The organism is Ruminococcus sp. SR1/5 (genome assembly GCF_000209835.1).
GTDB classification, from domain to species: Bacteria; Bacillota; Clostridia; order Lachnospirales; family Lachnospiraceae; genus Blautia_A; species Blautia_A fusiformis.
The window spans coordinates 2,037,424-2,095,094 of sequence record NC_021014.1 but is presented as its reverse complement, the minus strand read 5'-3'; the positions used below and the strand labels follow the sequence as shown (position 1 = coordinate 2,095,094).

The following is a 57,671-nucleotide window of genomic DNA, read 5'->3' as shown; positions in this document are numbered from 1 at the left end:
CGTATCGTTCGTGTTCCGCTGACCGAGGAGGAGACAGAGAAGCTTCATGCAAGCGCCAATGCTCTGAAGGACGTGATCGCACAGATTGATCTTTGATAAATGTCAGAAGCTGTGTAAAGAGGAAAAAGCAGCCTCAGGCAAATTTGAAACAACGGGAGAAAGATAAAAATGGATATTATTCAGGTAATTACCAGAGAATTGAACGTTGAGAAATGGCAGGTCGAGGCAGCGGTTAAGCTGATCGATGAAGGCTGCACCATTCCTTTTATTTCCAGATACCGTAAGGAAGCAACCGGTACACTGAACGACGAACAGCTTCGTAATCTTAATGAGAGACTTACTTATTTAAGAAATCTTGAGGATAAAAAGGCTCAGGTTCTGGGCAGCATCGAGGAGCAGGGCAAGCTGACTCCGGAGCTGAAGAAACAGATCGAGGCAGCGCAGACACTCGTTGTGGTAGAGGATCTTTACCGTCCGTACCGCCCGAAGCGCCGTACACGTGCCATCATCGCCAGGGAAAAAGGTCTGGGACCTCTGGCCGACATCATCCTTCTCCAGATGACGAAGAAACCTCTTGAAGAAGAGGCAAAAGCATTTCTTTCTGAGGAAAAAGAAGTCAAAACTGTGGAAGAGGCCATCAGCGGTGCCAGAGATATCATTGCAGAACACATTTCTGATGAAGCAGATTATCGTATCAGTATCCGTAAGAGAACAATGGATAAGGGAACTATATGTTCCACCGCAAGAGATGAGAAGGAGCAGTCTGTATACGAGATGTATTATGACTTTGAGGAGCCGGTGAAAAAGCTTGCAGGTCATCGTGTCCTTGCTCTGAACCGTGGTGAGAAAGAGAAATTCCTTACTGTGAAGATCCTTGCACCTGAGGAAGAGATCATCCGTTATCTTGAAAAACAGGTGATCGTCCGCGATAATCCATACACTACACCTGTTCTGAAAGAAGCCATTGAGGACAGCTATAAACGTCTCATCGGACCGGCTATTGAGCGTGAGATCCGAAGCGCCCTTACAGAGGCAGCAGAGGACGGTGCCATCCATGTCTTTGGCAAAAATCTGGAGCAGCTTCTCATGCAGCCTCCAATTGCAGGACAGGTAGTTCTTGGCTGGGACCCTGCCTTCCGTACCGGATGCAAGCTGGCAGTGGTAGATCCTACCGGAAAGGTTCTGGATACCACAGTTATTTATCCCACAGCACCAACCAATGAGACCAAGATCCGTGCCGCAAAGGAAACCCTGAAAAAGCTTATCAGCAAATATCATGTGACACTGATCTCTGTAGGAAACGGAACGGCATCCAGAGAATCCGAGCAGATCATCGTGGAGCTTCTTAAGGAAATCCCTGAAAAGGTCCAGTATGTTATCACCAACGAGGCAGGTGCTTCTGTATATTCCGCAAGCAAGCTTGCCACGGAAGAATTCCCGAATTTCGATGTTGGACAGAGAAGCGCCGCATCCATCGCAAGACGTGTACAGGATCCGCTTGCAGAGCTTGTAAAGATCGATCCGAAATCCATCGGTGTCGGTCAGTATCAGCATGATATGAACCAGAAAAAGCTGGGAGAAGCCCTTAACGGCGTTGTGGAAGATTGTGTAAACAAGGTCGGAGTGGATCTGAATACTGCGTCTGCATCCCTTCTGGAGTATATTTCCGGAATTAGCAAGGCCATCGCAAAGAATATTGTAGCCTACCGTGAGGAAAACGGCCGTTTCCAGACAAGAAGAGAACTTCTTAAGGTTGCCAAGCTTGGTCCGAAAGCCTTTGAGCAGTGTGCAGGTTTCACACGGATCACAGGAGGCAAAAATCCTCTGGACGCAACCAGTGTCCATCCGGAAAGCTATGACGCAGCAAAAAAACTCTTGGAAAAGCTGGGCTACACACCGGAAGATGTGGCAGAGCGTAAGCTTACCGGTATTTCCGGGCAGATCCGCGATTACGGAAAACTGGCAAAGGAGCTGGAGATCGGAGAGCCAACCTTACGTGATATCGTAAAGGAACTGGAAAAACCTGCCAGAGATCCACGTGACGAGATGCCGAAACCGATCCTCCGTACCGATGTCCTAGATATGAAGGATCTGAAAGAGGGCATGGTTCTTAAGGGAACTGTCCGCAATGTCATTGACTTCGGTGCTTTTGTGGATATCGGTGTGCATCAGGATGGCCTGGTCCATATTTCCGAGATGAGCGAGAAATTCATCAAACATCCGCTGGAAGCAGTCAGTGTGGGAGATATCGTGGATGTCCGTGTTCTTGGTGTTGATATGAAGAAAAAACGGATCAGCCTTTCCATGAAGGGAATCAGTAAATAAAGAGAAAAACTGAGTAAAGAGAAGCAGGCAAGTATATTCTGCAGCATTCTGCGGCGGATTACCGGACCGATATACAATAAAGCTATAACAGAAATACAGCAGTGGTTTATACCCTATACTTTATAGAACCGGAGAAATCAGGTTTACAGGGAAAAACCACTGCTATATTATTATATTACCAGATGCGGATTATAGGAAATGCTTATATCAGAAATAAGCTTTGAAGCTCATAGATCGATCCGCATATGTATATCGAATAATCGATCAGACAGGAGGGATTATATTTGGATAGTACTGTACAGACCGTGCAGGAGGTCGGAAATCAGGTAAGCCAGTACAGGCAGATGTTTGAAAATTATCTGCCGGACATCACGAAATTCGGAATCAAGGTTGTTCTGGCTATTGTTGCTTTCTGGGTAGGAAGCACGGTAATTAAATGGATCGTAAAGTTTGTGAGGAAATCACTGACAAAATCCAGGCTGGATACAGGAGTGGCACAGTTTATGTCCTCACTGGTCAAGATCGTACTTTACATACTCCTGATCTTTAACATATCCATAAGCTTTGGAGTAAAGGAATCATCTCTGGCAGCACTTCTCGGAACTGCAGGTGTTACTATGGGTCTTGCCCTCCAGGGTGGACTTGCCAACCTGGCAGGAGGTATGATGCTTCTTCTGTTCAAGCCTTTCCAGGTAGGGGATTACATCATCGTTAACGGACAGGACGGAAGCGAGGGAACGGTAGCCAAGGTCGAGATCTGTTATACAACGCTGTTATCCATTGATAACAAGCACATCGTGATCCCGAACGGTACTCTTTCCAATGTGACCATCACCAACGTAACAGCAAGGGATCAGCGAAGGCTGGAGATCAAAGTGGGGATCTCTTACAATGCAGATATCCAGAAGGCCAAGGATATCCTGGAAGATATCCTCACCGAGGATCCGGATACAAGAGAAGACGAAGAGATGGTGGTATTCGTAGACGAGCTGGCAGAAAGCTCTGTGATCATGGGCTTTCGTGTCTGGGTAGATACCGACCGCTACTGGGCAGCCAGATGGAGATTGAACCAGAGGATCAAGGAAGATTTTGATTATTATGGAATTGAGATTCCTTATAATCAGCTGGATGTGCATATCCATAAATAATGTGCATAAAGGAAGAAAGCTAAAGCCCTTTCACATGGCAGAGAAATTGCTGTGTGGGAGGGTTTTTTGGTGAAAGTAACTGGTTTTGAGATTATTACTGCCATTCACGATAATAGAGAATATGAAAATTATTGACAAACCAGTGTCGGGGTGCAATAATACCCCACAGAGATAGTATTTGGACTCAAAACTATACTCTGGCTGAAATCACTGGAATCTTATATAAAAATAGCCAGCCGGAACCCGGGATCGGGAACGGACGGATATATGAAAATTATAAAAGATACGAGCCTGTATCGATGATAACGAAGGCGTTACAACAGTTATGGGAATTTTGTGCAACTGTTGAAGAGCATGCTTTTCGTGTATAAAAAACAGGACTCAATATACAGGGAATCAATCAGAAGCGTTTCAGGGTCGAAGTGTACCCCGAGACGTTTTTTTATTAAATACGGAAGCGGATGTTTTTATCCACTTGAAAGTTATTCCCTGCAGGAAAGGACTTATATAAGATGACAATAGAGATGTTAAAAGGAAAGATCCACAGAGCAACCGTTGTCCAGGCGGAACTGGATTATGTAGGAAGTATCACTGTGGATGAGGAACTGCTGGAAGCTGCCGGGATACTGGAATATGAGAAGGTCCAGATCGTAGATGTGAACAACGGCAGCCGTTTCGAGACATACACCATTTGTGGAGAACGCGGAAGCGGTATGATCTGCCTGAACGGAGCAGCAGCAAGATGTGTAAGCACCGGTGACAAGATCATCATTATGGCTTACGCACAGTACGAGCAGGAAGAAGCCCGTACTCACAAGCCTGCAGTTGTATTTGTAGATGAAGAGAACAGGATCAGCAGAGTGACCAATTATGAGAAACACGGACTGCTGAAGGATATGGCCTGACGCAGATCAGGAAGATAATAAGACGAAGGTGAATTCAGAAAAGAGGCTATCTCGAATCTATAAAGAAAACCGGTTCTAGAACCGGAAAAGAGGAGAGCACAATGCAGGTAACAAAAACAGTAGAAGAAACAAGAAAACAGATCAAAGCGTGGAAAAAAGAAGGAAAAACAGTAGGCCTTGTGCCAACCATGGGATTTCTCCATGAGGGACACGCAAGCCTGATCAAAAAATGCAGAGAGCAGAATGATATCGTAGTGGTATCCGATTTCGTCAATCCTACACAGTTCGGTCCTACCGAGGACCTGGAAGCCTACCCGAGAGACTTTGAGCGTGACAGCAAACTCTGCGAAAGCCTGGGAGCAGACCTGATCTTCTGCCCGGAGCCTTCCGAGATGTATCATGATCCCCACGCATTTGTAAGTATAGATACTCTGTCAGAGACACTTTGCGGAAAAACGCGTCCGATCCATTTCAAAGGTGTGTGTACCGTTGTGACCAAACTGTTCCATATTGTGGCACCGGACAGAGCATATTTCGGACAGAAAGACGCACAGCAGCTGGCCATCATCCGCAAGATGGTGAGTGATCTGAACTTCGATATTGAGATCGTAGGCTGTCCGATCATCCGTGAGGAGGACGGACTTGCAAAATCCTCCAGAAATACATACTTAAGCCCTGAAGAGAGAAAAGCAGCTCTTTGCCTGTCAAAGGCAGTAAAAGCCGGACAGGAAGCCATTCACGCAGGAATCCCGGCAGAAGAGCTTCTCGGAAAAATGCGAGCAGTGATCGAAGCAGAGCCTCTGGCAAAGATTGATTATGTATCCATGGTAGATGCACTTACCATGCAGCCGGTGGAAAAAGCTGACCGCAGCGTTCTTGTAGCAATGGCTGTTTACATCGGAAAAACAAGACTGATCGACAACTTCAGCTACGAGGTATAATGTATGGGAAAAGTTTTAAAGAAAATCGGAATTATCAGCAGCCTTGCATCCAGATATATCGGGATCATTATCATTGCTTTTTCCTGCCTGGCTTTTTTCTGGCGTGACGGATTTTCTTGGATGACGAACTATACGTCTGTATTTCTGGGAGTGATCATGTTTGGTATGGGTCTGACCATAAAACTGGATGACTTCCGGGCAATTTTTTCCAGACCCAAAGAAGTGGTGATCGGTGCAGTGGCTCAGTATACCATTATGCCGGTGATCGCCTGGCTTCTGTGTAAAGTGATGAACCTTCCGGCAGATCTGGCACTGGGAGTGATCCTGGTGGGATGCTGTCCGGGCGGAACAGCCAGCAATGTGATCACCTATATCGCAGGAGGTGATGTGGCGCTTTCTGTGGGAATGACTATAGTTTCCACACTGGCAGCACCGTTGATGACACCGTTTCTTGTATATGTTCTGGCAGGAACCTGGGTGGAAGTATCCTTCTGGGCTATGGTGATCTCTGTGGTAAAGGTAATTCTGATCCCGGTTCTCCTGGGAGTTTTTCTTCGGAGTCTTGCGGGAGAGCATGTGGATAAGGTATCCGATGTTATGCCGCTGGTGTCGGTTGTAGCTATTGTTATGATCATCGGAGGAATTGTAGCTGTAAATGCAGAGAAGATCGTAAGCTGTGGAGTTCTGGTGCTTGGAGTAGTGGCGATCCACAATTTCTGTGGTATGATGCTGGGATTTCTGGCTGCAAAAATCTTCCATGTGGAGTATTCCAGAACAACTGCTATAGCTATAGAGGTAGGCATGCAGAACAGTGGCCTTGCTGTCTCACTGGCAGCAGCTAATTTTGCAGCCAATCCGCTTGCAACACTTCCGGGCGCGATCTTCAGTGTATGGCACAATATTGCGGGTTCCATTTTTGCGGGGATCCGCCGTGCAGGTGCAGAAAACCTTGCAGAGCTTGACCGGATCAGGGAAATCGACTGCTGTAATTGCGAAAAGCAATAAGCAGTGAATGCGGATTGCGGATATCCTCCTGACGGGGAACAGAAAAGCTGTGGAAGAATGTCTGTAAAGAAAGATCGGGGGGAGTTTGAGAGATAAAATGGCAGATTATGTCGAAAGAAAAAGTCATAAAATGCAGAATTGTGGTTTACAAATTTTAGCCGGTATACTATAATAACCACATGGACGAACAAACGTCCCCAACATATGAAAACAGGGGGGCCCGCTGAAGCGAGCTGAGAGTAGACTGTAAATGTCTTGACCCATAACCTGATTTGGATAATGCCAACGTAGGGACATATACACGAAGGATTCTTAAAGACACAGAAGATCAGAGAGTACAGAAGAGATCAGAAGTACAGAAGATTTTCATTAAGTACGTAAGATTAAGAGCCGGTTGCCGTGATGCGTATGCGTTGCAGCAGCCGGTTTTTTGTTGTATAAACACAAAGAATTTATGGAAGGAGATTTTTTTTACATGAGAAATTACAGTACACAGATGGAGGCAGCCCGTAAAGGCATCATCACACCTGAGCTTGAGATCGTAGCTAAGAAGGAACGCATGACAACAGAGGAACTGCTTCCGCTGGTAGCTTCCGGTAAGGTGGCGATCTGTGCAAATAAAAATCACAAATGTATCGATCCGGAGGGCGTAGGTTCCATGCTCCGCACCAAGATCAATGTAAACCTTGGTGTATCCAGAGACTGCAAGGACTACGATGTAGAGATGCAGAAAGTAATGGAAGCTGTAAACATGGGCGCCCATGCTATCATGGATCTTTCTTCCCACGGAAATACCATTCCGTTCCGACGCAAGCTGACATCCGAGAGTCCGGCAATGATCGGAACCGTTCCGGTTTATGATTCCGTTATCCACTATCAGAGAGATCTTGATACGCTGACAGCTAAAGATTTTATCGATGTAGTCAGACTCCATGCACAGGATGGTGTTGACTTTGTAACTCTTCACTGTGGAATCACAAGAAAGACCATCGATCAGATCCGTAATCACAAGAGAAAAATGAATATCGTTTCCAGAGGAGGATCTCTTGTATTTGCATGGATGTGTATGACCGGTGAGGAGAATCCGTTCTATGAATATTACGATGAGATCCTGGATATCTGCCGCGAGTATGATGTGACCATCTCCCTTGGTGATGCCTGCCGTCCGGGATGCCTGGCTGATGCAACAGATGTATGCCAGATTGAGGAGCTTGTACGTCTTGGCGAGCTGACCAAACGTGCATGGGAAAAGGACGTTCAGGTTATGGTTGAGGGACCGGGACATGTGCCGCTTGATCAGGTTGAGGCAAATATGAAAGTACAGCAGTCCATCTGTCAGGGTGCACCGTTCTATGTATTAGGACCTATCGTAACTGACGTTGCACCGGGATATGACCACATCACATCCGCGATCGGCGGAGCAGTAGCTGCTATGTCCGGAGCAGCATTCCTCTGCTATGTAACACCGGCCGAGCACCTTGCACTTCCGAATCTTGAGGACGTAAAACAGGGAATCATGGCATCTAAGATCGCAGCTCATGCAGCAGACATTGCCAAAGGTGTCCGCGGTGCCCGTGAGATCGATGACAAGATGGCAGATGCCAGAAGAAAGCTTGACTGGGAGGCACAGTGGGAATGCGCCATGGATCCGGAAACAGCAAAACGTATCTGGAACGAGCGCAAACCGGAGCATGATGATACCTGCTCCATGTGTGGTAAATTCTGCGCAGTACGAAGCATGAACAAGGCACTTGCAGGAGAGCATATCGATATTCTGTAAGAATACAGAATGCATATGAGCATGCAGCATCACAGTAGAACGTGGTGTTGGCAGTATCCAGCCAGAAAACTGGTTGATTGAATGCGGATATGGAAAGAACAGTAATGCTGAAATTGTGGAAAGTCTGATGTTCCGATAATAAAACATAAACCGCTGTGATCTAAAATGAAGATCACAGCGGTTTTTTGCAGAGTAGGGGACATTATTGCAGCTTGCGAAAAGACAGGGCCGCGTTATAATAAAAACAGAACTTACATATAAACGGTTTACATAAAAAGGAAGGAAAGGTACGAAATGAAATTTCCGAAAAAATTGATAGCATTTGGTCTGTCATTATGTATGTCTGTTGTTCCATGTGGACCGGTGGCGGCCGAAGATTTTACAGATGCACAGACGGATATGACAGACACCATTGATACTTTTACAGATGACGGGAATTCTGAGGAATCAGAAAATACCGTAAACACAGATCAGATCACGGAAGAAGATACTGCCGTGAGCACAGATCAGATTACAGAAGAAGAGTTTCCGGGATCAGATATCGGAACGGAAACGGATGAAGCTGAAAGCTCAGAGAGTGAGGAAATACAACAGGATTCTGATGAAGGATTAATTCTGGAAGAACCTTCGGCGGTCATCAGAAAAGCAGAAGGAACAGAGGATACAGAGGAGGCTGCGGCACCGGAAGAAATTTTTGGTGACGGAGAAAACCAGGAGCAGCAGGAAGATATATTCACAGATGATATTCCGGCAGCAGGCACTTCCGAAAAAGAAACAGATGTAGAGAGCACAGAAATATATCTGTATGCGATGAATGATACCTACAGCAGTGTGATCTCCATGCCGGATACCATGCAGACATCTTATCAGATCCAGACATCCGGCAAAAATCCGGTATATACGGTTGTTTCCGGTTATACTGCGAAAGTCAGCGAAACCGGTCTTGTTACTCCTAAAATGCAGTATGTAACCTATGTAGACAAAAACGGAAATGACGTAAAGAGCCAGTGGGAATACATGTTTGGAGAGACCCTGATCTCTGTACAGGATGGAAACAGTACCGTTTATTATAAATTCATACTCAAAGATTATGCGGAGTATTACGCAGAACAAAAAATGGATACATTCCTCAAAGAAAATATTACTGCGGAAATGTCCGATTATAAAAAGGTTGAGACGATCGCCAGATGGCTTGCCAACAACTTCAATTACAGTCAGTATCATTCCGGTTATACAGGCCTGATGCTGGATGGCGGCGGAGACTGCTGGGCCAATACCAGCGCAGTGAACTATATGTGCGAAAAACTGGGACTGACCGTGTATGCAAGGTATGCGGCAAATGATCCGGGGGCGGGAAGCGGTCACAGGAACTCTGTAGTCATAATTGACGGAGAAAGATATCTGGTTGACTGCGGATATACGGGAAATGCCCCCAGACATTATGAATTGTCCAAAATGGACTATGACTATTCTTATAAGATTCTGAATGATGGAACACTCAGGCTGTATCAGTATGAAGGAACGGATACAAATATCGTAGTTCCGGATACTATTGACGGAAGAAAAGTAACGGTTCTTGGAAACAGTACCTTCCAGTATTGCACCCAGGCTTCTGATATAGAGTCTGTTACTTTGCCGGATTCGCTTACAACCATCGAAAAGAATGCTTTTTACAACTGTGAGAAATTGAAATCTGTTACGATTCCCCCAAATGTGTCATCTATAGGGCTGGCTGCTTTTGTGGAGGGCTTGTCTGAGTCCAGTCTGACAGAAATTAAAGTAGATCCGGAAAATCCGTATTTTTCTGAAAAAGACGGAGTGGTATTCAGCAAGGATGGCACAAAACTGATCGTGTTTCCGTCCGGACGTTCCGGAGATTACCAGATCCCGGATGGAACTGTAAGCGTGGGAGACTATGCTTTTTATTACTGTGTAAATGTTTCTTCCATAACAGTACCGGGAAGTGTCAGAAGCCTTGGAGAAGGTGCTTTCGGAAACTGTTCGTCGCTTACGAAAGCTGTCCTGAACGAAGGCTTGGAAGAAATCGGTGAATATGCATTCCAGAGCAGTTCAGGGATCCGTGATATTATAATTCCCGCATCTGTAAAATCAGTTGGGAAAAATGGACTTCGTCTGTCTTCCGGGTGCAGGATAAGAGTACTGAGCACAGATACTGTCTGGGCGGATGATGCGTTCAGGGATTCAGCACTGATCGCGGGAAAAAAGGATTCCACACTTCAGAAATACGCAGAGGACCGTGGCTGCACGTTTGTGGAGCTGTCAGCAGACAACCGGATACCGCTTCAGAATGAATGGTTTGAACAGATCACTTCAGACTATGAATATAATGGAAAAAGCCATGAACCCGAAATAGAATCCAGTGAATCCGCACCGGAACTTGAGCAGGGCTTCGATTATGAAGTAACTTATGAAAATAACATCAATGCAGGAACTGCGACTGTAAAGATCACGGGAAAAGATATTTTCTGCGGTACAGTAGAGCGGAGTTTCAAGATTACGCCAGATGAAAATGGAATGTATGTGTGCTATTTTGCGGAAAATAATGAAACATACCTGGAAACCACCTTTAAAGGAAAAAAGTGGAACCGGAAGTGGTAATTGACGGACTGGTACAGGGAAAAGATTATACGGTAACCTATGTTAATAATGAAAAGCCTGGTGAAGCTCGTGCAGAGCTCACGGGAATCGGCAATTATAAAGGATCGGAAACATTATATTTTACTATTTACGGAAAACTACCGGCTGCGGATCCAATAGCTGATCAGACATATACAGGAAAAGAACTCACACCTGCCATCGTAATCCCCGGATTGAAAGCCGGCGAAGATTATTATATGTACTACGAGGATAATCAGTATCCGGGTGTTGCAACGGTAACCATTTATGGTACCGGTTATTATAAAGGTACCGCAACCATTCATTTCAAGATCATAAAAAAGACAGAAAAGTTTGTCAGCAATGTTAAGCTAAACAGAACCTCTTACACTTATACGGGAAAAACCATCCGGCCATCAGTAACCGTAACTGTAAATGGAAAGAAGATCGGGGCGAGTGCTTATAAGCTGTATTACAAAAATAATAAAAATTCCGGAATTGGAACTGTGCAGGTCAGAGGAATCGGAAAATACAGTCGTATCAACAAAACGCTTACCTTTAAGATCCTGCCTCCAAAAACTCTGCTGACAGGACTGAAAAAAGCAAACAGATCCTTTACTGCAAGCTGGAAAAAAATATACAGGCAACCGGCTATCAGATCCAGTATGCAGCAGACAGCAGATTTACAAAAGAAAGAAAAACGGTCACAGTTGGAAAACAGTCTGCGACCAGATATAAGATATCAGGACTGAAAAACAAAAAGACCTATTATGTCCGCATCCGGTCATATAAAAGAGTCGGAAAAAAGGTTCTTTACAGTAGCTGGAGTACGGTAAAGAAAATCTGGGTTTGATCATAAAGGAGTGGATCTTAGATTTATATAAATGGAGCAGAATGCTTCTGTGACAGAATTAAGCCTTGTAATTATAAAAAGAGCGCGTTATAATGAACTCATAAAAAAGAAAATTTCTTCGGGGCAGGGTGTGATTCCCTACCGGCGGTATAGTCCGCGACCCGCTTTGGCGGCTGATCTGGTGAAATTCCGGAACCGACAGTAAAGTCTGGATGAGAGAAGAACGCGCAGTATTTAAAGAACGTGCTCAGTGCCCCGGGAAGAAGCTCCCGGGGCTTTTTATGTGAAGAAATAGAAATTTTTTTCGCATAAAGATTTCTTGTGGAAATTTTCTTTGAATATTTCTGAAGAAGGAGAGAGAGTTATGAGTGAACAGATATTACAGAGAGGAAATGCCGTGGAAAGAAGCAGAACAAGGACCATCGCGCAGGTAGCCATGCTTGGTGCTGTGGCAGGAGTATTAATGAATCTTGAGTTTCCGATCCCGTTTCTTGCACCGTCTTTTTATCAGCTTGATTTTTCCGAGGTACCGGTTATGGTAGGAACCTTCGCTATGGGACCTGTGGCAGGTATCCTGATCGAACTTGTGAAGATTCTCGTACATCTTGTGACGAAGGGAACCATGACTGCCGGTGTTGGTGATGTTGCCAACTTTCTGTTTGGATGTGCCTATGTGGTACCGGCCGGTCTGATCTATCGTTTCCGTCACAAAAAGAGCAGAGTACATGCAGTTGCAGGTATGGCAGTGGGAACAGTTCTGACAGCGATCCTTGCATGCTTTGTCAATGCCTTTGTGCTGCTTCCAGCTTACGGTAAGGCGTTTGGAATGCCAATCGAGACCTTTATCCAGATGGGAAGCGCAGTACACAGCTCCGTAAACGGATTGCTTACCTTTGCACTGCTGATCATTGCTCCGTTTAATATCTTTAAATATGCACTGACATCTCTGATCGTATTTGTAATTTATAAGAAGATCCGTGTTGTACTGAAGGGTGACTGATCATAAGCAGCTGCCGGAGGATGAAGAAAAGATCAGAAATTGGTGGTTTCAGATAAATATCTGAGAATGTGAGAAATGCCATGTAATATATTGCCGATGGGCAGTAAATTACATGGCATTTTTTATGTCAGGCGTTTTGTTCTGCAGCTTTCATGACTCCAAGCTCACGTCTGGCAAAAACAACGGCCAGCACAAATGCAGAGGTATCTGCAATTGGTCCTGCGTACATGACGCCATCGATTCCGAAGAAGACCGGGAAGATGACGATCAGCGGCAGCAGGAAGAGCACCTGCCTTGTGAGGGACATGATCACACCAAGCCTGGCTTTTCCAATGGAGGTAAAAAAGCCGGCGGACATAGGCTGGATCCCGTTGGCAAAGGTCATCAGCATGAAGATGCGGAGATATTTTTCTGCAAAATGAAAGTACAGGTCGCTGCCGTTTCCGAAGATGCCTACGATCTGATGCGGGAAGAACTGGAAGCAGATAAAAAATATGGTTGCGATCACAGTACATAAGGTTACGGAATAGCGGTATGTCTGGCGTACACGGCTGTATTTTTCGGCACCGTAGTTAAATCCCCAGATGGGCTGGGAGCCCTGGGAGATTCCGATGCAGATGGCCATAAATACCTGATTGACTTTGGAAATGATCCCTGCACAGGCGATCGGAATATCACTTCCGTAAGCGGAGAGTGCTCCGTAATGGCGAAGTGTATTGTTCATGACGATCTGCACTGCAGCAATGGCAACCTGATTGATGCAGGATGCCATTCCCAGAGAAAAAATGGCAGACAGATTGCGTGCCTTAGGAATCAGCATGGAGTGGTCCAGGTACATTTTCCGGAGTCTGGAAAAATAAAAGATGATCAGAAGTCCGGATACGATCTGGCCGATCACGGTTGCCCAGGCTGCACCTTTGATGCCCCAGCCGAATCCAAAGATGAAAAGCGGGTCCAGGATGGTGTTGATGGCGGCACCGGCCAGGATGCAGGTCATGGAATAGGTAGGACTCCTGTCTGCTCGGATCAGGTGGTTGCCGCCTGTGCTTAAAACATAAAAGGGAAGTCCAATGGCGGTGATCCCCATGTAATCAATGGCATAGGGCATGACGTCCGGTGTTCCGCCGAAAAAATGAAGAAGTGGCTTCAGGAACAGAAGGACGATGACAGAGAGTATCGTACCGGAGATTATCAGCGAGGAGAGTCCGGTTCCTGCGATGGAGCTGGCTTTTTTTTCGTTTCCTGCGCCCATTTCCAGGTTGTAATTGGAGGCACTGCCGATTCCCAGGAGCAATGCAGCAGCAGTAGAGATAATGGTTACGGGAAATGCGATGTTTGTGGCGGCGTTTCCAAGCATTCCTACGCCCTGTCCGATAAAGATCTGGTCAACGATATTGTACAGAGCGCTGACCAGCATGCTGATGATGGCGGGAATGGCGAATTTGGTGATCAGGCTGCCTACAGGGGCGGTTCCCAGAGGGTTTTCGGCCTGGGCAGCATTGGTCTGGTTTTTCAATGTTTTTTCCTTCTTTCTTGTCTACAGTAGCTGTTTGGTAATGTGATAAGTGGATTTTTAATTTTATAGCAGGGTATTTATTATAGCACTATTGTGAAGGGAGTGTAAGTATAAAAAATTGACCTTTGGTTTTGGATGGGATAAAATGTTTTTAGAAAAATTTTCGGGAAGGAGCTTTTCAGATGGGTAAGATCAACAGTGTGAAAAAACTTACAGATAATAAGTTCGTGAATCTTTATGGAGTGGATGCGACCAGTGTACATGATACGCCGGTTTCTTATTTTGTGGCCTCCAGGGCGAAGAGTGTGGAGGATATGAAGCTTTCTACAGGGGAGAATCATCCGGATGGGGTGATCATTTACAGTGTTTATGGAGAGAAGCGGGATAAGGTTGTGCTGATCCGTCAGTATCGGTATACGATCGGCGGGTATATTTATGAGTTTCCGGCGGGGCTTGTGGAGCCTGGGGAGGATTTCCATGAGGGTGCTGTGCGGGAGATGTTTGAGGAGACCGGGTTGAAGCTGGAGCCGATCAAGGTTGCGGAGGCTTTTGAGAAGCCTTATTTTACGACGATTGGGATGACGGATGAATCCTGTGCTACGGTTTATGGGTATGCCAGTGGTGAGGTTAGTAAGGCTGCTCAGGAGGATAGTGAGGAGATCGAGGTTGTGATCGCGGACCGGGATGAGGTCAGGAGGATACTGAAGGAGGAGAGGGTTGCGATCATGTGTGCTTATATGCTGATGCATTTTCTTGAGGATGAGGAGGTGTTTGGATTTCTTGGGGAGATTTAAACGGAGGTAGTTATATGGCGGAAGGGGACGCCAGTGAGGGGCTTCTTTCCAGGCTGGGGCTTCGTCGGGGGCTGGCTTCTAAGGTGCCGGAATTCTGCTAAAAGCGCTTCAAAAAATCTCGAACTCGCGTCTGAAGCCGCTCAAACAGCGAGATTTTTTGAAGCAACGCAGATTTCCGCCACCTAAGAAGCAGCTCCCCTCCTGCAGAGTCAGCCTGGAAAGAAGCCCCTCACTGGCTGTGCGTTGGCCGTGAGACGTGTTAAATCTCGTGGGGAGTGTTGCTAGTGGGGTGGTATGACGGGAGTTGGATGAGCCGTCAGCGCTGCGCTGGACGGCTGGGAGGAAAGGCTGAGATTCCTTGTGGCATGACGGGAGTTGGATGAGCCATCGGCGCTGCGCTGGATGGCTGGGAGGAAAGGCTGAGATTCCCTGTGGCTTGAAGAGGGGAATGGGTCATCGGCGCTGCACTGGATGGATGAGAAAAACGGGGAATCTGCGGTTGCGGATTCCCCGTTTTGATCAGAGTTCTATGAGTTTTCCCAGGTCTTTGTTGTATTTGCAGTATTTGCCGTTTTCGGAGATAAATGGCTGGTAGGTGTCGGTACGGTTGTCTTTGACGTAGACGATTCCGGTGGCGATCATTTCTACCAGGGAGAAGCGTTTGCTTAAGCTGGAGATCCAGCGGTAGGTTTTTTCGTTGCCGGAGTCTGCCATGAGGAGGTTGTAGCCGCCTGGGCAGGCTTCCAGGGTGAAGTAGACTTTCTGGGACCGGATGGAGGTGTTGAAGACCTGGCCGGTGATGTAGGTGGAGAAGTTGGTTTCTACAAATTGGCGGAAGGTGTAGAAATCGTAGATCACGCCGGTGGTCTCATCTTTGATCTTGTCGCCGCGTTCGATGCGGGCTTTCAGGAGCTTGAGGACTTCGATGGTCCAATTGATGAAGGAGATGCTGCTGTAGGTCATGCTTTCCTGAAGTTGATCGACCAGTTGTTTTGACAGGATGTTGGATTTTGATGCTTCATTAAAAAGTTCTTCGTTCATAAGGTTCCCTCCAGTGTTGGATTTTTATATGGTTTTCGCTCTTTTTTTGTATCTTTTATTATAAGTCTGAATTATATATAAAGCAATAAAAAATGCGTAAAATACAAAGATGATTATCGGGAAATGATATATAATTGACGATTATGTTTTGAAAATGTCAGTGCTTTTGAGGGCTGGGTTAAATGTGGACTTTAAATATCGAGTTAATTTGGATAACTATAAATAATTATAAGGAAGAGTTTTACCAAATATTCTCATTTTATTGATAAAATTTTGTTGTATATCTCCCTTGACATAAAGCCTTCCTCCGGGTGTATCATAGTGCTGTGTTAAAGGAGGTAGACTATTATGTTTGAGACATTACAGGAGAAGACGGAAGAGAAAGCAATGGTACAGTTCCTTGAACGCTTTACAGATTATCCATTTCTGGTAAAGTTCAAGAATTCCGAGTATCACATCGGAGAGGGTGAACCTACATTTACGGTGAATTTTAAGAAAGCGATTCCTCTGGCGGATCTGATGAAGAGCACATCCCTTGCACTGGGTGAGGCGTATATGCGTGGGGATCTGGATATCGAGGGAAATCTTTATGAAGCGCTGGATCATTTTCTAGGTCAGATGGGGAAATTTTCTACCAATGAATCTGCTCTGAAAAAAATCATGTTCAGTTCAACATCAAAGAAGAACCAGGAAAAGGAAGTGACCAGCCATTATGATATTGGAAATGACTTTTATAAACTTTGGCTGGATGAGACTATGAGTTATTCCTGCGGGTATTTTATCCATGAGGATGATACGTTGTATCAGGCACAGGTAAATAAAGTTGATTATATCCTTAAAAAATTACATCTGGAAGAGGGTATGAGTCTTTTGGATATCGGCTGCGGCTGGGGTTTTCTGCTGATCGAGGCAGCTAAGAAATATAAGGTTCATGGTACCGGTATCACCTTAAGTCATGAACAGTATGCAGAATTTCAGAGACGGATTAAGGATCAGGGGCTGGAAGATTATCTTACGGTAGAGCTGATGGATTACCGTGATCTGCCGAAGAAGGAGTATCAGTTTGACCGTGTTGTCAGTGTCGGTATGCTGGAGCATGTTGGACGTGATAATTATCAGCTGTTTCTTGATTGTGTGGAAAAGGTTCTGAAGCCGGGCGGACTGTTTCTGCTTCACTTTATCAGTGCTCTGAAGGAGCATCCGGGTGACCCGTGGGTCAAGAAATATATTTTCCCGGGCGGAACTGTTCCGAGCTTACGTGAGATCCTGAACCATATGGCAGAGGACAATTTCCATACCCTGGATATCGAAAATCTCCGTCTGCATTACAATAAGACATTGCTTCACTGGGAAAAGAATTTCCGGGACAATATTGAAAAAGAAAAGACTATGTTTGACGAAGAGTTCCTGCGTATGTGGGATCTGTACCTGTCAGCATGTGCGGCAACCTTCCACAACGGAATTATCGATCTTCACCAGATTCTTATGACCAAGGGTGTGAATAATGATCTGCCGATGACACGCTGGTATTGATAAAAGCCTTTACAAACCTGCCGGAAAGGAATATCATACTTCTATAAAATTATTTATTAAAGCGTATAAGGAGCCTGTGGATTCAGCATATGATTACAGAAATGCTGAATCCGCAGGCTTTGTTTTTTAACCGATAAACCGCGAAGGAGTTATTCGGTCATGAGCAAGTAGCGAAGCGTATTGCGAATATTCGCTTGACTATTCCGTTTACCGATAATTATGGAATGTGCATAAAAACAAAGCTGCAAACTTGTTCAATAAGCAGAATCATAGAAAACTATCTTGACAGATCAGAAGAAAAGAATAATAATGTAATTACTTTAATAAAATAATTAATAAAAGATGATATGCAATAGAAAGAAATTAGAGGAGGAGAATAAGATGCTTCAACAGGTAATGACAAATCCCGGAGAGATTATTTTCAGAGAGGTTCCGGTTCCGGAAGTGGGAGATGACCAGGTTCTGGTTAAGATCATGAACATTGGTATCTGCGGATCAGATATCCACGTATATCACGGTAAGCATCCTTTTACAAAATATCCGGTAACACAGGGACATGAAGTATCCGGTGAGATCACGGGGCTTGGAAAGAATGTGACAGGTTTTAAGGTTGGCCAGAAAGTAACCATCGAGCCTCAGGTATACTGCGGACATTGCTATCCGTGCCGCCATGGAAAATATAATCTCTGCGAGGAACTGAAGGTTATGGGCTTCCAGACAACAGGAACAGCTTCTGAATTCTTTGCAGTAGATGCATCTAAGGTAACACCGATCCCGGAGGAGATGTCTTACGAGGAAGGTGCAATGATCGAGCCGCTGGCAGTTGCAGTCCATGCCGTGAAGCAGATGGGCGATGTAAAAGGGATGAACATCACAGTGATCGGTGCAGGTCCCATCGGAAATCTTGTTGCGCAGACAGCCAAAGGAATGGGGGCAGCCAGGGTTATGATCACGGATGTCAGTGACCTTCGTCTTGCAAAAGCAAAAGAGTGCGGCATTGATATCTGTGTAAACACGAAGGAGAAAAATTTCGGAGAGGCACTGGTAGAGGCATTTGGTCCGGATAAGGCAGATGTGATCTATGACTGTGCCGGAAATAACATCACCATGGGACAGGCCATCCAGTATGCGAGAAAAGGCAGCGTGATCGTACTGGTAGCGGTATTTGCAGATATGGCAACCGTTGACCTTGCTGTTGCCAATGACCACGAGCTGGATATCAAGAGTACTATGATGTACCGTCATGATGATTATGTAGATGCCATTGATCTTGTAAATGCGGGAAAGGTTCATTTAAAGCCGCTGATCTCAAAGACATTTAAGTTCGCAGATTATCTGAAGGCTTATCAGTATATTGATGAGAACCGTGAGACAACCATGAAGGTTATCATCAATGTGCAGGAGAAATAATTTCTGAAGATTATAAGTGATATAAGAAAAACTCCCGGATGTTTGGCTGTCCGGGAGTTTTCAGATGGTGGCGGTGTCAGATTATGGGAGAATTTTTGGAACAGTTTTGAGTGATTTGTTTATTGATGTGTGGTATGGTTATTATATCTTATAGGATTCTTGTCTGTATGGACATTCTGAAAGCTTCGTATTCTGGAGCGTTTTCCATTTTAAGTTCCTGTAGAGTTTGTAAAAATACGTTTTATGGGGTTTTTATGTTTTGATGATGTGGTATAATTTGTATATACCGGTGGGAGTGATCAATCGTTTGTTTTTGGATGGACGGTCGGATGAAGTGCAGCGTGTGATGACGGATGTAAAATGGCGTCAGAAGCTGTATGATGAGTATGAACTGTAACAAGTGATATGAGTATGACGAGGAGAAAATAGCATGGAGAATATTTTTCACAGAGTAAGTATCCGTAAATATGAAGATAAACCCGTAGAGAAGGAAAAGATCCTTCAGATCCTGAAAGCAGGTATGCAGGCGCCAAGCGCATGTAATCAGCAGCCGTGGGAATTTTATGTTGTGACAGATAAGGAGAAGATCCTGGAGCTTTCCAAAGCCACTCCCTATTCCGGATGTGCAGCAGGTGCACCGGTTGTGATCGTTCCGGTATATCGGAAAGAGGGATTGCCTGTTCAGGATATGGCACAGATCGATATGTCTATCGCACAGGAGAATATCTGGCTGGAAACGGATGCACTGGGACTTGGCGGCGTGTGGATCGGAATTGCACCGCTTAAGGATCGTATGGCGCTGGTCCATGATATTCTGAAGCTTCCGGAGAATGTGGAGGTATTTTCTCTTTTTGCCCTGGGGTACCCGGCAGAGAGCAGAATGCAGCAGGATCGTTTTGATAAAAGCAGGATCCACTTTGTAGAATAAAAAAGCCTTCTTTGAGGAAGATAACATCCGGAAACAGAAAAAGTCTGAATGTAGTGAAAAATACCAATAAATCCTCTGAAAATTTGTGCAGAACGCATTTTGCATGATCGGGATTTTTACGATAAAATGTAAGTATAAGAACTGAAAAACTGCATTAAATGAAAGAGGTGAAGGGTATGAAGGAATATGAGATCATTATTGAAACCATTAATCCCTGCGGTGGCGATCGTCATTCTCAGCAGGAGATCGTTGAAGCAAAGATCGAGAGTCCGGAAGCTTTCGTAAAAGAAAAAGGAAGATTTCCGATCATTGATAAGATCGAGAATCCCGATGGCGGAGTCGTGATTGTAACCGGTGACGGAAAAGGATACATGGTAAGATATACATTTTCTGAATAATGGATAATGCGGCGTATGTGACGGAAAACGGATCGTAAAGCAGAGCTGGGATCAGATCTGGCTTCGTTACATACGCCGTGTTTGGGCTTTTACCTAAAAAATGCATAAAAAACATATGCAAATTTGTAAAATATATATAAATTATTTGTTGAATTTTTATAAAAAAGGAGTAAAACATTAGATAAATAAAAAAGAGAAATGCATGGAACAGGACAGATCACAAGAAGCAGACCGGATCACAGAGAGCCGCAGCTGGTGAGAAGCGGCAGAAGGTATTTTGTGATATCACCTGGGAGCATCCCGCTGAATAAAAAGGTTAAGTAAGCAGGGACGTAGTCTTCACGTTACAGAAGAGGCTGTTTGATATGACAGTAATAAGTGGTCGCGTTTAGCAATAAATACGATAATACAAAGTGGTACCACGGAACATTCCGCCTTTGTTATCCGAAAGGATAGCAAGGGCGTTTTTTGATGCAATAACTGTTTTACGGTCATTGTATCATGTATAAAAAACACAAAGGAAAGAGAGTTGATATTATGAACGGAATCACAATGATGATCATAGCCATCGTAGTTCTTGGAGGTGCATATCTTCTGTATGGCCGTTATCTCCAGAACAAATGGGGCATTGATCCGAAAGCAAAAACTCCGGCATACGAAATGGAGGACGGAGTTGATTATGTACCGGCTGATACAAATGTAGTATTCGGACATCAGTTTGCATCCATAGCAGGTGCAGGTCCCATCAACGGACCGATCCAGGCCGCAATTTTCGGCTGGCTGCCGGTTCTGCTCTGGATCCTCATCGGTGGTGTATTTTTCGGAGCTGTGCAGGATTTTGCATCCATGTATGCATCCGTAAAGAATAAAGGACGTACGATCGGATATATCATCGAAGCGTATATCGGAAAGCTTGGAAAAAATTATTTCTTTTATTCTGCTGGCTGTTCTGTATTCTGGTCGTTGCCGCATTTGCAGATGTTGTAGCAGGAACCTTTAACGGATTTGCCGTAAATGATGCAGGAACAGTTACAAAGGTAGCGGCAAACGGAGCTGTTGCAACCACTTCCATGTTATTTATATTTGAGGCTGTTGCACTTGGATTTTTCCTTAAATATACAAAATTCAACAAATGGGTCAACACTGCAGTCGCAATTTTACTGCTGGTAGCAGCAATTGTGCTGGGACTTAATTTCCCCATGTATGTAAGTCTTGGAACCTGGCATATCATCATTTTTGTATACATTCTGATCGCCAGTGTCGCTCCTGTATGGGCACTGCTTCAGCCACGTGATTATCTGAACAGCTATCTGCTCATTTTTATGATTGTCGGTGCGGTTATCGGTGTATTTGTTGCCAATCCTTCCTGTAACCTGAAGGCATTTACAAGCTTTAACGTAGACGGACAGTATATGTTTCCGATCCTGTTTGTAACCATTGCCTGCGGTGCTGTTTCCGGCTTCCATTCACTGGTATCTTCCGGTACTGCATCCAAGCAGATCAAAAATGAGAAAAACATGCTTCCTGTTTCCTTTGGAGCAATGCTGATGGAAAGTATGCTTGCCATCATCGCACTGATCGCAGTTGCATCCTTTGCAGACGGTGAAGCAGCAGCACAGGGACTTACAACACAGCCGCAGATTTTTGCAGGTGCTATCGCAAACTTCCTTTCTGTAGTTGGCCTTCCGCATTCCCTGGTATTTACCCTGATCAACCTTGCTGTATCCGCATTTGCACTGACCTCTCTTGATTCTGTGGCCAGAGTCGGACGTTTGTCATTCCAGGAATTTTTCCTTGATTCTGATACAGATGAGGAAAACATGAGCCCGTTCCTGAAGGTAGTAACAAATAAATATTTCGCAACAGTCATTACACTGGTACTTGCCTACATGCTTACAAAGGTCGGCTATGCAGAAATCTGGCCGCTGTTCGGCTCCGCAAACCAGCTGTTATCTGTACTCGCTCTTGTAGCCTGTGCAGTATTCTTAAAGAAAACAAAACGTCAGGGCTGCATGCTCTGGATCCCGATGGTATTCATGATGGCAGTTACCTTCACAGCACTTGGCATGACCATCACAAAGCTTTCAAAGGCACTGGTAACAACAGGGCTGGATCTTGGAAACACCTTACAGCTTGTATTTGCAGTATTACTGCTGATCCTTGGTGTACTGGTAGCGATCCAGGGCGTGAAGAAACTGCTTGAGAAGACAGATGATAAAAAAGCAACAGCATAATATTATCGGATGAGATCACGGATTTCTGTTTGGCTGAAGAGGCATAAAAGGTGCTGATCGTACTGATGGATTTGTTAGTGTATTGCAGCAATTCTTTACCTTCCTCCAGCTTGCTGCGCAAAATAAATGCGCTGACAGAAAAACCAAGGGTCTTTTTAAATAATCAGGAAATGATGGCTGTGATGATGGAAGGAATGCCGCTTCGTCAGTTGTTAAGCTTCGTTCCCGGAATTAAAAGAGAAATGCTGGAACAGATGGTTGGTGCTTTAAACGAAGGCTTTGCATATAATAAAAAAATGTATCAATGGAAATGAAAGCCTTATGCCAGATCAGAAAATAGAGAATCTTCTTAATCTTGCCATGAATGCCCTGCCGCAGGAACGGGCAAAATCGGAAAATCTGAATGTGGGATATGATCCCACCACCAGGTTGTGGGATGTGATCGTGAAATACAGTGGCCCGGAAAGCGGACTTGGTGGTGAGCGGATCCAGGTGGTCCCGCTGCTTGGTGGTTATGCAGTAGTGACACTGCCGGAAGCGGAAATTTCTGCATACTCAGTCAGAGAGCAGATCGAGTTTATAGAAAAGCCCAAGAGACTCTACTTTGAGACCTTTGAAGAGCGGGAGGCAAGCTGCATTTTACCAGTGCAGAATGGAGCCGATGGCTTAACCGGCGAAGGTATTTTGGTGGGCATTGTGGATTCCGGAGTGGACTATTTCCATCCGGATTTCAGAAACGAGGATGGCAGTACCCGGATCCTGCGACTGTGGGATCAGAGTGTAGCTGGAAATCCACCGAAAGGCTATGTATCAGGAACTGAATATACGAAGGAAGAAATTGATGAGGCGCTTGCACTCGGGGAAACCGAAGGCAGGCGCCTTGTTCCGTCTGGAGATTTCAGCGGACATGGAACAGCAGTTCTTGGAATAGCAGCAGGAAATGGGAGAGCATCGGATGGAGTGAATCGAGGCGTTGCGTATAGAAGTGATCTTCTAGTGGTAAAAATGGGAAATCCACGGGAAAATTCATTTCCGCGGACAACGGAGCTGATGGAGGGTATTGATTACCTGATACGGCAGGCAGTGAAGATGAGAAAACCGATCGTTATAAACGTCAGCTTTGGGAATAATTATGGTTCTCATGAACCTTATAATTAAGGGAAAACATAAGAAAACACTGATATTTCCTGTGTTTTCAGGCAATTCAGTGTTTTACTCGGATTCATGTTTGGTTGTTGTTTGAGTCTTATAATACTCGGTCAGGATCATGTTAATCTGCTGGGAACGTGTACGATAGTTCGCTTTTGCATCCTTATCAATCTCAGCAACCAGTTCTTTGGACAAAGTAGTATAGACCTGAATATTGTTGGAACTGATAGCCATGTGGCACCTCCGATTCAATTTAATAGAATTATTCTATCATACTTCTTCGGGAGGGGCAATGTGAACTGAAAATTGAAGAATTATTGTTACTGTAAAATTGGAACGGTCGTAAAGAAAATCTATGAATAGAGAACGATAAGAAAGGTAGAACAGACAATGAAGAAAACAATTTTTGAAGAGATGGGCGGTACTTATATCAGACATGGGGATTATCTTATCCCTGCTCTTACCTTACCGAAGGAAGAAGAACAAAGGGTTGTCGGTGTATGGGGACAAAGACATTTGCGGTATTTGAAGGAATACCGCAGATTGCTATATCTGAATATGCTTACAAGCGGCAGGCTGAATGGTTATTTGGCTGATATAGAAGAACAGGCACAGGAACGCTTTGAAAGACTTGTAGAACAGATGAAACAGGCACAAGGCATTACAGAACAGCTAAAGGTGGAAAATGTCTTGGAATGGATAGGAAGAATGAACAATATACAAGTATGTGCGAGGGAGATTGTGGATAAAGAGATAATTTATCAAGAATGAAATGTAAGATAAATAGTGTATAAAATGTAGCAGGGCATCATAAGATAAAATTGTAATTGCATTTTCCACATAGTTCGTGTAAAATGTAATTAGAAAAGCTGTGCATCAGCGGTGGGTTGACACCTAAAATCTGATACGTTTTCCGAACGAAGGTGTCGGAGGTTGGCAGGCAACGGAAAAACCTGATATTTTCCAGACGAAGGTGCTGGAGGTTGGCAGACAACGGAAAAATCAACCATGAGAAGGGAATGTTTAGTGCTGCGGCGTGAACATTCCCTTCTCTAAATTTTATGGGATAAGGATTAAGTTATGGACAAAAGACGTGCAATTCAGATTATGACAAAAGCGGCACAACTATATAAAGAACATCTTGAGGATCAGAAGGTTTTGTTCCTATATGGCTTACCGAAAGAGGTGAATAAGCAATTACAGGAAAGTAATAAGATTTTGTCATCTGTACAGGGATATGAAGTTGTTTTCCATAGATACAATTTTTTACATTTGACAGGAGTTCGATTGAATAAAAAAGAGACAGCTTCTGCAATTCATTTTTACCAGAAATGCCTGGATAAGCGATTAACAGAAAATGATTTTGTTTTTGCAAAAGATGGCTCTACGGGGCAAAAAATTGGATATATTGGAACGTATGATGCTTATTAAGAAAAACGTAACAATGATAGGAGAATTTACAGATCGAGGACCGAAATTATATACAGAAAAAGCTGCCGGGAATATATGTGGTTGTATTGGCTTCGTAAAAGATAAAAATACGAAATTAAATGTACCGAACACATTGCTGAAAAAGGACATCAGAGATGTAACAGCACAGCCTACATATAAAGTATTTGCTGTAATATCAAAACACTATACAGATGAGAAATATACAAATCTTGTGAAGATGGACAAAAGTATTGATTTGAAAGAGTGTTGTTTCTCAGAAACAATAGAAAATATGATAGATAGAGAAAATCTATAATGAAATATAAAGAAACCATGCTACTGCTTTTTGTAACAGTATCATGGTTTTATTGTTTGTCGTCTATATTTTAAGTTGATTATTACTTTACAAAATTGGCAATGTTATAATTATCATTGATTTTAGAAGAAGGGAGTATCGAGGGAAATTAGTGGAACTGGTTTTGCAAGCATAGCGTTTGGATATCCAAACGCACTTTGGGAGCCCCCCAAACCCCATTTGTTGGCTTTACAAAGTAGGAATTTTTTGCTCAAGATAAAAAGAGAGTGCGTAAGCGGAAAGAAATCAAATTATGCTTACGCACTTTGTGCCTCACTTTTGCTCGGTGGTTAGCAGTTTGTGAATTATTGGGATGAAGCAATATAACTGTTTTGAGAAAACGGGATATTTTTTATATTAGTAGTTTAAACATTATAGTTCTGTGTTGTGCGATTTTTGCCTGGATTGAACAGGATGTTTTTTTGCAATTCCTGTTTCCTCTGATATTCAAGTTCCCAGGTACGATGAGAGAAGCTATAGGGATCTTCCATATTGAGATCATCCACTTCATGGGTTGCGATATCACGATAGTGATAGTCATAATATTCACCAAAAGTACCTTTGAGCTGCTCAATCAGTTTCTCTCGGAAAGTAGGTCGTATCTGGATTCTGGCATCCAGTAATTCTGTATATTGCTCTGGTTTAGGCCGGAGTTTTTCCTCTTGGAAAGCGACAGCATCTTTTTCAAGCTGCTCTTTGAGAGCCATATCCTGAGAATCGAGAATATCCAGATTCTTATCCATCTGGTCGTATTTTCTGGAAAGGCTCGCCATATCTTTCTCTGTGGAGCATTCAGCCTGAAACAGCAGCTGTTCTTTGGCAGATTTCAGTTCCTCGATTTCTTCTGTTACGGTTGTAAGCTGCTGGTTTAACTTTATATGCTGGAAAGGATTTAGAATACTGGTTTACTTTTTGCACATTTAGTTCTTTCTTTTCAGTAACTTTCGCTTTGAGCTTTTTCTTAATGGTATCATATTTATTTAGGATAGGACGAAAATGCTGCATCCAGTCATGGATCACTTCTTTTTGCATTTCATTATGAAGTAAATGATATTGTGTAAAAATCATATGATTGCGGATTGCTTCTAATGTTTCTGCAATTACCGGAATAGATTTTTCGACAGCTTGAACCAATTTTTTTATCTGTGTTTTTAATTCCCGTAGTATTCTGTTATCCGCACGAACCCGACGGTTGATTTCACACCGGTCTGCTATCATGCCTTTCTTTTCCATATTCTGGGCAATGTAGCCTTCGTGGATGGTTGGCTGTTCAGTGATTCCCTGAGCTGCAAAACTGCGGTGATCAATGGCGGCATTTATCTGATTAAGGGCAAGCATTTTATTTACGGCATCTGCCCAGTTTGCTCTCCAGAGGCAGAGCTGTTCCTCACTGTTCCATTGTTCGGAAATCGGGTTTTGTCTGCCATACCGGGTGCTTTTTGGATGTTTGTCGATACGTTCATAACCTTTCTCCTGTGCTGCCGAGGGAGTCAGATATACTTTCTTTTTCCCAGCTTTATAACGATACTGTTTTTCCCAGCCCTCTTTCTGAGCATCCTTAAATTCAGAAGCAGTAAATCCCTTTTCCTCTCCATCTTTGATGCATAGATATTCTTTTTCGGTTTTATACTGCCATGTTCCGTTTTCGTTTAATGGACGGACAGTAAGTAGAATGTGTGCATGGGGATTGTGACCATCTGTATCGTGAATGGCGAAATCGGCACACATTCCCATATCTACAAAATTCTTTTGAATAAAATTCTGAAGAAGAGAAATATTGCTGTCTTTATCCAACTCAATAGGGAGTGCGACAACAAATTCTCTTGCCAGTCGGCTGTCTTTTGTTTTTTCAGCAGCTTCTACAGCATTCCAGAGTTGCTCCCGGTTTTTCCATTTAGGCGGAGCCATAGGGGGAAGCATTACTTCCTGATAGATCAGTCCATGTTTTCGGGTGTAGTCATGCTGGATGCCATCGTAATCATTGTATATGCGGCTACAGCTCATATAAGCAGATGCAGCGACAGCAGACCGCCCGGAACCACGGCTGACGACCTTGGCTTGCATATGATAAATTGCCATATCTGGCACCTCCTTTCGATGTTGCCTGCAACAGCGGATAGCCCTCGGCAGAGCGCACGAGCCCCGTAGGGGATACCACCGCCCGATTTATCGGGTGGTGAGTAAGTGCGCCCTTCGGGAGTAGAACTTGTGTATTTACATTCCTCTTAGCCGGAGCATCAGCTCCCGCTTTAGGGTATCTAAATCCATTTCTTTAATATGTGGAGCAATGCTTTCCAGAATCGCTCCTTCTTGAATCAATCTGCGTGTTCTGGCATTACGTTCCTTTTTACGGTTTCTTGCTTCGATTTCTTCCAGTCTGTGTTTTGCCTGTAAAAGCACTTTTTCTTCTGGTGTCATAATTCTTTTATTTGCCATATCTGGCACCTCCTTTTTATGCCCGTATCCGGGCGATTTAGTTTTAAAATCTTGTGGTTTAGTACTATAGTTTTAGATAACTGACAGTGGCATGTCTCTGGTGATAAATAAGAAAAGAAAGTAGTACTACTGTCAGTGAAAAATAGTTATTGTGCGATGCTGCTTTGTTTCAACTCTGGTTTGAAGTGTGATTATCTAACAGAATTTTTTCGTTTTTTAAATTAGCTGTTGCATTGTCCTGACGGATATTCCGGTTATTGATACGGATGGGAACACATCTCTCCAGAATCCGGTCATAAATTCGCTTGTGTGCGATATCAGCGGCGTTATTCAGCTCTGATAAAGTGAGATTGGTTGTTATGATCAGGGGCTTTTTACTGCGGTAACGGCTGTCAATCACATTGAATACCTGTTCCAGTGCAAAGTCAGAGTTCCGTTCAATTCCGAGGTCATCAATGATCAGAAGGCTGTAGCGGTTTAAGCTGTGGATGAACTGATTCCTGTCTTCAAAATGCATTCCGGTAAGGGTATTCAGAATCCGGGAAAAGTTGGTCATCAGTACCGGGACGCCTTTTTCCAGAAGGGCATTGGCAATGCAGCCTGCAAAGAAAGATTTTCCAGTACCGACATCGCCCCAGATGAGAAGTCCGGAAGCGTTTGCTTTCATCTCTTCCCAGTTACTTACATAATTGTGTGCAAGTTTCATTTCCGGATTGCTGCCGTTATCTTTGGCAAAGGTGTAGTCATAAAGTGATTTGTCCTGTAAGCCGCTGGTTTTGAGATGCTCTATTTCCATTTGCTTTTCATGAAGTTTTCTCTGGGCTTCCTCCTGTTCAAAGATCTCCTGCTGGCACTTACAGCGGATGGAAGGAATAAGAACCTTTCCCTGTAATTCATGCCTGCACTGTCTTGGCGTATTGCATTTGGAACAGTAGATCAGGTGATTTGTTTCGTTAAAATATTCATCAGACTGAAGCTCTCTGTTTGGTGTGATAGCTGTTGGTTTTTCTGTAAATGTTGTCATAATGTTTCGTATTCCTCACTTTCATAATTTCGTTGCCGGGAAACAGGATGATCCTGTCTTGCCCAACGGATGATGGTAGCTGCATGGTTTTGGTATTGCTTTCCGGTAGAAGCCATATAACCGGATAAGCGTTCCATATAGTCCTGCCAGTCAGGGATTGTCTGCCGGATATTTTCCAGCTCCGTCTCTGACAGAAAAACATTTTGAAATGTTCCATAGGGTGAGCGTGGCTCTTTACTCCCTCTTATTGTTAAATGGTTCTTTTTTATCTCTTTCTTATTACTGGACAGTTTTCTGTCTGTATCAGGGAAAGAATCCTGTCTGTCAATAGGACAGTTTTCTGTCTGTCTTGAGGAAAGAATTCTGTCTGTATTGCTGAGGGTTTCTTTCGGGATTTTTACATAGATCCGATTAGGGTGTCCGGGTCCCTGCCGTTTTCGGAAGATAAGCTCTTGTTTTTCCAGTACTGCCAGAGCAGTTTTCACCGTCATCTGGCTTTTGTGGAGAACTTCTGCCAGTGCTTCAATCGTAAAGTAGAGGAACACATGACCATTTGTATCTGACCAGCCCTCATTTTTCTGGGAAAGCCTTGCACGGTCGAGCAGGATCATATAAAGCATTTTGGCAGTTTCGTTTATTTCCATGTCCAGAAGAAAACGGGGAAACATCATATAAGATGGCAGGCTTGTGTCTGCTGTCAGAAAGTCCGTCATGTGTTCACCTCCAATCACAATGGTTTATTCTCCAAGAAAATCCCAGTCTATATCACGATCCGGCTGTTCTTTTTCAGGAGCTGGAAAGGGCATCCTGATGGGGGATTCCCTTTCCAACATGCCTGCAGTCAGCCCGGACAGAAAAATCGGCAATGACTGTTTCAGGCTGTGTTCTACTGCTTCTACAATCTGTTTCACAAAAAGTTCTTCCCGTTCCCTTGTTTCCAGATAGGGATCAGCCTGAGTGCGGTAGTAGCGGTCAAAATAATCGACCAGTGCAAGGGAGATTACCTGGCTGTAAGATTTAAAATTCTGTCTGTCCATCGTCTGTAAATATTCCCAGGCTCTCCGCTGCTGGTCTTTGTCCAGATTAAATCGCAGGTTTGTGTTGCGGATATGGTTCTGCATGGCTTATCCCCTCCTTTTCAGGCTCATATAAGCCAGAGATTCATAACCTTTGGCAGTGGCACAGATATCATCAAGGATGGTAACTCGTGATTTGTCATACGCTCCAAAGTTACGGATCAGGCATCCACCGCCTCCGACCACATACAGGCGCATCAGGCCAGGATTGTATTCATATTTGCGGAGCGTGGCAAAAATATCTGTGACATACTGTCTGGCAACAGCAGTAATACAATCCAGATAAGACGCTGAAATGTCAGCGGTTCCAAACCGCAGAATCTGCTCTACGGTAGATTCTTCAATCTTTACTCCGAAGTTGTCCAGAACAGCGTTTTTAGCGGCAATCATGCATTGGTTTACGCCAAACTTTTCTGTCCAGCACCGGCTTTCCTGTGCTTTCTTATTATTGATATACAGAATGTTCATGGTTCCGTTGCCGATATCTGCAAGAAGATTTGTCCCCTTGAAATCTCCAAGTCGGTTTACGATAGCCGGATATCCCTGCGGGTAAAGGCTGCATCCCACAAAACGGAGATGATACTCTTTGCTGTTAAATCGGTAATGGACTTCTGGATTCTGGAGCAGATAGGAACGGAAATCTTCTCTCTGGTTTCTGATCCATGTCAGAGGAAGCCCGGCAGCCAGATGAACGTCTGCTTCACGGATGGAAAAGACATTCAGTTCCCTTGCAATCGCCATGAGAGTTAGAAGATAATATTCTTCGTCCATAGCTTTATCTGGGATAAATTCTTTGTGTCCTTCGCCAATCCGGTAGTAAATGCCGTTATATTCCAGAATATTCCCGGTGAAGATGGGTTCTGTTTCATAGGCTTTGATTCCGGTTGGTGTGACGGTATTTGCTGTTTTCATGTTGCCGTAGCCGTGATCTACAGCAATGATTTTTGTGTTTCTGAGTTCTCGCATAAAAAACACCTCCATTTTCGTATTGATTAATTCAGCAGGCTGTACCGGTGTGGTACTGCTTTGCTGTGAGATAAGCATACGAAAGTTGGAGGAAAAAGACATTGAGGGAAAATTGAGTTGGAATTGAAAAATAGGATATAATTTTGTAAAATAGAGCAATTTCTTTAGTTTTTTATAGCCCTGCATTTTTTGTTATAAACGTTCATTAAATGTTGACATGTTATTATATAAATGGTAAAATTGCACAATAAAATGTGGAAAGTTGGATGGAATTTATTGAATTATAATAAAACTAATCGTACTTAACTGGCGGCTTATGTATTTGTAGAACTTAGAATAATAGAAAATTTAAAATATTATCAATTTTTACAGCTGTTGCAATGCTTTCAGTAGGAACAACAGTTTTTGCAAGTCCTTAACTGTTGTTTGATAAGGAGTGTAGTTTTATACAAATAGTGATATTATTGCAAAAAACTAGGATTTTATAAAAATAAAAAATCAAGTCTATAGCTGTTTGAAGTGAGGAGAAAAGCGTATGAGAAATGTGTTGGCAACGGACATAAAAAACAATATTCGAAGCATTCGCTTTATTTTGGGGATTTTTCTAATCGTTTCGGCTACCCTGATGTCTGAGCATGAGATGTTGCAGAAGATCATAAATGCAGGCGGATCTGCAGAAGGACCAGGCTGGTTCGTAGCATACACCTATTGTATGAACAGCGTTAATATGCTTCTGTTTGTTCCCATTGCCGTTGCTTTTGCGGGTGGAGAGAATACGGAGGCTGAGCTGCACAGTCGTTTTTTTCTGTTCAGTTATATCCGTTCAGGGAGAAAACAGTATCTCGTAGGAAAAGCAGCAGGATTGTTGGTCTCCGGAGGTTTGACAGCTTTTTTAGCCATGGTGTTCCTTCTTGTAATCTGTATACTGAGGTTCGGTCAGTATCCTTCTCTGATTGACGGAAATTATGAGATGGCAGTGCTTGTGGGCAGAACGGCGGTAAGCTTTCTGAGATTGTTTTTAAATGGCGCTTTTTGGGCGCTAATTGGCGGTACGTCGGCTGTCATAACAAAAAATCGCTATATGTCCTATGCCGTTCCTTTTATTCTTTATTATGTCCTGACCGTATTTCAGGAGCGTTACTATCAAAAAGCATTCTTTCTGAGTCCCCGCTATTGGGCGGCGTCTATTTACTACAATGATATCTTCTGCATTGCTATATTAGCGGTTGGAAGTTTTTTAACGGCACTGATCTTTATGTGCGCAATAGAAAGAAGGTTGCGGTATGCGTGATATTAAACAGGCTTTTTGGATTGCAGGCCAGAATTTCTATGGATGGAAAAAAAGTCCGAGGATCTGGATGACCTTTATTTTGGCAGCTATATTATGTCTGATGCTGTCGGATCAGATTATTTCCCATGCGATAAAATATGAGACAATCCTTCAGGTATTCGAGCCGTTTATTTGGACATATGGGGATGCATCCTCTGTTATGCTGTCCTCCCTGCTTTTAATCCTGCTCTTTGCGGACATGCCATTTATCAGTCAGGCAACTCCGTATTGGCTTGTACGCACAAAACGGAAGATATGGCTTGCGGGTCAGATTATCTATGTGATCCTGGCGACTGTGATCTATAATATTTTTTTGGCTGTGATGCTTGGAATTATGGGAGCTCCCTTTTCCTTTACGGGAAATGTGTGGAGCGAAACAGCGGCAATGTTGGGCTATGGCGGTGGGGAGAGCATAACCGTTCCTGTTTCCATAAAAACAATGGAAAGCTCAACTCCTTATATGTGCGCAGCAATAGTGTTTGGACTTGTACTTTTATATACTCTTTTTATCGCAGTTCTCATGTTGTTTTTAAATCTGGCTGCGGGAAATATGGCAGGGGTGATCGGTGCTTTTGCAGTCAGTCTGTATGGGCTCCTGCTGAACCCAGATGTTTTCCGGAAACTGTTTCATTTTACAGAAAGTCAGGAATATAGGGCGAACGTGTTCTGCGGCTGGCTGTCTCCGTTGAACCAAGCTACCTTTCCCATGCACAGCTTTGGTTATGATTACCTGCCAGGGATCGGGATGAGCATGTTCATATTTGCAATATTAATCATAGCGCTGATCGGCTTGTCAGCCGTCCGAATTAAGGGCTATAATTTCTCTTTTACGCAGACAAACGAATAAATGGAGGGCAAAATGGAATATGCAATCAGGTTGAAGGGACTGACAAAATCCTTTCAAAAAGAAAAGTATTAAAGAACATTACCCATGATTTTGAAAAAGGGAAGATTCATGGGATTATGGGGTTTAACGGTTCAGGGAAAACCGTAATGTTTAAATGCATCTGTGGATTTTTACAACCTGAGAGCGGCACAGTGCTCGTAGGGGGAAAACAGATCGGGAAGGAGCTGGACTTTCCAGATTCCGTAGGCATTATCATTGAAAACCCTGGCTTCTTTCTGGATCTCAGCGGTTTTGCGAATTTAAAGAGACTGGCGTCTCTGAAACACCGTATTTCCGATGACGATGTGAGGGCGACGATGCGTGCCCTAGGGCTTGATCCTCTGTCTAAAAAGAAGGTAGGACAGTATTCTCTTGGAATGCGTGAACGTCTTGGTATCGCACAGGCAATCATGGAAGATCCGGAGCTTTTGATATTGGACGAGCCTTTTAATGGTCTGGACAAGCAGGGGGCAGGAGAGGTCTGCGAGCTTTTGCGGGGATTAAAGGAACGAGGGAAGACTATTCTTATCGCAGCACATAACATGCTGGAGATCGAATGGCTCTGCGATACGATCTGTGAGATGGATGCAGGTGTCCTGACGCAGATAAAATAAAAATACGGGGGAAAGAATATGGGAAAGGTATTAATTAAATGCATTCAAACACCAATGCAGAAATATTTTTATGATCGTTCTTTGGATTCTGTAGTTATGGTGAATGATGAAGAATATCAGATATTAAAAACTGTGGAAAAGACAAAATTGGTTCCTGATGGAGTGTTAAGACGGTTTGTGAAAAGCGGATTATTGCGTGAGACTGCGATAGAAGAAATTGAGCATCCTGAGACAGAAAACTTACATTTGTTGGCAGAACATTATATGGGCAATCTGATTTTGCAGGTAACTCAGCAGTGTAATTTGAGATGCAAATATTGTGCATATTCTGGAAACTACTATAATCGTTCCCATACGTCAAATAGGATGGATTTCGAGACAGCCAAAAAAGCAATAGACTTTTATTTGAAAAGAAGCGAAAAAGCGGATCAACTTGCATTATCATTTTATGGGGGTGAGCCTCTTCTGGAATTTGAATTGATTAAGAAATGTGTTTCCTATATTTTACAACGTAAAGGGGATAAAAAAATTCTTTTTACTATGACGACTAATGGGACTTTAATGACAGAAGATGTCATAGAATTTTTGGTAAAATATGAGTTTAATCTTATGATTAGCCTTGATGGTGATAAGAAAAGTCACGATATAAATCGAAGATTTAAAACAGGAAAAGGTTCATTTGACATTATTTTAGAAAATTTGAGTAGACTGAAAGCTTACAATGAAGAGTACTATTCAAAAGTTTTGTTTAATTGTGTTATTAGTTCTTCATCAGATCTTGAAAATATATATCGATTTTATTCGGAAGAAGAGCTGTTTGAAGCAGGGACAGTGAATTTCAATTATGTAAATCCAGTTGGTTTAAAAGATGAGACATTGTCGCGCATAACACAAAAAAATTTCAGAGTACATCGACTAGCATATATAAAGATGATTTTATCTGTATTAGAGAAGCGAAAATGGGATGCACAAAGTCGATTGTTGCGAAGAGAACTGCAAGATATTGAGTTATTATATGAACAGCTACATAGTCATGTTGCTGAAGGCAAAAAAACACATCATGGTGGTCCATGCATTCCTGCAGTTAGAAGACTATTTGTGGATACAAAAGGTGAATTTTTTCCATGTGAAAGAGTTTCGGAAGAAGATTCAGAAATGTGCATCGGAAGTTTGGATTCGGGATTTGATTTTGATAAAATGAGTTTCCTACTTAACCATGGTAAGATGATTAAAGAAAAATGTTTAGGATGTTGGAATTTGAGAATGTGTGCATATTGTTTGGCGCAAATTCCAAAATAAATAAGGTAGTCTGTTTCTAAAAAATATACGAAAACGTTAATAGTGTCAGGAAGGTATTTATAAGTTAAAGAGTTTATAATTGAAGTTTCGTGAAAAAGCGACAATTCTATAAGATATATGGAGGAAAAATGAAAAAAAGTGTTCTAGCAATTATGGTAGGTGCGTTGTGTATTATTCTTTCCAGCTGTCAGGAAACACCAGAGGAGAGTTCGGTAGTCAGCAAAGTGGATGGGATTAGCGAGGCGGCTGTCTGTGAACCTCTTAAAAAAGGAGAAAAGAGAGAGACAAATGTTCCAACGCATTGGAAATTTGAAGAAAAGAAAAGCAACGACCGTGTGGTTATCCAGGCAGATATTAAGTTGGGCGAACAAAGCATTGGCAATCTTCCAGTCATAGAGATGCAAAATCACGAGTTAACGCAGGAAGAACTGAATGGATTGATTGATTATTTTACGGACGGTGAGGAACTATATATGCCACAGATGGTGACAAAGGATGCGTATCAGGAAGTGTTAGACAGGATTTCCAGCAAGGAAGGAAGTTACTTGCAATCAGCATATTCTACATCGATTGCAGGGATTCAAAACGCAACCCGAGAGGGGATGGAGCTTGCACCGGATGAAGCGTCTGCACCGGAAAAGATGGAGATAAAATTTCAAAAAAACAGAGGATCACGGTGTGGAAGCGGCACGGAGTTGGATGAGTACTGAATTGGAAAACACAGATACAGAGGATTATTTTACTGCAGATGTGGGCGAGGACAGGAAGGCATATATAGAAGCAGAGCGGTATAATCAGGAAATTGACAATGACAGTAGTTTTCTCTGGATGGAGGGTTCTAATTTTATAGAAGAAGAAACAATAGAAACTGAGGAAATGCAGAGTGAGTATTACAGTAGCTTTGGCATGGATACCAACGGCTATACAGAGAAATTTCATGAACTGGCAGATGCGTATCGAAAGTGCATGGACAAGATCACCTTTACAGAGGAAGATGGAAAGGAACAGGCAGAACAAGTTTTAGAGGATTTAGGTATCGATGGAATGGGCCTTGTAGATTCTGATCGTACCGTGTGGTTCCCGAATGGCGCATGTTCAGAGCGCAATGGTCTGGGACTTGGTAGTGATGCTTTGTGGCAGGGAGATCTGGATAGAGGATTACCGGGATATCTGTATTGTTTTTCGAAAAGTGTAGAGGGTATTACTTCAGTTCCTGATGGCGTGGTTGCGGAAGAAACAGTGGATAGTTATGTGCCTCCGTTCCAGGTAGAAACAATCTCTATTCTGATAACAGAGGAAGGAATTAAATATTTTAAATGGGATGGGATATCGGAAGAAGTCTGTACGGTGACGGAAAATACAAAGCTTCTGCCTTTTGAAAAAATACAGGCAAAGCTGACAGATCAGATTTTTTATTGGTATTCCGGAAAAGGCCAGTCTGCCAACGACACTACCGCACTGGAGTATGATGTGGTAAACGCAAAATTGCAGTATACTTATACCACAGCCTATCAGGAGCCGAAACACGCATGGTTGGTTCCAGCATGGATTTTTACTGTCAGGGAAAGTATTGGTGGAAATTCTCTACAGGAGCTTTCTTATGTGATCAATGCTTATGATGGCAGTGTGATTGGAGAAGCATATTAGGGTTCAGCGACACTTGAATTTTTATTGACCATAGAATTACAAGGTTTATCATGAGAATAATAAATATGCGATATTTGGCTTGGATATATAACAGGTAAGAATAGGAATAGTGCAAATGATTAAGCTCGCATTGATTGATAACGGTATACCTTATCATATGAGAAATAACAGGAATCAAAGGATTGTTCATAAATCTTTTTTGGCTTCTAAATGCGATCCAAGTGAGTATAAAGACGATAAATCATTCCATGGCGCTGTATGCGTCGGAATTATCACAAGCATATGTAGTGATATAGAATTATGGGACTTGAATGTGACTGACTCTGCAGGAACAACACAGATCACAGTTTTGCTGGAAGCTTTGGAATGGTGTATTCAAAATAAAATAAAGTTAATTCACATGAGTCTTGGAACAATCAATTATTTTGATATTAAACCCTTATGGATTCAAATAAAAAGATTACTTGATGCTGATGCGATTATAGTAGCAGCATATCATAACAGAAATATAAAGACTTATCCAGCTGCATATCCAGGTGTTTTTGGTGTCAGGCAGGATCGTTATGGTCTTTTGGGAAATGGTCAAATTCTGTTTCAAGAACAAAAAGGTTATAATATTGAGAATTCTATTATAGCAAATTTTTCGTGGAATGGGATCGTAAATCAAGCCAATAGTTATGCGGCTCCTGTTGTCACTGGACATATTGCTACATATTTAAACAGAAAGCCCACAGCAGGATTTGATGATGTTATGGACTTTTTGATGACTATAGCAACGCATAAATCTGATTATCCGGATATACTAGAAAATGTAATAAGGGATAAAACCAATATAGAGATACCGGTAATTGCCGGTATTGATTTAGATTACGAGGAAATGATACAGCTAAAAGTGATGTTTAGTCAGAACGGTTATTACGCAATAAATCTGCAGAAAAATCCTTTAGATGAAAATGTAATTCCTTTAGAATATTATGACGATTCCAATGAGTCATTGAACGATATCCTTTATACAGTATATATAGCTTATGAACCTGATATTATTCTTTTGAATCAAGAGGAAGAAATATTTGAAAGTAGTAAGGCATCAGATATAGATATGTATATTGTGCGTAAAAATAATATGTATGAATTGTATGCAGAAGATCGAATAGGAATAACTTACAATATAGAGGATATATATGAGCTTGTTTGTCAATATTTTGCTTAACGAATAGTGAGGATGGCAATTGGATATGAGAGAAAATGGGAAAACATGGTATCGAATTTGTAAAATGTTGTGTGAATATAAAAAGTATTTTCCAGGGATTATCTGTTGCCTTTTGGGTTCATCATTCATAACGTTTATACACCCACTGCTTATAAGACAAATAACAGATTGTGGTATATTGCAGAAAAACATGAAATACATTCTTTTATTTTCTGTTATATTAATAATAATTTCTTTAACCCAGCAAGAGTTAAATATAATCCAAACAAAATTATTTTCAAATGTACATAATCAGTTTACACATTCTCTCTATAAAAAGACTTACTGGAAAATCAATAGGATGAAAATACAGTATTTTGCTGAAAGAGGAAGTGCAGAGATTATAAATACAATTGGTATGGATATTGATAATGTGTCATCTGTTGTGGATCAGATTACTCAGTTTTCTATATCATCAATTCTCCAAATAATAGGAGGAGTAGTTGGGCTGTCCTTATTAGACTGGAAATTAGCAATATTGATAGAAGCAATTATTCCACTGAAATTTATAATAGTGTCCTATTGTGCAAACAAGAAACGGGAAGTGTTTGAACAGTGGATTGAGGATAAACGAAAGTTTATGAGTTGGTTTGCCGAGTGTATAAATGGAATTCATGAAATGAAGCTCTGGAATCTGTTTCAGGTAAAAAAATCTCAATTTGAAGGTCTGCAAAAAGATTTGATGGATTCATATAAAAAGAACGCAATGCTAGATGAATATAGTACTGTCAGTGTTGTAGTAATAGACACGGTTGTAAATGCGTTATTATATATATTAAGTGGGCTTTTTATAATAAAAGGAGAATTCACTATAGGCGGAGCATTTGCTTTTATTACATATTGAACAAGCAGAGGAGCATATTTACAAGTTCTCAGGCATTGATGAAGGCAATATACCTAGACTATAAAAAATTTGAGATAGGAGGAGCGAAAAGTGTCAAAAAAAGAAAAGTGATCCTTATGTAAACGCTCCATGTCTAAGAAAAAATGGAAATGGACAAGCGCCTAGTCTTGGAGTGTATCTCAAAACTAGGCGTTTACATTATTGAGGCAATATATTTTACAAGTGTTTGTAGGAACCGTTAGTGCTTGGTGAGAAGAATACTTTTTGCCAGAGCAATTCCAGCTTGTGGATACAATTCTTGAATTGCTTGATATTTTTCTTCAATCAATTCGGGTTCGTCTGCCCATATATCCTCATAAATTTTCAAGGCTTTTTTAAAATGGGTTTTCGCTTGCGAAATATTTGCAGTGATCAGGCAGATACTTCCAAGGGATTCCTGTACCTGGGCATAATCCAAACAGTGGTTTGAATTATATTCTTTGATAATCTGTGCTAATTTCTGAAGAGCAGACAGGGCAAGGTCAGGTTCTTGTATTTCAATTAAGAGGACAGCATAATTATTAATCTGAGGAATACTGTCATTAGTATAAAGAAGCTGGTATTGTTGTAAAAGAGAGATACCCATTTTCATGTGCCTTTTAGCGAGATCAAGTTGTCCGTTGATTCGGTAAAGCCCTCCAAGATTGGAATGGAGGTTGGAAACCAGGTGGGCATTTTCTTTTGTGGTTTCTTTTATTTGAGCAAGTGCTTCTTTTTCTAATTTTATCGCTTTTTCTGTTTTGGGTTCCAGAGTTGCCTGATAATCCAATAGTAAGGCACGGTCAGATGCAGTCCCGTAAGTATTTGCTTTTATAAAATGCTGTAGTTCCTGGATGATTTTTTTCATACCCTTTTGATAGTGGTACTTCTCCATATATGGAAAAACATCTTCTAAAAATAACAGGTATTGGGGAATATCGTCCTTTTCAATGAAAAGCATGATGTTTTCTACTGTTTGAAATAATTTTTTATAATAGCTAACTTCAATGCCATGCATCAAACATATTTTTTGCAGAGAATCCAATAACGTGTGGCAGCTTGTAACAGAAGGTGCGGTCTCGGAAACTGCAATTTCCTGAATCATTGGATGCAGAGAAATAGTATGCCGGAGACTTGACTGTACAAAACCTGTCTCGATCAGATCATTCACGTCATTTAAAGTAGGCAGCTCCAGCCATTTGGAAAATATACGGGCAGAAATACCAGATGAAGGCATAAAACACATATTGCACATAATATCCTGCTGTTTCCGTGATAAGGAGTATAACGAAAACAGGGTATGGATATGGTTGTAATAGGTGGCTTTTTTGCTCTGACCATCTTTCATTACTTTAATCTTATCTTCATTATGAAGAGAAGCCTTTTCCTCTTGAAGTTTTATCAATAATTGCTCTGGAGTTAAAATTCCATTTTCCAGAAGTTTGGCTGCCAGTTCGACAGCAAAAGTATGGTAGTGTACAGTTTCTATGATTTTTTCTACGATTGCCCGGTTTTCCTCTGCTTCTGAATAAAATACAGATGTCAGTTGAAAAAGAGTGGGTATATCTTTCAGTTCTTTTAATTGAAAACTACAGTATTCAGACAGTTGGCTTCTGGTTGTAAATAAAACCCGGCAACGGTATTTTAATACGACTGACAGGCAACTGTCCTGTGTGGATGTGACATTAAAATTGTCTATGATCAGCAGTGTATCAGATTTCAAAGAGCGTAAGAAACGGTTATGTCTTTGAAAACGTTCCTGCTCACTGATTTCTGGTGGATCATCAATAAAATCCATGTCTACAATATCTTGATATAGATTACCGGTGTATTCCATATAGAGAATATTGGTGTACTGTTTTCTGTATTGCTTTGCATAGGCTTTAGCAAGCTCGCTTTTTCCAATTCCGGCAATTCCATAAAGAAATATATGTCGGTTCTCTTCAAACAAAGTATGGAGTTCATCCAGTTCTTCTTCTCTTCCTAGAAAATGACGGCATGGTTTTGGGACTTCGCTGTCCATAATGTAATCCAGAACAATCGGAGATAGAACACCTCCTGCAATCAGTTTTTGATTTCTTGTATCACGTTTAATAAATTGCCGTTCCATACCAAAAGAAAGTACTTTTGCTAAAAACAACAGCCTTGAATCAGAAGGTTTATATAGAGATACAAGTTCCTGCTTTTTTGTATCCGAAATCGTATCGTCCTGTATGAATAACGTGTAAATGTCCTGTATAACCATGTTGCAGTCTGCCATTAAGGGAAGTAAGTTCCGCTGAATGGTTGTTGCCAGTTTTTTCTGATTGCTGGGTTTTGCATAATATGAGGTTATTTTGGGACTGATTTTTGCTTGTCCGGTTATCCAGCGGCAAATTAGACCATTATCCATAGAAAAATCTTCATTTATCGGATCATTCATAAAATCTTCAAATAATTCGTATAAAAAATCAGGTTGGTTCATCTGATTGCTTTCACTGATTTGATTTTTTAGGCATGTGCTAATAGAAGAAAAATCACATCGTTCCAACAGAAATCCCTCCTTTGGTTTTCGTGTTTTATATTCTTAAAGTCTTTTTATTATAACACGAACAAATGTTCCGGACAATAGGAATTGATACTGTATAGGAAGAAAATGAATCTTAAAAACTCAATCTGCGGTCAATTTCAATTCAATGTGATTGGTGCAGAATAATTTTAGAATGTAATCAGGCTTTCGAAAGCCGAATTCAATTCATACAGAACTTTTGTACAATCCTGCCGGCATAGGATGTAGAGAGAACTGTATGCTGAAGGAGGCATATAGCATGAATACGTTATTTGATTCTGTAGAAGTTCTGGATACAAAAAAGAAATCCAAAAAGAGAATGTAAGCTATGAACATGCAGGATATCAGATTCGAGTGCATTTTAATGGGGAAAAGACATTGATCCAGTGCATTCAGAATCTTACTGAACGAAAAATTGCAGGTTGATTTTCTTAAGTTCTTGTTGTAAAATAAAGACAATTAAAGACAATGACTACGCAAGACCGATGAAAAGAGGGATAGAATGTATCAGGCAGGAATTTATTGCCGAATTTCCATTGAAGAGCAAAATAAAGAGGGTGAATACAGCAATAGTATTCACTCTCAGATTCAGATGGCAAGAGATTATATTGCAGAGAATAAAGATATTGCAGAGAAAAAAGTTTATGTAGACGATGGGGCTTCTGGAAGTAATTTTGAAAGAACTGAATTTCGGAGGATGCTGGCAGATATTGAGCTTGGTGTTATCAATATGGTGATTTTTAAGGACGTATCTCGACTTGGAAGAGAACATATTGATACCAACTATTATCTAGGCAAATATTTCCCGGAGAAACAGATTCGGATTGTTTCGATTCTGGATAATTATGATTCAGCCGTTGGAACTTATGATGAAATGTTAGAAATAAAAACTTTGCTGAATGATATGTATTTGAGAGATACATCCAGAAAGATTAAGACAACGATTCAGACCAAAAGAAGTATGGGCGAATATACTCCGAAACAGCCCCCCTTTGGATATGTGAAAAGTAAAACAATTCATAATCATCTGGAAATTGATCCTTATGCAGCCGAGGTTGTTCGAAGAATTTACAGAATGTATCAAAATGGATTTGGCTGTACGGTTATTTGCAGGACTTTGAATGAAGATGAAATCCCTTGTCCCGCAAAATATAAAAAGGAAGTTTTAAAAACCAATTATGTATGGGATTCGGGAAAAGGTCTGTGGACATCGTCTACTGTAAGTGGAATTTTAAAGAATCCGGTCTATACTGGGGCGGTTGTGATTCGGAAACATGAAAGACCGTCTTATAAGCTGAAATACAAAAAGGCAATTCCCCTGGAAGAAATGGAGCTGGTGCCGGATGCACATGAGGCAATCATTTCTAAAGAAGAGTTTGATAGGGTTCAGCAAATAAGAAAGGGGCGCAGAGTTTCCTATTTTGATAAAAACAATGAACCACATAAATATGTGGGACTGCTCTTTTGTGGGAAATGTAAAACAGCCATGCGAAAACGTTATCTGGCATCTCATAAAGACTATGACGGATATATGTGTGGTTTTCATCAGAAGCAGGGGCAGAATTACTGTGAGCTGAATCATATTACATTTGAAAAGCTGGATGAACTGGTTGTATTTGCAATCAACCAGCAATTGAAACAGATGAAGATGGATATGAAGAATCTGGAAACTCAGATCAGACAGAAACAGCCGGAACTGGATGGTAAAATTGCAAAATTGCAGGCAAAAATAGAAAGAAATCTGGAATACCGGAAACGAGCATATGAACAGTTTATGGATGAAGTACTTTCCAAAGAGGAATATCTGGAATTAAAACAGATGTATGAAACAGAGAATCAGAAATATCAAAAAGAATTATCAGAACTGAACCATGAAGAGCAAAGGCAGCGGGCGGCGGTCAATGAAACAAAGATATGGTTGGAGCACTTTAATCGCAGAAGAATAACGGTAAAGCAGCTTACCAGAGAAGCGCTTGTGGAGTTAGTTGATAAAATTTATGTATATCCAGAGCAGAAAATAGATATATATTTTAAGTTTGCTTCAGTAGAGAGTTCACCAGATAGAATACTTGAGAAAGATGGGGTGATATGATGTATCAGATGGGTGTATATTGTCGTCTGTCGAAGGATGATGGAGAGAATAAAGTTAGTGAGAGTATTGAAAATCAGATGAAACTGATTCGTGAGTATGTGACTAAATCAGAGGATCTGGAAATCGCAGATATTTATATTGATGACGGTTATTCGGGGCTTTATTTTGCGAATAGACCGGAATTTCAGCGGATGATGGAGGATATCTACAAAGGGAAAATTCAAGGCGTTATTACGAAAGATATTTCCCGGCTTGGGCGTGAACATATTGAAACCAGTAACTATATTGAGCGTGTTTTTCCATCTTTGGGTGTGCGTTATATTGCAATTTTGGATGGCGTGGATTCTGTTCATCACAGTAATGAAGAATTGGCACAGTTTAAGACGTTGTTTAATGATATGTATAGTCGTGATATATCTAAGAAAATCAGAGGTGCATTGACCGCCCAGAAGAAACGGGGACAGTTTATGTCTGGGTTTGCCCCATATGGATATGTAAAAGATCCGGCAGATAAGCATCATTTTCTTGTAGATGAAGAAGCAGCTAAAGTGGTACGGAGAATCTTTTATATGAGTTTGGAAGGATATTCCAGGGATGGTATTGCAAAGAAACTGAATCAGGAAGGAATTCTGACACCGTCAGAGTATAAGAGAAAGGTGCAGGGATTGAAATATGCCAATGCATTAGAAAAAGCGGGTGCAAAGGGCTGGGCATATCCTACGATCAATGTAATTTTGCGAAACAGAGTTTATACAGGGGCTATGGTACAGCATAAATCAGAAAAGATATCCTATAAAGTGGAAAAGTATCAATATATTCCAGAGGAACAGCAGTATATTGTGGAAGGAATGCACGAAGCAATTATTAGCAAAGATACTTTTGAGCAGGTACAGGAACTTATGAAGAAAAGAACACGGACACCGGGATTTAATAGCGAAGTGAGAAAGGTAAATCCATACGCAGGAATTATTGTTTGTGGAGATTGCGGATATAATTTCCAGAGGGTTACTTGTCGGGACGGTTATGAGTGCGGTACCTATCACAAAAAAGGAAACACAGTTTGTTATTCTCATTTCATTAAAAAAGAAGTATTGGATTCTATTGTAAAAAATGAAATCCAAAGACAAGCGGAACTGGCACTGAAAGAAAGTGATAAGGATGAAATATTAAAAGTAGCAGATAGGAAGAAGGAGGTGCAGAGACGATGTGCAGAAGCAGACCAGCAGATTGAACGGTTACAAAAAGAACTTGCGGCTGTCCAAAAGTATAAAAAGAAAACTTACGAAAATTATGTAGATGGTGTTCTGGATAAAGAAGAATATCTCTCCTATAAGGCAGAATATGAAAAGCAGGATAAAGATATCAGGGCGAAGATTCAGTTGGCAGAACAAGAGAAAGACAGCTTTGGAGAGGCAGAAGAATCTTATGAAAACTGGATAGAGAAATTTATCAAGTATGGAACATTATCCGAAGTGACAAGAGAAATTGTGACAGAATTGATTGAAAAAATTGTTGTGAATGGAGATAAGAGCATTGATATTGTATTTAAGTATCAGTCGCCTTATCCGGTAGAAAAACAGGCAGTGTAAAGACTGCAAATTTTTTTACAGTAATTTTCCCCTAGTTATAATGAACACACAGAGGGGATTCTCTTCTGGAAAACTATATTGATACAGTTGCGGCCATGGGGCGGACTGTGATCGTTACAGGAACCGGAAATAACGGCAGCCAGCCCTGGCATGCAGGAGGAATCCTGCAGCAGGGGAAAACAGAAGAGATCCAGTTGGCGGTGGGAGCTTTTGAGCCCACATTAAATGTACAGTTATGGAAGGATTATGAAGATGAGATGGAAATTTATCTGGAAAGTCCGTCCGGAGAACGGATTGGTCCATTATATGAAAGGCTGGGGCCACAGCGGCATCTGCTGGAAAATACAGAGCTTCTGATCTATTATGGAAAACCCGGTCCCTATCAGCTGTCCCAGGAAATCTACATAGATTTCATTCCTGAGGGTAATTATGTGGACAGCGGTGTCTGGAAAGTTCTTTTAAGTGGAAAACGTGTGCGCTCCGGGCAGTATTTCCTCTGGCTGCCGGGTGGAAATGTACTGAATCGCAGAACCGGGTTTTATTCTCCGCGGGCTGTGGGAACTTTGACGATTCCTTCCACTGCCGGAAAAGTTATTTCTGTTGGAGCTTATGATTCCAGACAGAATGCCTACGCAGATTTTTCCGGAAGGGGAAGTCAGTTCTTGCCGATCCGGAAGCCTGATCTCGCAGCTCCCGGTGTATCCATCTCCGCCCCGGTTCCCGGCGGAGGCTACGCCACTGTCACCGGAACCTCCTTTGCGGCACCCTTTGTCAGCGGAAGCGCAGCTCTGCTTATGGAATGGGGGATCGTGAAAGGAAATGATCCGTTTCTTTATGGGGAAAAGGTGAAGGCATATCTGAGGAAAGGCGCACAGAGTGTGGGCGGATATGAGGAATATCCGAATGTGGAGGTGGGATGGGGACGGTTGTGTCTGGCAGAGAGTATCCCATACGGCATATCCTGAACATATAGAAACGGACAGGATTTTCAGATACGAGCCTTATGATCCTGACATTGATATGAAGATGAATTCAGTTACTGTCAGAGATGCTAGTGCAAATGGCGAAGCATTCACGCATAATGTAGATAAACAAAAACACAAATATAAAAAGAAGGAGGATTGGGTATGGGATTATTTGATAAGAAGATCTGTGATATCTGCGGAGAGAAAATAGGTTTATTAGGCAACAGAAAACTGGATGACGGAAATCTGTGTAAGGATTGTGCAAAAAAATTGTCACCATGGTTTGAAGACCGGCGGCACAGTACGGTAGAGGATATAAAACGTCAACTGGAATATCGTGAAAAAACAAAAAAGCCGTAATGGATTTTTGTATAACACGTCAGATCAATACCAGAAATTACAATGTTTTTATTGATGACAATAAGGGGAATTTTACTGTTGCACGGAAGCTGGATGTCAATGAAAATCCGGATATAGTTCCTTTATCCGCTGTTGTGCAGTGCAGAGTTGATGTAGAGCGACAGCAGAACGAGGAAACATATACAACAAAGGATGGAGAAACCGTAAGCTATCAGCCACCGGTATATAAGTATGAATTTGATTATACTATGCGTATTAAGGTAAAAAATCCATGGTTTGATGATATGGATTTTCGTTTGAATACTTTTTCCATAAGCAGCGATAACAGAGGTGAATTGATGGAAGTGGAGCAGACAGGTCATCAGATCATAGCCGCCCTGACACCAAATGCGGCTGGAATGCAGCAGCCTGGGATGAACATGAACAGCGGAATGCAGCAGTCCGGAATGAACATGAACAATGGAATGCAGCAGCCCGGGATGAACATGAACAGCGGAATGCAGCAGCCCGGGATGTACATGAACAATGGAATGCAGCAGTCCGGGATGTACATGAACAATGGAATGCAGCAGCCTGGTATGAATATGAACAACGGAATGCAGCAATCTGGAATGCAGCAGCCCGGAATGAACATGAATAGTGGAATGCAGCAGCCTGGTATGAATATGAACAGCGGAATACAGCAGCCTGGAATGCATATAAACAATGGAATGCAGGAGTCCGGGATGAACATGAACAGCGGAATGCAGCAATCTGGAATGCAGATGAACAACGGAATGCAGCAGCCTGGTATGAATATGAACAATGGAATACAGCAACCCGGAATGCAGCAGCCCGGCGGTTTGTGGAAATGTCAGTGCGGTGCAGAGAATACCGGAAGGTTCTGCGAATACTGTGGCCAGCCAAGACCATTTTGAGTGATGATAGACAGAGTGGACAGAATTGTTCACTCTGTTTGTGACAACAGGGTTGAGAATGGATGATTTCTCTGAAAACTATATAATAAAATAGAGTTTTATAGTATACTTGTCACAGGGATGTATTAATGAGAGAGGAATTTTCATGACATACAATAAAAAAAGGGCACTGTCGTATGGAGGAATCCTGATAAGTGTATTGCTGGCGTATTTCTGCAGGCTGGGAAGACCGGAAAATGTTTTTATGAGAAATCTCGCAGATCAGTGTCGTAACTGTATTTATCTGGGAATGTATTGTGCCTGGGTGATTTATCTGGAAAAGCATGTAGTGCATAGAAAAACGCGCAGATGTCTGACTGCAATTGGCTGTCTGATGGTCTTCTGGTTTTTTGTACGGACAGTAAAATTTCATATTTTTCATGATCCGCTTGGAGAACATATCTGCTGGTATCTGTATTATATCCCGATGATCCTGATTCCGGTCCTTGGACTGGCAGCAGCGATGTTTCTAGGGGAAAAGGATGGAGAGAAAACAGTCAGAAAAATTATTGCCTTGCTTGCTTTTGCGGTGGTTTTGATCATCAGTGTTTTTACAAATGATCTGCATCAGCTGGTGTTTCGGTTTTCCGGGCGGCCGCCGCTTTCAGATAGAGATTACAGCTATGGTATTCTTTTTATAGTAATCCAGGGATGGATCATATTTTGCCTGATATGGATGGAAATCATGCTGATCAGAAAAAGCAGGATTCCGGGAAGAAAGCAATTTTGGCTGCCGGTTATTCCGGGAATATTGCTTCTGGGATGGAATATCGGGAATTTACTCCGTCTGCCTCTGATCAAAACAATTGCCGGAGATATGACAGCGGTATGCTGCCTTTTGATGGCGGCAATTTACCAGGGATGTATATTATGCGGCCTGATACAGACGAACAATCGATATTTTGAATTATTCCAGACCTCCGGAGGACTGGATGCAGAGATTACGGATGATTCCTTTCAGCGTTATTATCATTCCGGTGATTTTCCTGAGCTGTCACCGGAACTGCGTAAAATTGTAATAAACAGATCAGCTGTACAGGAACAGGGAATCCGGATCAACCATATTCCTATAAGAGGAGGACATTTGTTCTGGTCAGAAGATATTTCGGTGCTTCTGGATCAGTATCAGGATATCCGGGAACAGCAGGAGGAGCTGACTGCCAGAAATCGTCTGTTGCAGAAAACCTATCAGAAAGAAGCTGAGCGGAGAAAAACAGAAGAACAGAACCGACTGCTGAACATGATACAGAATCAGACAGCCGGGCAGCTGGAATTGCTGTCACAGCTGATGGATGAGCTGGAAAGAACGGAGTCAAGGGAACACTATGACCGGATCTTGGGAAAAATCGTGGTTGTTGGTACATATTTAAAAAGAAGAAAAAATCTGGTATTGACACAATATGCATCAGACGGAAATCTGCTTACAATGGAGGATCTCAGACAGAGTCTTGCGGAATCCTGTGACAGCTTAAAATTATGTAAGATCCGGGCAGCTTATTATGTCGAAAATGGTGAAGTGCAGCTGAATGCAGATGATATACTAAAATGCTATGATACCTTTGAATGGCTTGTGGAACGATTGTTTGATACAATGCAGTCTGTTTTTTACCGTGTGTCGCAGATCGATGATGCTTTGCGGATCTCGGTTCATATTGTAGCAGAAGCAGATCTTCGGGGATTAATGTCAGAAAGACCGGAATTAAATGTGCAGCAGGAAGATGAAAACGAATGGTTTATCGGATGTATCGTATTCAGAAAGAGAGGCGGAAGATGACTGATTTTGCGGAATGCAGTATGGCAATGCAGGATTTTTTGATGATCCTTCTTGAAATCTGCCTGATTCTGGAATTGATCCTTCTGTTGATCAGGATAACCTGTTTTTACGGGAAAAAGAAAATTATAACAGCAGTGACTGTTTTTGCAGTTTCTTTTATGCTTATGGGGTTCCTGATGAATGATCACAGATATTGCCAGGGGGAAAGCGCATATCAGCTAATGCTCCGGATGTGTCCGGTCAGTGTTTTGATGGCAGCGATGGTGGTATTGTTGCTTTATCTTTGCTGGGCAATCTGGAGAGAGAGACGCAGATATCACCATTCTCTGTCTTACTGGTCTGTGAATGAAGCTGTTGATGATGTTCCTTGTGGGGTGTGTTTTTCGGATCCTCTTGGAAGGATCGTTTTATGCAACACCAAGATGCATGAACTGAGCAGGATAATGATAGGCTCCTATCTGCAGGATTATGAGGCATTGCGGAAAGTAATAAATGGAGGATCCGAAGCAGAGGGACTTCGCAGATTAAACAGTGACAGTAATGTATTTTATTTTCCGGATGATTCCGTCTGGATGTTTCAGGAATATCGTCTGCAGGAGCCGGATTGTGCAGGATATCTGCAGACAGTGGCAGTTAATGTATCAGAAATTTATTACAATGGTGAAAAGATCAGAGCAAATAATGAAAAGCTGGAAATCCTGAATCATAAGCTAGAGGAAATGTATGAAAAAATCGGAGATAAAATAAGAGAGCAGGAGACACTTGCCATGAAAATGCAGGTTCATGACAATTTTGGCCGAAGCCTTCTGTCAATACGCAGGATATTGGAAAGAAAAGAAAATCAGGATAAAATGGATGAACAGCTATCTGCATTAAAGCATCTGGTCTATATTCTTACAGATTCTTCTGTTGAGAATATGGAAGAATTATGCGCGGATACGATCAGGCATGCAGAAGAACTTGGAATTTATGTTCAGATCAGCGGGGATTTCCCTCAGCATCCCTCCTACAGGCTGCTGACAGACAGAGCGATCCGTGAATGTGTGACAAATTGTGCCAGACATGCCCATGGAAGTACAGTTCTGGTGAAGATAGAAAAAGGTGCAAATGAATACAGCATCCGGATAACGAATGATGGAGATGCACCTGAAAAAAATGCAGAAGAAGGTGGTGGTCTGTCTGCACTGAGAAAAGCTGCGGAGTCGGAGAAATGTATTATGCAGGTTTCTTTTTCGCCGGAGTTTTGTCTGGTGTTGAAAATGCCACTGACAGAAAGGATGGGAGTCTATGGTACGGATACTGATAGTAGAAGATCAGAGGATCATGCAGAAGTATTTTGAAAGTATTATCATGCGGGAACCGGAATTCCGACATGTCCAGACAGTTTCGGATGCCTGTGAAGCTGTAAAGATCTGCTCTTACTCGGCAATTGATCTTGTGCTTATGGATGTGCAGACATTTCATAATCATGATGGGCTGAGTGCCGGAAAGATCATCAGGGAAAAATATCCATATACAAAGGTATTGGTTGTTACTTCGCTGATCGATCCCAAGGTGCTGGAAAGAGCAAAGAGCGGATGTGCAGACAGTCTATGGTATAAGGATCACGGTGAAGAGGAAATACGGAGTGTGATCTACAGAACGTTAAATGGGGAGCATGTATTTCCGGATGTGGCACCGGAGGTGGAACTTAACTGGATCACAAGCGGTGATATCAGTCCCAGACAGCTGGAGATGCTGCGCCTGTATATCCACGGGATGTCATATTCCGAGATCGCAAGGAAAATGGACTGTTCTGCTTCTGGGGTGAGATGGAATTTTCAGGAAATGATCGCCAAGGCGGGATACAGCTGCAAAGAGGATCTGATAGCAGCTGCACTGGAAAGTAAACTGATCGTAACCACACTGAAATAGAAGATCCACAGAATGCAGAAACATATTCGGACAGAGGGAGTTTGGCGTGAGCTGACGGAGCATTCACAAATATAGCATAAGATTTTGAATAATAGGAAAGAGGAAATAGACATGAGCGATTTTTTGACAGAAAAAATAAAAAACAGGAATACTTGGGAAACTGAAATGGGTTCTTTGTGGCTTTTTTATACTTTTTTCCCTGGGAGCTATTGGCGCATCGGAGAAGTATATTGGTGAAGGGCGCTGGGGAATGGCAGCAACAGAGATCATACTTGGATTGCTGTTTCTGTATCCAACCTTCCGGGAAATTCAAAAAGCATTAAAGAAGAAAAAAACTGGAGAAATTGCCTGCTGGTTTGAATCCTATGCCCAGAATACTGTCTCATTTGAAAAGTTTGAGCAGGAACTGGGAAAAGGTGCAGTGAAAAAGCTGGAAAAATTTATTGCGGGGGGATATATCCGGAATATCCAGATAGACAGAGAAGGAAATTATATTATGATCACTGCACCGAACAGACGCGTAAATGAGAAGATCTATATTACAGTTACCTGCCCCAGCTGCGGTGCAAAGAATCAGGTAATAAAAGGTCGTCTGAGCACCTGTGAATATTGCGGACAGCGTCTTACCCCATGACAAAAGACACCTTTCGGATCTGCCCTGTTAAAGATAAAATCCTTGTGCAATATGCTCAATGCATAAAAAGGATATTTTATAAACAAAATTATATAAGTTGCATATAACTAACGCATGTAGCATAACAGAAGTTGTACAAATATCTGTACATCCATAGACGATTGGAATGAAATCATAGAATAAATTTATAAAAATAGCTAATAAAACTGGATAATATGTTCAAATTATGGTACATTTATTGTAGCAGTCAGAGGAAATACTGCGGCCTTTTTTTGGATCGGGATTTTCGAAGGGCTGAACAAATAACAAAGAACTTATTTATTTGGTTTTATTGTTTCTTTCCTGGGAGTGCAGAGAAGGAGGGAACGGATAAGAGCAGATAATCATAAGGATATAATCTTTATAAGGAAGGTGAGCAATTGGAAAACTATACTAAGTACAAGCTGAAAAGCAGTGATGAGCTTGCATCAGTGCTGAACGGCAGGGACAATCTGTTTGTAATCGCCTGTAACAAGTGTTTCAAGGAATTTGAGACCGTTGACGAACCGGATTGCGAGGAATTCCTGAAATTTGCTGCGGAGCAGGGAAAAACCGTCACAGGCAGTGCGAAATTCGATTTTCTGTGCAACAAGATGCACACAGAAAGAAAATTACAGGATCTGCTGCCGGAAGGTACAGAGAATGTAGTTGTGATCTCCTGTGGTCTTGGTATCCAGACTGTTGCAGATCTGACCGGTAAGCCGGTGATCGCAGCAAGTAATACCCTTAACTACAGAGGCCATCACGGCATGGCACTTACCAAAAAGAGCTGTGATGCATGTGCACAGTGCTATCTGAACATTACCGGAGGCGTCTGTCCTATCGTCGACTGTTCCAAGAGTCTTGTGAATGGACAGTGCGGCGGAGCAAAGAACGGGAAATGTGAAGTGGATCCTAACAAGGACTGCGCATGGGAGAAGATCTACCAGAGACTGGCAAAACAGGGTCGTCTGGAAGAGTTCCTGAATCAGCCGGTACAGGTACGTGATTACTCCAAGGTTAACTTTAAGGTGATCAATGATTACGTGAAGTCTATCAGAGAGGACAGACTGAATGGATACTATGGTGGCGTTCATCCGTCAGAGCATAAGGAATTCAGCGAGCATATCGATCTGAAGAAATTCCCGGATCCGAAGACGGTTGTGATCTCCATGTCCCAGCATCTTGGTGCACCTGCCAACCCGATCGTGGAAGTAGGCGACACAGTAAAGGTTGGACAGAAGATCGGAGAAGCTGCCGGATTTATCAGCGCACCGGTACATTCTAGTGTAAGCGGAACCGTAGTTGCTGTTGAGCCACGTATGCATGGTACAAGAGGCAGTGAGGTGATGGCAGTTGTCATCGAATCCGACGGAAAAAATACTCTGCACGAATCCGTACAGCCACATAAAGCCCTGGACGAACTTACACCGGATGAGATCATTGAGATCGTAAAAGAAGCCGGAATCGTTGGTATGGGTGGTGCAGGTTTCCCGACCTGTGTCAAGCTGAAACCTGCAAAACCGGTTGATACCATCCTTCTCAACGGATGTGAGTGTGAGCCATATTTAACAGCAGACCATAAGGTTCTCCTTGAGTTTGCTGATGATATTATTTTCGGTCTGAAAGCGATCCTCAAGACAACAGGTGCTAAGAAGGGCATCATTGTCATCGAGGATAACAAGCAGGATGCGATCGAATTAATGCAGGAAAAAGTTGCCGATATCGGAAATATGGAAGTTTTTGTTGCAAGAACCAAATACCCGCAGGGTGCTGAGAAAACTCTCATCAAGCGCGTCATGGGCAGAAAGGTTCCAAGCGGCGGCCTTCCGGCAGATGTTGGCGTTATCGTAGATAATATCAGTACTGTAAAAGCGATCTCCGATGCGATCCAGAAGGGTATGCCGCTGATCGAGCGTGTTGCAACCGTAACAGGCGAGAAGATCAAGAATCCTGGCAACTTTATCATCAAGATCGGTACCAGCGTAAAAGAGCTGATCGATTACTGCGGTGGATTTACAGATGACGATGTTCTGGTCAAGATGGGCGGACCTATGATGGGATTCCCTCTGAACACTCTGGAGGTACCTATGATGAAGGGCTCCAACGGTATCATCGCCATTGATACAGACGAGACCAAAGAGCAGCCATGTATCAAGTGCGGACGCTGTGTGGACGTATGTCCGATGGAACTTTCTCCTCTGTATTTCGTAAAATATGCGAAAGAAGAGAACTGGCAGGGCATGAAGGACATGAATGTCATGGACTGTGTTGAGTGCAGATGCTGTCAGTATATCTGTTCTTCCAAGATTCCGATCATTAACAGTATCAAAGCCGGAAAAAATGCAGTAAGGGGGATGAAGTGATATGTTGATTACCCAGTTAAAAGCAAAAGAAACTATCGTATCACTGGCAGCCGGAAAGAAAGTTTTTATCATCAACTGCCATGGATGCAAGGAAGTTCGTTTTCCGGAAAAAGAAGCTGTTGAACTTCAGAAGGAGCTTTTCGCTGAAGGAAATGTGACAGGGATCATGACAACGGATTATATCTGTAATCCGGAAAATATGCAGTTACGTCTTCAGAAACACATGGATAAGATCAGGGAAGCGGATCTGGTCCTGGTATTCTCCTGTGGTGTTGGTGTACAGACCATCGCAGAATATCTGGAAGACAAGATGGTATGCGCAGCCTGCGATACATACCCGGTACCTGGTTTCCAGGGTGTAACACCGTTAGAATATAAATGTGACCAGTGTGGTGAGTGTTATCTGAACCTTACCGGCGGGATCTGCCCGATCACAGCATGCTCCAAGAGTCTTGTCAACGGCCAGTGCGGCGGTTCCAAGAATGGTAAATGCGAAGTTGACAGTGACATGGAGTGTGGATGGGAGCGCATCTACAGACGTCTGAAAGAGATCGGACGCCTTGACGCACTGAAATGCCCGACACAGATCCATAATTTCGCTACAGATGATGAAGTGAAATAATAAGCAAAGATTTATTAAGAAGCCAAATTAAATTATGATACGGTTCACCGGAAATATTCCGCAATGTATGCAGCAGAGCAGGTGGACCGTACCCCAAATTTTAAATGATTGGAGCAAATATAATATGAAAATGAAAGAATTATTCGACCGTGGTGAATTTGTAGTTTCTGCAGAAGTAGGACCGCCAAAAGGGATCCATGTAGATGAACTGGTAGAAGAAGCCAAAACTTATCTCAAAGGCGTTCATGCAGTCAATGTAACAGATAACCAGTCTTCGGTTATGCGTCTTGGATCTCTTGCAATGTGTAAAGTTCTCAAAGACGCCGGAATGGATCCGATCTTCCAGCTTGCATGCCGTGACAGAAACCGTATCGCACTGGAGTCTGATCTTTTAAGTGCTGCTATGCTTGGTATTGAGAACATCCTCTGTCTGACAGGTGACCATACGAAGATGGGTGATCATCCGCAGGCAAAACCGGTATTCGATCTTGATTCTGTATCTCTTCTTCATACAGTACAGCTTCTCGAGTCCGGTGTAGATCTTGGAGGAAACCAGCTGGTTGGTGAGCCACCGAAATTCTCCAAGGGTGCCGTTGTATCTCCATGCAGCGATTCCGTTGACGCTCAGCTTGCAAAGATGGAAAGAAAGGTTGCTGCAGGTGCAGACTACTTCCAGACACAGGCTGTATTTGAGCCGGAGAAATTCATCAAATTTATGGAAAAAGCAAAACAGTTCGGAAAACCTGTACAGGTTGGTATCATCATTCCGAAATCTGCTGGAATGGCTAAGTTCATGAACAACAACGTAGCCGGCATCCATGTTCCGGATGAGATGATCGAGGAGCTGAAAGCAGACAAAGAGAAAACAAAAGCTGGTATCACTGGTGTTGAGATCGCTGCACGTATCATTAAAGAGTGCAAGCCATACTGCCAGGGTGTACATATCATGGCACTTGGATGGGAGTCCAAGATCCCGGCACTTCTGGAGCAGGCTGAGATCTGATCAGAACGATTGCTTTATAAAAAATAACCAGAAAAGCTGTCCGGAACCGGATGCAGGAGATGCACACCGACCGGGCAGCTTTTGTGTAAGAAAAAGCTTCTTTATACGGAAAAACTCTTCGGGAAGCCTGCGGGATCCACAGCGGAAGAATTCTAGCTTAAGAGGTAAAGAGACGATGGAAAGTATTATTATCGGGATCGCCGGAGGGTCAGGCTCCGGCAAATCTACATTTACAAACAGACTGAAGAAGCATTTCGGAGACGATGTGGTGGTGATCTATCATGATAATTACTACCGCAGACAGGACGGAATTCCTTTTGAAGAACGTGTGAAGGTGAATTACGATCACCCGGATTCACTGGAAACCGATCTTCTGGTAGAGCATCTCAAAGAACTCAAGGAGGGCAAAACCATCCAATGTCCGGTATACGATTACAGTCAGCACAACCGCTCCGACAAAGTGCTGAAAATCGAACCAAGACCGGTCATTCTGGTAGAGGGAATCCTGCTTCTTGCAGATCCGCGTATCCGAGATCTTCTGGATATCAAGGTTTATGTGGAAGCAGATGCAGATGAGAGGATCTTAAGACGGATCTCCAGAGATGTGGAGGAACGTGGACGGGATTTAAACGGAATCATCGATCAGTATCTTACCACAGTAAAACCGATGCATTATCTGTATGTGGAGTCTACACGGGCGAAAGCAGATATTGTGATCAACAGCGGTAAGAATAATGTGGCCTTTGATCTGTTTGTGTCAAAGATCGGGCAGCTTCTGAAAGAACTGAAAAAATAATAAGTAAAATAAAAAGCATGTCATACTTTAGGACAGAGCGGATCAAGTTATATCCGTCTGGCTGTGTATGACATGCTTTTTTGAGCGGTTCAGGTGAAGCTGCCTGTATTCACACGCTCTGTATAAATTTTTCCACATAATATAAAGCTGCACCAATGGCAGGTGTATACTGCCCGTGGGTGCCGACCAGAATCTGATCTTTATCCAGGGTAAAGGGTGCGCCTGTGTTGATGTGTTCCAGCAGATAAGTGATGTCTTCTTCCGTAAAATAAGGTGCCAGATATCCGCTGATGATGATCGGCGCATCGATGATCAGGTTCAGGTTTTTCATGGCAAATGCCAGATGGTTCAGGTAATCTTCCCAGTGCTCAGCAAGCCGGGGAGATTTTTTTCGCGGAGCAGCGGGAAAAATTCCTTCACAGGCATCCCGGCAGACTGTTCCAGAGCGTTGGCAGAGCAGTAGGTTTCCAGACAGCCATGGTTTCCGCAGTAACATAAAGGGCCGTCAGGATTGACGCACATATGCTCAAGGGTTCCGCTGTGCATGGAACTTCCCTGATGAATTTGATGATTGGTGATAATGGCACCGCCCAGGTTTCGGTTCAGAAGGAACACGACAGCACTGTCAAGCTCCGGGTGATTCCACAGCTCCAGAAAAGCAGCGGATTTGGAATCATGTTCCAGATGGCAGGGGTAAGGAAGATGCCGGGAAAAATCCTCCAGTTTCATTCCGGTATTGTTCATGATGTTTCCGTAGATCACAGTGGAATTATCCGGAGAAGTGATCCCCTGTGTGGCAATGGAAATACCCAGGATCTTTTCATTCGGATAGTGATTTTCTGCGATGAATTTTCGTACTTTATCGGTCAGCTGTCTGTAATATTCTTCTGTGTTGGAATAGGGAAGAGCAATGGTTTCTGTATAAAAGGCATTTCCATATAAGTCGATTGCTGTGATATGGAACATGTTTTTCAGGATCCCGATTCCAATGGAAATCCGGAAATCCGAGACGATCTGGATGGCCTGGGCCTTTCGACCACCTGTGGAATCAAAATATCCGTTTCTGTCAATAAGCCCTTCTTTTTCCAGCAGGTTCAGGTTCTGGCTTACGGTGGAAAGCCCCATCTGAAGATCCTGGACGATCTGCATTTTGGAAGTCTGGTGTGTTTTGTATATATATTGGTAAACCTTGGAGCGGTTTATTTTTTAAATTGATGGTGGTTAATCCTTTTTCACTCATGAGATTCTCCTGATAAAAGTAATTATAGATATGTTTAAGTCGT

Annotated in this window: 56 protein-coding genes, 1 pseudogene and 2 riboswitches (1 of these 59 running past the window's edge); of the genes and pseudogenes, 43 read left to right on the top strand and 14 right to left on the bottom strand. The window is 42.5% G+C overall.

The genetic code is table 11. The features are described from left to right. The 11 genes from CK1_RS10550 to CK1_RS10505 all read left to right on the top strand — a co-directional run. On the top strand, positions 1–96 hold the final stretch of the coding sequence (locus CK1_RS10550) for an L-lactate dehydrogenase (protein ID WP_015526226.1). It extends 852 nt beyond the left edge of the window; only the last 96 of its 948 coding nucleotides appear in the window; its start codon lies beyond the left edge, outside the window; it ends in the stop codon at positions 94–96. Positions 97–168: 72 nt separating this feature from the next. Next, the gene (locus tag CK1_RS10545) at positions 169–2,325 is read left to right on the top strand and encodes a Tex family protein (protein WP_015526225.1); all 2,157 of its coding nucleotides are present in this window, start codon (positions 169–171) and stop codon (positions 2,323–2,325) included. A 284-nt stretch (positions 2,326–2,609) separates the two neighbouring features. Then, positions 2,610–3,473 carry a mechanosensitive ion channel family protein gene (locus tag CK1_RS10540; RefSeq protein WP_330383034.1) on the top strand — a complete coding sequence of 288 codons (864 nt, stop codon included), beginning with the start codon at positions 2,610–2,612 and terminating at the stop codon, positions 3,471–3,473. 512 nt (positions 3,474–3,985) lie between these two features. After that, positions 3,986–4,378 (top strand): aspartate 1-decarboxylase, encoded by a 393-nt coding sequence (panD, locus tag CK1_RS10535; protein WP_015526224.1) that lies wholly within the window; start codon positions 3,986–3,988, stop codon positions 4,376–4,378. Positions 4,379–4,479: 101 nt separating this feature from the next. Next, positions 4,480–5,319, top strand: coding sequence for a pantoate--beta-alanine ligase (panC, locus tag CK1_RS10530; protein WP_015526223.1), 840 nt, complete (start codon positions 4,480–4,482; stop codon positions 5,317–5,319). Positions 5,320–5,322: 3 nt separating this feature from the next. Continuing rightward, a complete protein-coding gene (locus tag CK1_RS10525; RefSeq protein WP_015526222.1) occupies positions 5,323–6,324 on the top strand; it encodes a bile acid:sodium symporter family protein in 1,002 nt (333 codons plus the stop codon). A 202-nt stretch (positions 6,325–6,526) separates the two neighbouring features. Further along, positions 6,527–6,635: riboswitch (TPP riboswitch) on the top strand. 164 nt (positions 6,636–6,799) lie between these two features. Then, a complete protein-coding gene (gene thiC / locus CK1_RS10520; RefSeq protein ID WP_015526221.1) occupies positions 6,800–8,104 on the top strand; it encodes a phosphomethylpyrimidine synthase ThiC in 1,305 nt (434 codons plus the stop codon). 294 nt (positions 8,105–8,398) lie between these two features. Next, complete coding sequence (locus CK1_RS10515) at positions 8,399–10,723, top strand: leucine-rich repeat protein (RefSeq protein WP_015526220.1); 2,325 nt, start codon at positions 8,399–8,401, stop codon at positions 10,721–10,723. Further along, positions 10,705–11,472: a hypothetical protein gene (locus tag CK1_RS10510; protein ID WP_306288869.1), complete on the top strand. Its 768-nt coding sequence runs from the start codon at positions 10,705–10,707 to the stop codon at positions 11,470–11,472. Before CK1_RS10515 ends, CK1_RS10510 begins: the two co-directional genes overlap by 19 nt. Further along, on the top strand, positions 11,379–11,573 hold the full coding sequence (locus CK1_RS18335; RefSeq protein WP_353611243.1) for a fibronectin type III domain-containing protein: 195 nt from the start codon (positions 11,379–11,381) through the stop codon (positions 11,571–11,573). The genes CK1_RS10510 and CK1_RS18335 overlap by 94 nt, the downstream gene beginning before the upstream one ends. Positions 11,574–11,683: 110 nt before the next feature. After that, a riboswitch (FMN riboswitch) is annotated at positions 11,684–11,801 on the top strand. Between the two features lie 136 nt (positions 11,802–11,937). Further along, a complete protein-coding gene (locus CK1_RS10505; RefSeq protein WP_015526219.1) occupies positions 11,938–12,573 on the top strand; it encodes an ECF transporter S component in 636 nt (211 codons plus the stop codon). Positions 12,574–12,700: 127 nt separating this feature from the next. Here the strand turns inward: CK1_RS10505 and CK1_RS10500 are convergent, their stop codons facing one another. Next, on the bottom strand, positions 12,701–14,089 hold the full coding sequence (locus CK1_RS10500; protein WP_306288868.1) for an MATE family efflux transporter: 1,389 nt from the start codon (positions 14,087–14,089) through the stop codon (positions 12,701–12,703). A 182-nt stretch (positions 14,090–14,271) separates the two neighbouring features. Here CK1_RS10500 and CK1_RS10495 point away from each other — a divergent pair, with 182 nt between their 5' ends. Then, positions 14,272–14,883 (top strand): NUDIX hydrolase, encoded by a 612-nt coding sequence (locus CK1_RS10495; protein ID WP_015526218.1) that lies wholly within the window; start codon positions 14,272–14,274, stop codon positions 14,881–14,883. 519 nt (positions 14,884–15,402) lie between these two features. On the opposite strand, the gene CK1_RS10490 is transcribed toward CK1_RS10495, so the two are convergent. Beyond that, positions 15,403–15,924, bottom strand: a complete 522-nt coding sequence (locus CK1_RS10490; protein WP_015526216.1) for a hypothetical protein — start codon at positions 15,922–15,924, stop codon at positions 15,403–15,405. Positions 15,925–16,272: 348 nt separating this feature from the next. Here CK1_RS10490 and CK1_RS10485 point away from each other — a divergent pair, with 348 nt between their 5' ends. The 7 genes and pseudogenes from CK1_RS10485 to CK1_RS10455 all read left to right on the top strand — a co-directional run bounded on the left by CK1_RS10485 (position 16,273) and on the right by CK1_RS10455 (position 23,585). Then, complete coding sequence (locus tag CK1_RS10485; RefSeq protein ID WP_015526215.1) at positions 16,273–17,457, top strand: SAM-dependent methyltransferase; 1,185 nt, start codon at positions 16,273–16,275, stop codon at positions 17,455–17,457. 381 nt (positions 17,458–17,838) lie between these two features. Next, the gene (locus CK1_RS10480; protein ID WP_015526214.1) at positions 17,839–18,867 is read left to right on the top strand and encodes a zinc-dependent alcohol dehydrogenase; all 1,029 of its coding nucleotides are present in this window, start codon (positions 17,839–17,841) and stop codon (positions 18,865–18,867) included. A gap of 430 nt (positions 18,868–19,297) precedes the next feature. Beyond that, on the top strand, positions 19,298–19,795 hold the full coding sequence (locus tag CK1_RS10475) for a nitroreductase family protein (RefSeq protein WP_015526213.1): 498 nt from the start codon (positions 19,298–19,300) through the stop codon (positions 19,793–19,795). Between the two features lie 176 nt (positions 19,796–19,971). Then, positions 19,972–20,193: a hypothetical protein gene (locus CK1_RS10470; RefSeq protein WP_015526212.1), complete on the top strand. Its 222-nt coding sequence runs from the start codon at positions 19,972–19,974 to the stop codon at positions 20,191–20,193. Between the two features lie 501 nt (positions 20,194–20,694). Then, positions 20,695–22,427, top strand: a pseudogene (locus tag CK1_RS18870) (carbon starvation CstA family protein). Positions 22,428–22,477: 50 nt separating this feature from the next. Continuing rightward, complete coding sequence (locus CK1_RS10460) at positions 22,478–22,741, top strand: hypothetical protein (protein WP_306288867.1); 264 nt, start codon at positions 22,478–22,480, stop codon at positions 22,739–22,741. 7 nt (positions 22,742–22,748) lie between these two features. Beyond that, positions 22,749–23,585, top strand: coding sequence for a S8 family serine peptidase (locus tag CK1_RS10455; protein WP_015526209.1), 837 nt, complete (start codon positions 22,749–22,751; stop codon positions 23,583–23,585). A gap of 54 nt (positions 23,586–23,639) precedes the next feature. On the opposite strand, the gene CK1_RS10450 is transcribed toward CK1_RS10455, so the two are convergent. Further along, positions 23,640–23,810: a hypothetical protein gene (locus CK1_RS10450; protein WP_005428285.1), complete on the bottom strand. Its 171-nt coding sequence runs from the start codon at positions 23,808–23,810 to the stop codon at positions 23,640–23,642. 156 nt (positions 23,811–23,966) lie between these two features. On the opposite strand from CK1_RS10450, the gene CK1_RS10445 reads away from it, so the two are divergent. From CK1_RS10445 to CK1_RS10435, 3 genes are all read left to right on the top strand, one after another. Beyond that, positions 23,967–24,347, top strand: a complete 381-nt coding sequence (locus CK1_RS10445) for a TnpV protein (RefSeq protein WP_005428283.1) — start codon at positions 23,967–23,969, stop codon at positions 24,345–24,347. A 309-nt stretch (positions 24,348–24,656) separates the two neighbouring features. Beyond that, a complete protein-coding gene (locus CK1_RS10440) occupies positions 24,657–25,007 on the top strand; it encodes a PBECR4 domain-containing protein (RefSeq protein WP_015526208.1) in 351 nt (116 codons plus the stop codon). Continuing rightward, positions 24,994–25,323, top strand: coding sequence for a PBECR4 domain-containing protein (locus CK1_RS10435; protein WP_015526207.1), 330 nt, complete (start codon positions 24,994–24,996; stop codon positions 25,321–25,323). The genes CK1_RS10440 and CK1_RS10435 overlap by 14 nt, the downstream gene beginning before the upstream one ends. A 404-nt stretch (positions 25,324–25,727) precedes the next feature. Here CK1_RS10435 and CK1_RS10430 read toward each other — a convergent pair whose 3' ends face one another. The 7 genes from CK1_RS10430 to CK1_RS10400 form a co-directional block, all read right to left on the bottom strand. Beyond that, a complete protein-coding gene (locus CK1_RS10430) occupies positions 25,728–26,105 on the bottom strand; it encodes a hypothetical protein (protein ID WP_306288866.1) in 378 nt (125 codons plus the stop codon). Positions 26,106–26,154: 49 nt separating this feature from the next. Further along, positions 26,155–27,441 (bottom strand): MobQ family relaxase, encoded by a 1,287-nt coding sequence (mobQ, locus tag CK1_RS10425; protein WP_015526205.1) that lies wholly within the window; start codon positions 27,439–27,441, stop codon positions 26,155–26,157. Positions 27,442–27,576: 135 nt separating this feature from the next. Next, positions 27,577–27,798 carry a hypothetical protein gene (locus CK1_RS10420; RefSeq protein WP_005428277.1) on the bottom strand — a complete coding sequence of 74 codons (222 nt, stop codon included), beginning with the start codon at positions 27,796–27,798 and terminating at the stop codon, positions 27,577–27,579. A 169-nt stretch (positions 27,799–27,967) separates the two neighbouring features. Continuing rightward, positions 27,968–28,822: an ATP-binding protein gene (locus CK1_RS10415; RefSeq protein ID WP_015526204.1), complete on the bottom strand. Its 855-nt coding sequence runs from the start codon at positions 28,820–28,822 to the stop codon at positions 27,968–27,970. Then, positions 28,819–29,535, bottom strand: coding sequence for a replication initiator protein A (locus CK1_RS10410; protein ID WP_005428274.1), 717 nt, complete (start codon positions 29,533–29,535; stop codon positions 28,819–28,821). Before CK1_RS10410 ends, CK1_RS10415 begins: the two co-directional genes overlap by 4 nt. 24 nt (positions 29,536–29,559) lie before the next feature. Next, positions 29,560–29,943 carry a hypothetical protein gene (locus tag CK1_RS10405; RefSeq protein WP_005428271.1) on the bottom strand — a complete coding sequence of 128 codons (384 nt, stop codon included), beginning with the start codon at positions 29,941–29,943 and terminating at the stop codon, positions 29,560–29,562. Positions 29,944–29,946: 3 nt separating this feature from the next. Continuing rightward, complete coding sequence (locus CK1_RS10400; RefSeq protein WP_436286257.1) at positions 29,947–31,050, bottom strand: ParM/StbA family protein; 1,104 nt, start codon at positions 31,048–31,050, stop codon at positions 29,947–29,949. 349 nt (positions 31,051–31,399) lie between these two features. Here CK1_RS10400 and CK1_RS10395 point away from each other — a divergent pair, with 349 nt between their 5' ends. The 8 genes from CK1_RS10395 (at position 31,400) to CK1_RS10360 (ending at position 38,733) form a co-directional block, all read left to right on the top strand. Further along, the gene (locus tag CK1_RS10395; RefSeq protein ID WP_005428267.1) at positions 31,400–32,155 is read left to right on the top strand and encodes a hypothetical protein; all 756 of its coding nucleotides are present in this window, start codon (positions 31,400–31,402) and stop codon (positions 32,153–32,155) included. Next, complete coding sequence (locus CK1_RS10390) at positions 32,148–33,041, top strand: hypothetical protein (RefSeq protein ID WP_005428264.1); 894 nt, start codon at positions 32,148–32,150, stop codon at positions 33,039–33,041. The genes CK1_RS10395 and CK1_RS10390 overlap by 8 nt, the downstream gene beginning before the upstream one ends. Continuing rightward, positions 33,038–33,694 (top strand): ABC transporter ATP-binding protein, encoded by a 657-nt coding sequence (locus CK1_RS10385; protein WP_353611241.1) that lies wholly within the window; start codon positions 33,038–33,040, stop codon positions 33,692–33,694. Before CK1_RS10390 ends, CK1_RS10385 begins: the two co-directional genes overlap by 4 nt. An 18-nt stretch (positions 33,695–33,712) precedes the next feature. Beyond that, entirely contained in the window at positions 33,713–34,993 is a 1,281-nt protein-coding gene (gene ccpM, locus CK1_RS10380; protein WP_015526201.1) for a Cys-rich peptide radical SAM maturase CcpM, read from the top strand. 128 nt (positions 34,994–35,121) lie between these two features. After that, entirely contained in the window at positions 35,122–35,703 is a 582-nt protein-coding gene (locus CK1_RS10375) for a DUF6034 family protein (RefSeq protein ID WP_015526200.1), read from the top strand. Next, positions 35,693–36,640 (top strand): DUF6034 family protein, encoded by a 948-nt coding sequence (locus tag CK1_RS10370; protein ID WP_015526199.1) that lies wholly within the window; start codon positions 35,693–35,695, stop codon positions 36,638–36,640. Before CK1_RS10375 ends, CK1_RS10370 begins: the two co-directional genes overlap by 11 nt. Positions 36,641–36,755: 115 nt before the next feature. Continuing rightward, positions 36,756–37,850, top strand: a complete 1,095-nt coding sequence (locus CK1_RS10365; protein ID WP_009245400.1) for a S8 family serine peptidase — start codon at positions 36,756–36,758, stop codon at positions 37,848–37,850. A 25-nt stretch (positions 37,851–37,875) separates the two neighbouring features. Beyond that, a complete protein-coding gene (locus CK1_RS10360; protein WP_015526198.1) occupies positions 37,876–38,733 on the top strand; it encodes an ABC transporter transmembrane domain-containing protein in 858 nt (285 codons plus the stop codon). Positions 38,734–38,971: 238 nt separating this feature from the next. Here CK1_RS10360 and CK1_RS10355 read toward each other — a convergent pair whose 3' ends face one another. Beyond that, positions 38,972–41,281, bottom strand: coding sequence for a tetratricopeptide repeat protein (locus tag CK1_RS10355; RefSeq protein WP_009245399.1), 2,310 nt, complete (start codon positions 41,279–41,281; stop codon positions 38,972–38,974). A gap of 520 nt (positions 41,282–41,801) precedes the next feature. Between CK1_RS10355 and CK1_RS10350 the strand changes: the two genes are divergently transcribed. The 13 genes from CK1_RS10350 (at position 41,802) to udk (ending at position 56,388) form a co-directional block, all read left to right on the top strand. Next, positions 41,802–43,391, top strand: a complete 1,590-nt coding sequence (locus CK1_RS10350) for a recombinase family protein (RefSeq protein WP_009245397.1) — start codon at positions 41,802–41,804, stop codon at positions 43,389–43,391. Then, on the top strand, positions 43,388–44,980 hold the full coding sequence (locus CK1_RS10345; RefSeq protein WP_005428244.1) for a recombinase family protein: 1,593 nt from the start codon (positions 43,388–43,390) through the stop codon (positions 44,978–44,980). The genes CK1_RS10350 and CK1_RS10345 overlap by 4 nt, the downstream gene beginning before the upstream one ends. A gap of 107 nt (positions 44,981–45,087) precedes the next feature. Then, complete coding sequence (locus CK1_RS10340) at positions 45,088–45,945, top strand: S8 family serine peptidase (RefSeq protein WP_306288865.1); 858 nt, start codon at positions 45,088–45,090, stop codon at positions 45,943–45,945. A 162-nt stretch (positions 45,946–46,107) separates the two neighbouring features. Next, complete coding sequence (locus CK1_RS10335) at positions 46,108–46,305, top strand: DUF4428 domain-containing protein (protein ID WP_015526196.1); 198 nt, start codon at positions 46,108–46,110, stop codon at positions 46,303–46,305. Beyond that, positions 46,305–47,222: a Med3 domain-containing protein gene (locus CK1_RS10330; protein ID WP_015526195.1), complete on the top strand. Its 918-nt coding sequence runs from the start codon at positions 46,305–46,307 to the stop codon at positions 47,220–47,222. The genes CK1_RS10335 and CK1_RS10330 overlap by 1 nt, the downstream gene beginning before the upstream one ends. Positions 47,223–47,367: 145 nt before the next feature. Then, a complete protein-coding gene (locus CK1_RS10325; RefSeq protein WP_015526194.1) occupies positions 47,368–49,035 on the top strand; it encodes a histidine kinase N-terminal 7TM domain-containing protein in 1,668 nt (555 codons plus the stop codon). Further along, the gene (locus tag CK1_RS10320) at positions 49,032–50,375 is read left to right on the top strand and encodes an ATP-binding protein (protein ID WP_235812400.1); all 1,344 of its coding nucleotides are present in this window, start codon (positions 49,032–49,034) and stop codon (positions 50,373–50,375) included. The genes CK1_RS10325 and CK1_RS10320 overlap by 4 nt, the downstream gene beginning before the upstream one ends. Beyond that, positions 50,323–50,949: a response regulator transcription factor gene (locus CK1_RS10315; RefSeq protein WP_022426201.1), complete on the top strand. Its 627-nt coding sequence runs from the start codon at positions 50,323–50,325 to the stop codon at positions 50,947–50,949. Before CK1_RS10320 ends, CK1_RS10315 begins: the two co-directional genes overlap by 53 nt. Before the next feature lie 250 nt (positions 50,950–51,199). Next, positions 51,200–51,583 carry a hypothetical protein gene (locus CK1_RS10310; protein ID WP_015526190.1) on the top strand — a complete coding sequence of 128 codons (384 nt, stop codon included), beginning with the start codon at positions 51,200–51,202 and terminating at the stop codon, positions 51,581–51,583. A 419-nt stretch (positions 51,584–52,002) separates the two neighbouring features. After that, on the top strand, positions 52,003–53,967 hold the full coding sequence (rsxC, locus tag CK1_RS10305; protein ID WP_161209970.1) for an electron transport complex subunit RsxC: 1,965 nt from the start codon (positions 52,003–52,005) through the stop codon (positions 53,965–53,967). A 1-nt stretch (position 53,968) separates the two neighbouring features. Further along, entirely contained in the window at positions 53,969–54,589 is a 621-nt protein-coding gene (locus CK1_RS10300; protein WP_015526189.1) for a methylenetetrahydrofolate reductase C-terminal domain-containing protein, read from the top strand. Between the two features lie 124 nt (positions 54,590–54,713). After that, complete coding sequence (locus tag CK1_RS10295) at positions 54,714–55,592, top strand: methylenetetrahydrofolate reductase (protein WP_015526188.1); 879 nt, start codon at positions 54,714–54,716, stop codon at positions 55,590–55,592. A gap of 175 nt (positions 55,593–55,767) precedes the next feature. Beyond that, on the top strand, positions 55,768–56,388 hold the full coding sequence (gene udk / locus CK1_RS10290) for a uridine kinase (RefSeq protein WP_015526187.1): 621 nt from the start codon (positions 55,768–55,770) through the stop codon (positions 56,386–56,388). A gap of 109 nt (positions 56,389–56,497) precedes the next feature. Here the strand turns inward: udk and CK1_RS10285 are convergent, their stop codons facing one another. The 3 genes from CK1_RS10285 to CK1_RS10275 all read right to left on the bottom strand — a co-directional run. Continuing rightward, positions 56,498–56,719 (bottom strand): hypothetical protein, encoded by a 222-nt coding sequence (locus CK1_RS10285; protein ID WP_015526186.1) that lies wholly within the window; start codon positions 56,717–56,719, stop codon positions 56,498–56,500. A 17-nt stretch (positions 56,720–56,736) separates the two neighbouring features. After that, on the bottom strand, positions 56,737–57,537 hold the full coding sequence (locus CK1_RS10280; RefSeq protein WP_015526185.1) for an ROK family transcriptional regulator: 801 nt from the start codon (positions 57,535–57,537) through the stop codon (positions 56,737–56,739). After that, on the bottom strand, positions 57,455–57,671 hold a 217-nt coding region (locus tag CK1_RS10275; RefSeq protein WP_306288864.1), incomplete at its 5' end, for a hypothetical protein. The genes CK1_RS10275 and CK1_RS10280, both read right to left, overlap by 83 nt.

Bases quoted from the DNA above. Each gene is read 5' to 3' on its own strand.
- CK1_RS10420 (WP_005428277.1), bottom strand. From the start codon at position 27,798: ATGGCAAATAAAAGAATTATGACACCAGAAGAAAAAGTGCTTTTACAG.
- CK1_RS10475 (WP_015526213.1), top strand. From the start codon at position 19,298: ATGGAGAATATTTTTCACAGAGTAAGTATCCGTAAATATGAAGATAAA.
- CK1_RS10455 (WP_015526209.1), top strand. From the start codon at position 22,749: ATGCCAGATCAGAAAATAGAGAATCTTCTTAATCTTGCCATGAATGCC.
- CK1_RS10350 (WP_009245397.1), top strand. From the start codon at position 41,802: ATGTATCAGGCAGGAATTTATTGCCGAATTTCCATTGAAGAGCAAAAT.
- mobQ (WP_015526205.1), bottom strand. From the start codon at position 27,441: ATGGCAATTTATCATATGCAAGCCAAGGTCGTCAGCCGTGGTTCCGGG.
- CK1_RS10495 (WP_015526218.1), top strand. From the start codon at position 14,272: ATGGGTAAGATCAACAGTGTGAAAAAACTTACAGATAATAAGTTCGTG.
- ccpM (WP_015526201.1), top strand. From the start codon at position 33,713: ATGGGAAAGGTATTAATTAAATGCATTCAAACACCAATGCAGAAATAT.
- CK1_RS10545 (WP_015526225.1), top strand. From the start codon at position 169: ATGGATATTATTCAGGTAATTACCAGAGAATTGAACGTTGAGAAATGG.
- CK1_RS10525 (WP_015526222.1), top strand. From the start codon at position 5,323: ATGGGAAAAGTTTTAAAGAAAATCGGAATTATCAGCAGCCTTGCATCC.
- CK1_RS10325 (WP_015526194.1), top strand. From the start codon at position 47,368: ATGACATACAATAAAAAAAGGGCACTGTCGTATGGAGGAATCCTGATA.
- CK1_RS10300 (WP_015526189.1), top strand. From the start codon at position 53,969: ATGTTGATTACCCAGTTAAAAGCAAAAGAAACTATCGTATCACTGGCA.
- CK1_RS10485 (WP_015526215.1), top strand. From the start codon at position 16,273: ATGTTTGAGACATTACAGGAGAAGACGGAAGAGAAAGCAATGGTACAG.
- panC (WP_015526223.1), top strand. From the start codon at position 4,480: ATGCAGGTAACAAAAACAGTAGAAGAAACAAGAAAACAGATCAAAGCG.
- CK1_RS10400 (WP_436286257.1), bottom strand. From the start codon at position 31,050: ATGCAGGGCTATAAAAAACTAAAGAAATTGCTCTATTTTACAAAATTA.
- CK1_RS10390 (WP_005428264.1), top strand. From the start codon at position 32,148: ATGCGTGATATTAAACAGGCTTTTTGGATTGCAGGCCAGAATTTCTAT.
- thiC (WP_015526221.1), top strand. From the start codon at position 6,800: ATGAGAAATTACAGTACACAGATGGAGGCAGCCCGTAAAGGCATCATC.
- CK1_RS10435 (WP_015526207.1), top strand. From the start codon at position 24,994: ATGATGCTTATTAAGAAAAACGTAACAATGATAGGAGAATTTACAGAT.
- CK1_RS10365 (WP_009245400.1), top strand. From the start codon at position 36,756: ATGATTAAGCTCGCATTGATTGATAACGGTATACCTTATCATATGAGA.
- CK1_RS10330 (WP_015526195.1), top strand. From the start codon at position 46,305: ATGGATTTTTGTATAACACGTCAGATCAATACCAGAAATTACAATGTT.
- CK1_RS10410 (WP_005428274.1), bottom strand. From the start codon at position 29,535: ATGACGGACTTTCTGACAGCAGACACAAGCCTGCCATCTTATATGATG.
- CK1_RS10430 (WP_306288866.1), bottom strand. From the start codon at position 26,105: ATGGATAAGAATCTGGATATTCTCGATTCTCAGGATATGGCTCTCAAA.
- CK1_RS10280 (WP_015526185.1), bottom strand. From the start codon at position 57,537: ATGCAGATCGTCCAGGATCTTCAGATGGGGCTTTCCACCGTAAGCCAG.
- CK1_RS10360 (WP_015526198.1), top strand. From the start codon at position 37,876: ATGAGAGAAAATGGGAAAACATGGTATCGAATTTGTAAAATGTTGTGT.
- CK1_RS10445 (WP_005428283.1), top strand. From the start codon at position 23,967: ATGAAGAAAACAATTTTTGAAGAGATGGGCGGTACTTATATCAGACAT.
- panD (WP_015526224.1), top strand. From the start codon at position 3,986: ATGACAATAGAGATGTTAAAAGGAAAGATCCACAGAGCAACCGTTGTC.
- CK1_RS10375 (WP_015526200.1), top strand. From the start codon at position 35,122: ATGAAAAAAAGTGTTCTAGCAATTATGGTAGGTGCGTTGTGTATTATT.
- CK1_RS10320 (WP_235812400.1), top strand. From the start codon at position 49,032: ATGACTGATTTTGCGGAATGCAGTATGGCAATGCAGGATTTTTTGATG.
- CK1_RS10315 (WP_022426201.1), top strand. From the start codon at position 50,323: ATGGTACGGATACTGATAGTAGAAGATCAGAGGATCATGCAGAAGTAT.
- udk (WP_015526187.1), top strand. From the start codon at position 55,768: ATGGAAAGTATTATTATCGGGATCGCCGGAGGGTCAGGCTCCGGCAAA.
- CK1_RS10490 (WP_015526216.1), bottom strand. From the start codon at position 15,924: ATGAACGAAGAACTTTTTAATGAAGCATCAAAATCCAACATCCTGTCA.
- CK1_RS10310 (WP_015526190.1), top strand. From the start codon at position 51,200: ATGGCAGCAACAGAGATCATACTTGGATTGCTGTTTCTGTATCCAACC.
- CK1_RS10450 (WP_005428285.1), bottom strand. From the start codon at position 23,810: ATGGCTATCAGTTCCAACAATATTCAGGTCTATACTACTTTGTCCAAA.
- CK1_RS10515 (WP_015526220.1), top strand. From the start codon at position 8,399: ATGAAATTTCCGAAAAAATTGATAGCATTTGGTCTGTCATTATGTATG.
- CK1_RS10480 (WP_015526214.1), top strand. From the start codon at position 17,839: ATGCTTCAACAGGTAATGACAAATCCCGGAGAGATTATTTTCAGAGAG.
- CK1_RS10370 (WP_015526199.1), top strand. From the start codon at position 35,693: ATGAGTACTGAATTGGAAAACACAGATACAGAGGATTATTTTACTGCA.
- CK1_RS10345 (WP_005428244.1), top strand. From the start codon at position 43,388: ATGATGTATCAGATGGGTGTATATTGTCGTCTGTCGAAGGATGATGGA.
- CK1_RS10470 (WP_015526212.1), top strand. From the start codon at position 19,972: ATGAAGGAATATGAGATCATTATTGAAACCATTAATCCCTGCGGTGGC.
- CK1_RS10505 (WP_015526219.1), top strand. From the start codon at position 11,938: ATGAGTGAACAGATATTACAGAGAGGAAATGCCGTGGAAAGAAGCAGA.
- CK1_RS10405 (WP_005428271.1), bottom strand. From the start codon at position 29,943: ATGCAGAACCATATCCGCAACACAAACCTGCGATTTAATCTGGACAAA.
- CK1_RS10285 (WP_015526186.1), bottom strand. From the start codon at position 56,719: ATGAAAAACCTGAACCTGATCATCGATGCGCCGATCATCATCAGCGGA.
- CK1_RS10295 (WP_015526188.1), top strand. From the start codon at position 54,714: ATGAAAATGAAAGAATTATTCGACCGTGGTGAATTTGTAGTTTCTGCA.
- CK1_RS10395 (WP_005428267.1), top strand. From the start codon at position 31,400: ATGAGAAATGTGTTGGCAACGGACATAAAAAACAATATTCGAAGCATT.
- CK1_RS10415 (WP_015526204.1), bottom strand. From the start codon at position 28,822: ATGACAACATTTACAGAAAAACCAACAGCTATCACACCAAACAGAGAG.
- CK1_RS10440 (WP_015526208.1), top strand. From the start codon at position 24,657: ATGGACAAAAGACGTGCAATTCAGATTATGACAAAAGCGGCACAACTA.
- CK1_RS10335 (WP_015526196.1), top strand. From the start codon at position 46,108: ATGGGATTATTTGATAAGAAGATCTGTGATATCTGCGGAGAGAAAATA.